Genomic DNA, 57671 nt, shown 5'->3' on the forward strand with positions numbered 1-57671 from the left:
CAATCGACTTTCGGGCTGATTCAGATAATCATAAAAAATCCCTAACAGTAAGTGATGATCCATCTCCGGCGATATAGGAATCACCAGATCGGCAAATGTATCTTTAAAATTTACTTGTAATTCGTTTTTACGGGGAAACTCAATTCCAGCTACCTTCTGATGGGTTCGAATTTCGCCAAATGCCACAATTAAATTAAAAACCATAATTCTTTCCTTTATATTTTACTATTTCTCCCTATTCAATGTCGAATTGGAATAGCACTCATAACCACGTTTAGTTTTGTACCGTTCCCCTTACTAAACCTGATCGTAGTAACACTACAACAAGTGCTTTTACCAATGGCAAAAATAGATGCCGTCACAGAGCTTGCCAAAGTATTTCAGGCCAATTCCACGAGCAGCCATTTCCTATTGTCCAAAGCCATTTTCCGGGTTACGAAATGCACGTAACCCTTGTGAATAGCCCGTTTTTAATGACTAATCAAATATTGCCCTGAGAATACAAGTCAAAAACAAGCTTGCGATCATCATTACGTTTAATAAAATCAGGTTTGACACCGCTTAATACCTTAATTCTAATGAGAATTTTTACCTTTGCTCAACTGAATTTTTATACTGATGGCAACGGAAGAAAAAGGAATAAAACTAGTTGATAAATTACGACACAAGTATCGATTAGCCATATTTAATGAACAAACGTACGAAGAAGTTTTTGGCATGCGCCTATCGCGCCTCAATGTGTTTACAATCGTGGGAGTAAGCCTTGTGCTGTTAGTGGTAATGGTCATTTTTTTAATTGCCTTTACCGGCTTACGAGAATATATACCGGGCTACCCCGATGGTCAGCAGCGCCGCCTAATTATTCAAAACTCGCAGCGCGTTGACAGCTTAATACTTGAGATTGAGCGACGCGACAATTTCTTTCGAGACATACGCGCCATAATGGCCGGTGAAGTGCCTAGTGGAGCCCTGCCCGAAGATGTAGAGGACGCCCAAGGACAAAGCACCAAAAATAACGTGGTGTTCAAAAAATCGGAACAAGACTCTCTTTTTCGCGAGCAGGTTGAGAAAGAAGAAAAATTTAACCTGGCCGTATTTGATAACAAAGGTGCCAAATTCGAACTGGAGCACAGCTTTTTATTCACCCCGCTTAAAGGAGTTGTAATAAATAAGTTTGGCGAAACACAAGGACATTATGGTGTAGACATTGTGGCCACGCCCGGAAGCCGTGTCAGCGCCATCATGGATGGTACTGTTATTTTTACCGGATGGACCGTAGAAACAGGCTATGTTATTCAGATACAACACGCCAACAATCTCATATCACTCTACAAACATAACGAAAGCCTGCTGAAAAGCATGGGCGATAAAGTACAGGCGGGCGAGGCCATTGCCAACGTGGGTAACTCGGGCGAGTTAACCACTGGTCCACACCTCCATTTTGAGCTCTGGCACAATGGGGTGCCCTTGGATGCAGAGCAGTACATAGCTTTTGAATAAGGATTGAAATACACAAGCGAAGATTAATGTCAAAAAAAATAGCGATACTGGGCTCAACAGGTTCCATCGGAACCCAGGCTCTTGAGGTAATCGATGCCCACCCCGATAAATTTCGGGTAGAAGTGCTGACGGCCTACAACAACGTTGAACTGCTAATTGAACAGGCACTTAAATACGACCCCAATACAGTTGTAATTGGTAATCAGGAAAAATACAGTGCTTTATGTGCAGCCCTGGAGAATACCGACATCAAGGTATATGCTGGCGACGAAGCCATTGCACAGGTTGTTCAAATAAGTACAATCGATATTGTGCTAACGGCCATGGTTGGCTTTTCGGGGTTGATACCCACCATAAAAGCCATTGAAGCCGGCAAGCAGATTGCACTGGCCAATAAAGAAACACTGGTAGTAGCAGGCGATATCATCACACAACTGGCCTTGAAAAATAAAGTAAGTATACTGCCGGTTGACTCAGAGCATTCGGCCATTTTCCAATGCCTGGCCGGCGAATTTCATAATCCCATTGAAAAAATTATCCTCACTGCATCAGGAGGCCCCTTCCGCGGTCGCAAGCTCGACTTTCTGCGTAAAGTAACCCGCTGCCAGGCGCTTAATCATCCCAATTGGAGCATGGGCGATAAAATCACCATCGACAGTGCTTCACTCATGAACAAAGGACTGGAAGCCATTGAGGCGCGCTGGCTATTCAATGTACAGCCCGATGATATTGAGGTTGTCGTTCATCCTCAGTCCATCGTTCATTCACTGGTACAGTTTCAGGACGGTTCCATTAAAGCACAATGGGGATTGCCCGATATGCGCCTACCCATACAGTATGCCATGACCTTTCCCGAACGTTATCAGTCCAACTTCCCCCGCTTTAATTTTATGGACTACCCCGAGCTGACCTTTGAAAAAGCCGATACCAAGGCGTTTCGCAACCTCGACCTGGCCTATCAGGCCATGCGAAAAGGCGGTAATATGCCGTGCATCTTAAATGCCGCTAACGAAATTGCTGTGGATGCTTTTCTAAAACAACGCATTGGCTTTATTGAGATGTCGGAGGTAATCGAAAAAACAATGATGAGGGCCACAATGATTGAAAAGCCTTGCCTCGACGACTATTTGCAAAGCAATGAGGAAGCAAGACGAATAGCCGATGAAATCATTAATAAGCTGTAGGATGCTAACAATTTTCGGATAAGGGTGTTATTTGATAGCATGCTTGATTGCCCGTGCTGTCATCATACTATGTTATTAGCCCGAAAAGAATATATTTGTTGCCGAATTAAAGAAAACAAACTAGTTAATGGAAATATTTATAAAAACAGTACAGTTAATACTCAGCCTATCGCTGCTGGTTGTTCTGCACGAATTTGGTCATTTCTTCTTCGCCCGCCTGTTTAAAACGCGGGTCGAAAAATTCTATCTCTTCTTCAACCCCTGGTTCACTTTGTTTAAGTTTAAAAAAGGTGAAACAGAGTACGGTATTGGCTGGCTGCCTTTTGGTGGTTATGTGAAGATATCGGGTATGATTGATGAATCGATGGACAAGGAGGCGCTGGCACAACCGGCACAACCCTGGGAATTTCGCTCCAAGCCGGCATGGCAACGCCTAATGATAATGATCGGAGGCGTATTGGTTAACTTCATCACCGCCTTCTTTATCTATTGGATGGTGCTTTACACATGGGGCGAAAGTTACATTCCCATCAAGTCGGCCAAACATGGGCTTTACTATCACGAGGTAGCCAAAGAGATTGGTTTGCAGGATGGTGACCTGGTATTACAAGTAGATGACCATATTGTGGAGGAGAGCAGCGACATTGCCCGCTTTATATTATTGGAAGATGCAAAACAACTCACCGTACAACGCGGAGAGCAAACCCTTATGTTGAGTATCCCCGAGGGATATGACCAACGCATGATATCGCAGGAAGTCCGCCTTTTTGCCGAGGTGCGCTACCCCGTTGTAGTGCAGGAGTTGCAAAAAGGCTCGATCGCCGATGAAGCAGGACTGATGGCCGGCGACAGCATTGTAAGTGTAAATGGGAAACCGGCGGCTTTCTATAATGAATTTTCAGCAGCACTGGGAGATAACATTGAAAAGCCCATCGAGCTTGGCCTTATTCGTAATGGAGCCTTGACCGCCTTAAACATGACCGTTCCCAAAACGGGTAAGATTGGCTTTTATCTGGTATCACCCGAAAAGTACATTGAAGTACAGCGCCATCAATATGGCTTTTGGGAAGCCTGCCCCAAAGGCATCACCAAGGGGCTGGACATATTGGTTGGCTACGTGAAGCAACTGCGGCTCATCTTCACCAAAGAAGGTGCCAAGCAAGTAGGTGGCTTCGGTGCCATGGGTAAACTATTTCCCTCTACCTGGAACTGGTATGTCTTCTGGTCTAATACTGCACTTATTTCCATGATACTGGCGTTTATGAACATCCTGCCCATTCCGGCACTGGACGGTGGTCACGTATTGTTCCTGCTCTATGAAATGGTGACAGGACGCAAGCCGGGTGATAAGTTTATGGAATATGCGCAGATAACCGGTATGATTCTTTTATTGGGTCTACTTTTATTTGCCAACGGAAATGATATCTTTAAAGCTTTCTTTAAATAAGCAAGATTATTAAATTTGTATTAATAAAACTATTTAGATATGAACAGTTACGTTTTACTTTGGGCACTGCCCGGCGGACCCGAATGGATTCTTATCATTCTTGCCTTATTACTTTTATTTGGCGGGCGAAAAATACCTGAGCTCATGAAAGGATTAGGTCAAGGCATGAAAGAATTTAAAAAGGCGCGTAACGATGATGACAAAAAGGAGGCTGACGACAATAAGAAAGAGGCCATCGAAGATTCATCGAAGTAAGAAATATTCGTTTACCGTACTATAATGCGAAGGCCGAACCTCATTGAGGATTGGCCTTTTGCATATTATTTACACTTATAAATCAGTAAATAAATGATGCGCTTATTACTAATAACATTTTGCCTATCGGGGTTCGCAGGCATCTTTGCCAAAGGGCAAATAATAAACAGGCATCCGCATTATCCGCAATGGATGTATGAGAAACGCCTGGGCGAACTCGATAAGGGCACAGTAATTAAGCTGGATTATAACAGCAAGGTGCAGGCATTTATTGATGTATACACGGTTAAGCGACGCGATCATTTATCCAAAATCATTGGGCGTGCCGAGTATTATTTTCCACTGTTTGAAGAATATCTGGCCAAATACGAGCTTCCCCTCGAACTAAAATACCTGGCCATTGTGGAATCAGCGCTTGAACCCAGGGCTAAATCAAGCTCCGGTGCCATGGGCCTGTGGCAATTTCTCTACCATGCATCGCGCATGTTCGACCTTAAGGTGGATAATTACAAAGATGAGCGTTGCGACCCCATAAAAAGCACAGAAGCGGCCTGTCGCTACCTAAAATATCTGCATCACAACCTGAATGACTGGCAGTTGGCACTGGCAGCTTATAACGGAGGCATAGGAGTAGTGCAAAAAGCCATTGAACGATCGGGTGGTAAAACAAACTTTTGGGAGTTGCAACCCTACCTGCCCAAAGCAGTGCAAAGTTATGTTCCGGCATTTATCGCTGTTAATTATGTGATGAATAATTACCGGCGACACGAGGTAGAAGCCACACCTCCCCCACTTCACTTTCAGGAAGTGGATACGGTCTATATCCATAAGTCATTAAGCTTTGAACAAATACAAAGAGCATCGGAAACACCTTTGGACATTATACAATGGCTTAACCCAGCGTATACAAGGGACTATATACCCGTAAGCGAACAACCGGCATGCCTGTTTCTGCCCAAAACTAACATCCTTAAGTTTGTGCGGGCCGAAAAAGAGCTGAACGAAGCAACACCACCCTTAAGCAGCACGCCTCCTATCGGGGATAAAACAGGGCGTCAGCGCACAGTACACAAGGTACAAAAAGGCGAATTTTTCCATAAAATAGCCATTGATAATCATTGCAGAATTAGTGATATTATGCTGTGGAATAACTTATCAAGTAAAAACCTTTTCATCGATCAACAGCTGGTGGTTTGGACACCCTACCAAGAAGAGAAATTCTTTTTTGTAACACAGCAAGCTGGTGATGACAAACCCATGTTGCACATTGAAAATTTGTACACCAACAACCCAATCGATAAACAATATCAATGAAAATAAAATTTTATACTACCATGAAAAACTATAAATATTTGTTGGCAGCACTAATGATGCTTACAGCCTTTGCTTGTAAAAATAAGGATACCGGATACAAACCCAATGTGGGCGGAAAAGCCGGCGAGATGCTGGTGGTAATGGATGATAAAATTAAAACATCGCCCGGCGGTGAGGAATTGCAAAAGCTGCTGCGCGAAACCTACCTGGGTCTACCACAGGAAGAGCCTCATTTTAAGATGAGTGTGGCGCCCCACCGCTCATTCTCCAATTTCATGCGTACTATTCGTAATATTGTAATGGTACGAATCAAACCCAACACCGAGGAAGAGACGGTAAAATACTATCGCGACCGCTGGGCACGTCCGCAGGCGGTAGTGGTAATGACAGCGCGAGACACAGCAGGCCTGAAGCGACTTGTTGAAGGCGACCAACTGAAAATTCTTAGTTTTTTCAACAAGGCGGAGCGTGAGCGTTACATCACCTCGTATAAAAAATACCCTAGCGATGAACTGATCAAACAGGTAGATAGCACCTTCAAAGTACGCTTATCCGTACCCAATAGCCTGAGCAGCAAAAAAGCGACTCCCTCTTTTCTGTGGATGAACGAGGCGGCCAACTGGGGCTTTCAGGGTATGTTTATGTATGAGTTTCCCTACGTTGGCGAAGGTACATTCTCAAAAGAATACCTGTTAAATAAACGCGACTCAATACTGAGAAAAAATGTACCGGGACCATCAGAAGGATCATTTATGACGACCGAACACCAGTTTCCCGTGCTGTATAAAAAAGCAACAATCAACGATAATGAAGTGGTGGAGCTGCGCGGCCTGTGGAAGGTACAAAATGACTTGATGGGTGGCCCCTTCATCTTGCAGGCGCATCATGACAAGAAGAACAATCGTGTAGTGGTAACCGATGGCTTTGTTTATTCGCCTGAAAAACCGGATAAGCGTGACAAAATACGACAGATGGAAGCCCTGATGTACACCCTTAAGTTTCAATAATAATATGCTGCCCAAGTTAAATAGTCAGGCCTTACGGCAAGCCTGCGGTCGCGAAGACCTCATCAGAAAAACAGCGGCACAGATCATAAAAGACTTTGCTGAGTTTGGCTTTGAAGTAAGCTTCTCGGGCGAGGTAGCAGGCTTTTACGATGAAGTGTTCCAACAAATGAAGGGGCATGTCGCAGAGATTATGACGCAGCATTACTCCCGCTTTCTAAACTTTCTGTACCGCATTGATGTTACAGAAGCACAAGTAGCCGTGTATCAGCGGGAAATGGGTGATGCACCCTATGAGGATGCACTCACCGAGTTAATTATTCATCGGGAGATGAAGAAAGTAATGATACGAGAATATTTTAAAGCTCAACAATCGGATAACACCGACCAGGGTGAGCTTGCACAATAAAAGAGCAATCATGACGCAATTAACGATCAAACATACCCAAGAACGCCCCGAAGGTGTTCGCAATATTTTTCTGGTTAAAACAACCGATGCACTAAAAGACTTTGGTTTTAATAAGGATGCACTGGCCTACGTTGAGACACAGGCCAAAGCCAAGGAAACACTCATTACCGTGCGAAACTATAATATAGCTTATTATGTGCGCATTGTAAAAGATAACGAGTCAAATGATCAAGGCTGCGAGGCACTGCGTAAAGACGGCGCTTTGATTTATGCCAACTGCAAAAAAGATAAGCAACAAGCTGTATGCATTTATGATTTGGTGGGCAACAAATCCTTTAGCCTGGCGCTGTGCGAAGGCCTTGCCTTATCGAGTTACACCTTCGACAAGTATAAAAGCGACAAGGAAAAGGACGCCAAAAGATTCGATATCTGGCTGGCCTCATCAGCTATTAACCAGGGTGAACTGGACGAATTACGCCAGCTGACTAATGCAGTGTTCATAACGCGTAACCTGGTAAATGAACCCGTATGCACCCTTAACGTGGAAGAACTATCGGAACGCATCAGCGAGCTGGGAGCTATCCATGGCTTCGAGGTTGAAATCTTCAATAAAAGCAAGCTTGAAACACTTAAGTTTGGCGGGCTACTGGGTGTTAATAAGGGAAGTATCGACCCTCCTGCCTTTCACATCCTTGAGTGGAAGCCCGAATCAGCCACCAACGATCAACCTGTTGTGCTGGTGGGCAAAGGCGTGGTGTACGATACCGGCGGCATCAACCTGAAAACACCTCCGGGAAGCCTGGACGATATGAAGTCAGATATGGGAGGAGCAGCAGCTGTAGTGGGCACAATGGTAGCAGCAGCCTCCAACAAACTGCCCCTTCACATTGTGGGTTTGGTGCCGGCTACTGATAACCGTCCGGGGGGCAATGCCATTGTGCCGGGCGACATACTAACCATGCATAATGGTAAAACAGTAGAGGTACTGAACACCGATGCCGAAGGACGACTAATTTTGGCTGACGCCCTATCTTACTCAAAAAAATACAATCCACAGTTGGTCATTGACCTGGCCACACTGACCGGTAGTGCCGTGATGGCATTGGGGCAATATGCCACCGTTGGCATGGGCACAGCCGACGAGGAGGTATTTAACACCCTGGAAAAAGCAGGCAATGCTGTTTACGAACGGGTGGTGCGCTTTCCCTTTTGGGAAGAATATGGTGAGCTGATAAAATCGGAAATTGCCGATGTGAAAAACCTGGGACCCCGGGAGGCAGGTGCCATCACTGCCGGTAAATTCCTAAGCCATTTTGTAGAGAGTCCCTGGATACACCTTGATATAGCCGGGCCGGCCTTTGTAAAAAAAGAGGACAGCTACCGAGGCAATGGTGCATCAGGCGTTGGCGTTCGCATGCTATACGATTTCCTAAAACGTAAATGCTAGTTTTTAAGTTGATTAAACAGTGGGCAAAAAATGCCATTCGGCCAACAGCATTTGTTTCTAACAAAAAAAGATGCCTCGTTCAGGCCTAAAGCTAATCAACAATTACTATTTTAGTGGTCATCGCAGCAACACGACGTGTGTTGTCAGAAAAAAAGAACAGAATGAGTGAAGAAAAAATAAAGGTGGGAATCACCCACGGCGACATTAATGGTATCGGCTACGAAGTAATTTTCAAAGCCCTGTCCGACAGTCGGATCTACGATTCTTTTATTCCCGTTATCTACGGATCATCGAAAGTGGCAGCTTACCATCGTAAAGCACTTAACATCCCCAACTTCAGCCTTAACAGCATCAACCAGGTAGAGGATGCCCACAGCAAACGGGTTAACATTATCAATTGCCTGGATGATAACATCCGTGTTGAACTGGGCAAGTCAACGGCCATAGGTGGCGACTCAGCCTTTAAAGCGCTGGAAATGGCGGTGAAAGATTTAAAGGAAGGAAAGATTGATGTTTTGGTAACGGCGCCCATTAATAAAGAAAATATACAGTCGGAGTCATTTACCTTCCCGGGACATACAGAGTATTTGCAACAAGTAGCTGACGAGGGGGACGCTCTGATGCTGATGGTATCGGATCATATGCGTGTCGGCGTTGTTGCCGGCCACGTGCCCATCAAAGAAGTACCCAATAAAATCAATGAGGAGAGCATCCTCAATAAGCTTCGTACACTGAACCATACGCTCAAAATGGATTTCTCCATCCGCAAGCCTCGCATTGCTGTATTAGGCCTTAACCCTCATGCGGGCGATGGAGGGGTGATTGGCGATGAAGAGCAAACCATTATTATCCCTGCCCTGGAGAAGGCAAAGCAAGAGGGCATAATGGCTCTTGGGCCCTATCCCGCCGATGGTCTCTTCGGCAGCGACCAATTCCGCAACTTTGATGCTATATTAGCCATGTATCATGATCAGGGCTTGGCACCCTTTAAAACACTTACCTTTTCAAAAGGAGTGAACTATACTGCAGGATTGCCCTTTATACGCACCTCGCCAGATCATGGTACAGCCTTTGAGATTGCCGGGCAAGACAAGGCCAATGCAACATCTTTTAAGGAAGCTATTTATCTGGCCATTGATGTATGTCGCAATCGCCGCATGAATACCGAACTGGGCAGGAACCCATTAAAATCATATAACATCAATAGCCTGGAGCAAAAAGACTAGTAGATGTATAAATAACAGCACTTATCGCCTGACTGAGTATATATTTGAGAACCAGTCAGGCGATTTTTATTATACCTAACTATGGGCTGGTTATTTTTAGGTTTTAGGTTACGGTTCTCTGTGATAAACACTAATAAAAAACCGCTCCATAAATACTTGATTAATAGGAAACTTTCAAAACTTACCACGCGTATTAACCAAGCTCATTAATTAAGCCTTGTATAAGGAACATAGAACACTACACGGGTACCCCGCCGGCCATATTTCGATAAATCTTCAAGCACCAGGTTAACAGCATCGACTCCTGAACATTTATTCAGCAATCGCAGGCGCTCACGTGTCACCTCAAGCGCCATCGATTTATGCGCTTTGTGCTTGCCTTTATTAGCTGCCATCGCCCGGTCAATACCAATGCCATTATCTTCTATGGAAAATTCCAGACAATTATCCTTACGCCGCAAATCAACGTGGATATAACTATCGCTATGGGTAAGCTGCCCATGCTCAATGGCATTCTCTAAAAAAGGCTGTGTAAGCATGGGAGGTACCAGCACTCGCTCAAGATCAATCTGCTCATCAAAGTCGATGGAATAATTGATCCGGTTATCAAAACGACGATTTTGCAGCCGCATGTAATAATCCAATATCTCCTTTTCCTTTCGCAAAGTAATTTGTTCCTCTTGGGCATATTGCAGTACATGACGCATCAAACCCGAAAAGTCGGCGACGAAATCCACTGCATCCTCGCGGTTGTTCTCCATGATAATGCACTGTAATGCCGATAAAGAATTAAAAATAAAATGTGGATTCATCTGCGTACGCATCACTTTATGTTCCATACTCAAACGCCGCTGTCGCGCTTTGAGCTTCTGCAGATAAACTACAATTATAGCCAGTACCAAAAGCAGGATCGCTAACATAGACAAAACCAGCAAATACATGCGATCACGCTCTTGCTCGGCACGCAGCATTACCAACTCCTTCTGATTCTTTTCGCTATGATACTTTTGCTCTAATTCCAGCAGTTTTTCATATTGCTCCTCATCAAATATAGAATCCTTCAGCGCATAAGAGCGTTCAAGCATCTCATTGGCCTTCTTATACTCCCCAAGACTTTTATAAGCTAAATATAATTCCTGTAGATTATTGAAGCGCACCTGATTAAGACCAATAGCTTCATTGTATTTCTCAGCTATATTGTAACATTTAATCGCCTTGTTCACTGCACCACTCTTGAGGTACATCTCCCCCATCATGTTGTAGGTATGCACGAGGCCAACCTTATCATCTAAACGCTCAAAAATTTCCAACGCGCTGGCAAAATATTCATTGGCACGTGATGTTTGCTTATCCTGAAAAAATAAACGCCCCAGGTTATAGGCTACTGTAGCGAGCTTTCCTTCATCACCAATGGCTTTATAGGCTTCAAAGGCCTCTTTGTAGTGAGAAAAACCCTGCTCATAATTACCCATACGAACGGCAATAACCGCCATATTATTATGGATATCCGCTACTTGCAAAGAATCATTGAGCTCTTCATAAACATGTAAGGCATGATTGTAATACTCAAATACCTGATCGTAGCGTTCCCATTTGCCATAGATCATGCCAAGGTTCTGATACGATTGTGCAATACCTATTTTATTATCACTCAACAGCTCTAGCTCCAGCGATTTATTATAGGCCTGCAAAGCGCTGCTGTAGTTGGCTTGCAAATAATGAATCAGACCAATATTATTGAATAAAACAGCCAACTTACTCGAGTCCTTAGCTGCCACAAAAGCCTTAAGTGATGCCTGGTAGTCTGCTAATGACTCATTAAATTCCTGTTGATAATAAGCATACTCTGCCTTCAACAGATGTGCATAACCCTCTTTCTGAAGGAGGCTACCGGGACACTTATCGATATGATCATGGGCGACAAGCACCACACTATCGCCATTAAGGGGCAGCTCTTGCAAAAGCTCACTAAGGCGTTGGTTCCAATTATCCAATGCCGTAGAATCCTGTATTCCGGCTACAGTGATCCGACCAAACAGTACACAGATAAAAATTAGGGATAGGGCTTTCTTTATCATTTCTTCATGTATAAGCTCATCAAAATTAACATATTTTTAACTCAAACGAGGGCTTCCACTAAACTATTTGAAGGCAGGCTGCCTATTTGATCCCTCTGAGAATGCTTAACTTTTTGTTACTTTGTCGTAAAAAATTAGACATGTTGGCAAGCACGCCCCACTTAACACTATATAAGCAAGCCTTTGACTTTGCGCTTCCCCGGAAAATGCCGAATCCCTTTGCCACGCACCCGCATGAAATTTGTCAGTTAACAATGAAACAGCTTGAAGCCCAGCTTCCCAACCCGGAAAATATGGTTAAGGGCAAGATGTTTGGTATTCTGGCTGTGCAAACTGCAGATGGTCAATATGGTTTCCTAACAGCTTACTCGGGCAATAGCTTAGATATTGAAAGCAAATTGTGCTTTGTACCTCAGGTATTTGACATCAATCATCCCAATGGCTTTTTCAAGTACGAAGAAGAACAATTGAACCGCATCAACCGGGAAATTGAGCAACTGGAAAAATCCGATGTCCTAACCTGTCTTCGCAAACAACTTTCTGAATTAAAAAATAAAGCCGAAAAAGCACTTAAACAGGCAAAACAAAACATGGAGCAAGGAAAGGTTCGGCGGGCTAAGGTGCGCAAACATACTCGTGACAATACTGTACTTGAGTCACTGATTAAAGAAAGTCAGACAGAAAAAAGCCGCTATAACAAACTCCGAAAAGAATACAAGCAGCAACTTACTATCCTGGAAGATGAGCTTCATACTCATCATCAAAACATTGCAGCCCTCAAACAGCGGCGTAAGCAACAGTCAGCCAAGGTACAACAACAACTTTTTAACAGTTACATATTTAGCAATGCCCGGGGCGAGAAAAAAAGCGCCTGGGAAATATTCAAGCAAAGCGGCTCACAACTGCCCCCTGCTGGAACAGGCGATTGTGCGGCTCCCAAGCTGCTTCACCATGCCTTCAAGCACAACTTGCGCCCAGTAGCTCTGGCTGAGTTTTGGTGGGGACCTGCCCCCAAAACCGAGATACGTCAACACAAGCATTTCTATCCGCCTTGCAAAAGCAAGTGTGAAACCTTATTAGGATTTATGCTCCAGGGACTCCCTTTGGAGCAGGTTCCTAAACCTAACAGACAGTCAATCACCCTAATCGATGATGACCCTTACCTGGCAATTATCAGCAAGCCCGCAGGCCTGCTTTCCGTACCGGGAAAAACAGAGGAAGAATCCGTCTACAAACAGGTTCGGTGCTTGTTTCCGGATGCTGAAGAACCCATGATCGTGCATCGCCTCGATATGGCCACATCCGGTCTGATGCTGATCGCCAAAACAAAGGCTGCACACGCAGATTTGCAGAAACAATTCCTGAATAAAACCATTGAAAAGCAATACGTGGCACTCCTGCATGGTTCTCTAAAGGCAAGGTCAGGAGAAATCAACCTGCCCTTGCGAGTTGATATGAACGATAGACCCCGCCAGTTGGTGTGTTACACTCATGGTAAGCCTGCCCATACCAAGTGGAAGTGTATCGCACAGTGGCAAGGCATCAGCAAAGTATTGTTTTATCCACAAACAGGACGCACACACCAACTGCGGGTACATGCGGCTCACCCCGACGGCCTGAATGCACCTATCGTGGGTGATCCCCTTTATGGCAAAACGCACAATAGACTAATGCTGCACGCCAGGCAAATGCGCTTTCGCCACCCCCACACGCAAGTAATTAAGTGCTACACCCTTAACGAGGATGAAATGCCCGATTGGCTGGAACCATAAACAGCCGGACGAACTACTTTATTTATTATTTATATTTATCTTCGCGTTTTAAAATAAACAGAAAAAAATGCAAAGGAGTCTTATTTTTATTGTGTTACTATTATTTATTAACACAATCAGCCCTCAAGCGCAAGAGTATGAAAGAGGAATTAGCAATCCGGTATTTATGCCCAAAGGTCAATGGATGCTGGGCGGTGCTCTATCATACAAATCCAATAAACAGGACAATTACAAATTTTTGCTCATTGAAAACTGGGAAGGGCAAAGTTATAATATCGGCCTCACCCCATATGCCATGTACACTTTTAAAGACAATACGGGCGTAGGTGCAAAATTTTCGTACAAAAGAAATTACCTTGATATTGGCTCATTCAATATTAATATCGATGATGAAACATCATTGACACTGGAAGATTATGAATCGATAAACCAAATGTTTTACGCCACGGTTTTTCTGCGTAACTACCTGGCCATTGGCGACAGCAAACGCTTTGGACTGTTCGTTGATAACGAAATATCCTATGGCTATGGACAAAGCAAAATCATCTCGGGAACAGGATCAGACCTCGATGGCACCTATGAAACCATTAATGAATTGGGCATTGGCGTAATACCGGGCCTGTGTGCATTCATCAATAATACTGTTTCTCTGGAAGTAGCTGTTGATGTGCTGGGTATTAATTTCCGAAAGGTAGATCAGGAGTTTAACCGCGTAGAAACCGGATCGCTAACCTCATCGGGTGCCGATTTTAAAATCAACCTGCTGACGCTGAAATTTGGGGTATCCATTTATATTTAAAAATGATAATCAGAACTTATGAATAAATATAGATTTATAAAAATTAGCGTCTTGCTAATCACTGTATTGATTAGCGGGTGTATAAAAAACGACATACCCTACCCCACAATACCGGGTGAGTTTCTGTCGTTTGAAGTGGAGCACCAGGCAAGCACGCCGGATATTAACCTGGAGGAGCGTACAATTAACATTCAGCTGAATGAATTAGGTGACATCACCAAAGTAAAGGTACTGAACTATTCCATTACGGAAGATGCCAGCATTACCCCGGCCCTTGACTCGGTGATTAACCTGAGCGACAGCCTGGTATATACTATCAGCACCTACCAGGATTATGAGTGGACCATTAAGGCTTCGCAAAGTATCGAGCGCTATTTCACCATCGACCAGCAAGTGGGTAATCAGTTAATTGATGCGGAAACCCAACGTGCCAAAGTGTTTGTGGCCAAGGAGGCCGACCTGAGTAAGATCATGATCACAGGTCTAAAGTTAGGACCGGAGGGAGCCACCTACTCTCCTGATCCATCAAGCATCCACGATTTTACAAGTGATGTAAACATATTAGTGAGTTATCGTGATATTGAGGAAGAGTGGACACTGAGCGTTGAGCACGGCGAGGGCATACCGGGATTGAATGACGCTGATATTCTTTCCTTTACCCTGGCCGAACAAGTCAGCATGAGCGAAACCAGCATTATCAAACATACCCTTGGCGATATTGAAGGTTTTATCGATGTAAACGTAAATACCACCGAGCTGTCGGCATTAAGCATTGCCAACATACAGCTTAGTGCAGGAGCAAGCTGCGAACTCAGCTCCTCCGAAACAATCGATCTATCTGCACCTTACACGGTGGTTGTAACATCCGGATCGGGCATTACCAAAAAATGGCTGATACGTGCCCATACGGCCGAAGCCCTGAAAAACCGCTTCTTCAAAGAATGGCATTTGGATAATAAAGTGTGGAATCCTTACCTATCGAGCGATCCACGCTACTGGTGCACCGGCAACGAAGGCGTAGTAACTTTAAAAAACAGTAATACAACACAACTGGATGAAACCACCGGAGGCGCGCGTCTGGAAACCGTTGATCTGGGCTTCCTTGGATCAATAGGAGGCACGCCCATTGCCGCCGGTAACATATTTATCGGTGACTTTAAGACCAATATAAGCCAACCGGCACTGAGTGTTAAGTTTGCACGACCCTTTACCGGACGTCCCCGGCAAGTTAGCTGTACTTACGGCTATACGCCCACTGTGAATGAACAAAAGAATCGCGATGACATACCCATGAAGAATGGAGATATGGACAAGGGACACATTTGGGTGAAGGTGCTTCATTTGGAGAACGAAACCGGTGAGTTTGATAATGTAACTCACTTACCCAAGGGCGCCGTTGTAATAGGAGAAGGTGAGTTTGTAATTGAGGGAGAACATGCCGCGGGCAGTGAACAAACCATAGCGCTTAACTATCATAAGGACCAACTGGATAAGGCGCCTACACACTTAGCCATTGTTGCCACCTCAAGCTATTATGGTGAGTTCTTTATTGGCGGGGTTGGCTCAATACTGACCATCGAAAACTTCGATTTGAAATACTGATAACACAGCCTTTAGCACCACCCCGCTTAAGGGATGAAGATAAGCAATAAAAAAGCGCTTAACCGATTAATGGTTAAGCGCTTTTTTATTGTTTCTCGATTGGTGCTTTTCATCAAACTACCATCATAGGCAATTTGTTTACAAAAGTGGATAATTCCATTTTTCAAGCGCAAATTTCCAATTGGCATTTACTTTCTGTATGGTATCGGATGCGTAAGCATAGGCATTTTTCTTATGCCCCTTTTTGTTATCAATATAGGCTTTAATAGAATGCGAAGCCGCATCGAAGCCATCAATGCCCAGCTCGGAATAAATCGATTTCGTTAAATTATAAGGATCCTTCTCAAAATCCTCGAAGCGCAACTCAAACAAGTTACCATGGGGTATCAATTGCTTATCTTTTTCATAGGCCTCGGCCATCAGCTGATAAACACGAAGAATATTTTGCTCCAGCTCGGCATCACTAAACTCCTGAAGTTTAAGGGGCTTAATCACATTACTGAAATAGTCGCGCGTTGACTCAAACACCGTGTAGGGGTTGCGTACCAGATAAATAAACTTGGCATTGGGGAAAATCTCAAGCAAATCTTTTACGCGCCCTGTGTGAGGCGGATTCTTGGACAAGAAACGTTTTCCGCCGGTATTGTAGAGCGATGTTTTTATCAATCGGATAAACTCTGTTTTAAACTGCTCTTTCTCATAATCAGTAATATCATTAAACAACAGGTATTTATCACAATAATTCATGGTCTCCCGTGGGAAAAACCAAAAATTATAGAAGCTAACCGGCATCACATTGCTAAAGGCAAACTCCTCCTCTTGTGGCTGATCAACCTTTAGCTCCAAGTTGTCAGTGGGGCGCCGATCAGGCATAATTTGCTTCATTATGGCCTTAAAAAAGGGCTGTCCCCACACCATGGCATTGGTAAAGATGGTTTGGTAAGTAGTGTTGTAACCAAACTGTGGGTCTTTTGCCAGCACATTGTGCAAAAAGGTAGTGCCGCTGCGCCAATGACCAAGGATAAATACGGGATCATCCTCCAGCGCCATGGGTTCAACCTTTTTCTTGTAATAGTAATTTTCGATTGGATAAGTAATACTCAGCAAAGCTGATATACCACGACTGAGTACATACTTCAGACGATAAGGCTTATCAATCTGCTGATGACGGCATACAGCTTTAAAATTAGCCAGGCGACTACCAAAGAGAGGGGTGACCGGCAACTTATTAAAATCTAACTTAAACATATTTATAATCTGATATTTCGACTTATTAAAAAAACAATGAGCAGGCTTAGCTCATTAAAATTACAAAATATTGCACTCTATGCTTATACGAATCTCATTCAACAAAAAACTGCTGATCAGTTATATACTAACCTTACATTATCAATCCATAACTTACTATCGGGCGCACCAATGTAGGCACCGCCCTCATAACTGGCCGAAAAAAGAATAATAACATGCGTTATGGCCTCTTTGTCATCGCTCCAGCCTTCCTCAACATACGAAACACTTTGCCCCCGGCTATTGAGCGCGTAATATGGATCATCATCTCCGATCAAATCCATGAATGGGCGGTACGTCACATGCTGCCTTGCATCTCCATAAATAACTGGCATACGGTAGTCATTCACCCAGCCATCAGTGGTCTTCTCCAGGCGCTGCCAGGCGGTACCAACGCGTTTAACATGCAGCTTACCATCACTGTCTTCCGTGCGGCTCTGTAATATCATGTACACTTCGGCACAATCGGGTCCGGCTACTTCTCGCACTCGAAAACCACCGGTAGCCTGCAAACGCTTTTGACCGGCAATCAACTTATAGTCAAAAGATAAAGCATCGGGAGCACTCGTAAACGGTATACCCATCAGTGTATTGTGGCGCGGATCATCAGGTTCAGTAATCGGGTCGACCATACGCCCTGTAAACAGACTTCCTGAGGCTATCGCCTTTACGTTGACAATACCCAGTACCACCACCTTTTTTAGATTCGTCTCCAGTCGGGCGCAATATCCATTACCCCGGGGCTCATGAAAAACAGACTGATTTGCAGCCGTAACACCCACTTCGGCTCTTACATTGGAACTGGCCCAAGGCGTAAGATGCTCAATGGGCTGATCACGTTTTTGATAAGCCGCATCATCGGGACCCGGCTCGTAATAAATTACCTCTGCCCCCCCTATAAAACGCGACTCCCTGACGTAACGCGACCACCATGAATCCATATCTCCATATTGCACTTGCTCCCCTGCTTGTTGCTGTGCAAGGCCAAGCTGCATACTAGCGAAGCCTGTTAAACACCATAAAAAAAATTTCAAATTCATATCAAATCATTACTTCAAACCATTAGCTCCCTTAAAAATATCATTTTTTCGGCTCTTATTCTGAATTATATTAAACATACCAAATGTTAATAAAGATCAAAGCAAGCCTTTAAGATGCCTCAGCTCTTTGGTTACTGAAAGACATAGCTGCCCCGAACTTCAATAATTAAGGATGGAATGAAGAATGACATACTTGAAATGTAATACGAAAAAAGTGAAATTTGAGTGTCACCTTCACTTCATCTAAAAAATGTTAACGACTTCATGTTGGTTTAAGCAGTAAGCTGGCTGACAACAATTATCAAAAGCCTAAATATCCAAAGCAACAACTAAATGATCCAATAGCTGGCATCTCATTCTCTACGCCCATTACTAGCACGCAGGAGGCAAAAAAATACACATCTTATGTTGCTTATAATATGCTAATTACATCGCAATACTAATAACGGAGTAACAAAACAATAGCTTTAATTATACTAATTGGACTTAAATTTATGGCCGAAAACAACACATAATTCAAGAAAATGGAAAATAAACATGTAGGATTAATCAGTTTAGGGGGCTACCTTCCTGCTAAACAATTAAAAGAAAATCAAGCAGAAAAGTTAGTGCAATACTTAAGGAAGCATACCCAATTGCACCCTGATTACATAAGCGATATCGAACGCAGCGGCCAGTTACCCGGCACCATTGAAACCAACTACGACGGTTGGGAAAGCAAGCCATGGTATGAAGCCTGGGTAAAAAGTCTGCCGGAAAAAAAACGCTCCAATCCTTTCCAAGGAACTACTGAGCGCCGCCGTGTGCCTTTGGATCCGATTTCCGTAAAGGAATCTGTAGTACCCCATCCCATGCTACCATCAGACGCAGAAACCATTGCTGGTGCACTAGCGATCATCAATGCGGGCATTGATCCGGATGAAATTGATCTGGTTCTTTCTCACTCTCAGGTACCCGATCGACCTTTGCCCACCAACGCCTCTTTGATACAGGAGAAGCTTGGACTGCGCAATGCTGGTGCCTACTCGATAGATACCTGCTGTTCCACTTTTGTAACCATGATGGAGGTAGCAACGGCTTTGGTGAAAACCGGAATCAAGAAAAAGGTCTTGATCGTTAGCAGCATCCTCGATAGCATTATCAACGATAAATCAACCTACTGGAGTGTTGACACCGGCGATGCTGCTCTGGCAGGTATAATTACCAATGTAGATGAAGGCGAAGGCTATTTAAGCTCCTTCTCAAACAGCCACGGCGACCGCCATGATGGAGTTGTTTTTACCGAGCGCTCACCCATGCTATTTAAACGGGCTGAACTGGGATCTGACTGCAAGCAACATTTTGTAACTTTTCTGAATCAGGATGCCCTTAAAAGCATTGCAAAAAATGCACCATCTGATCTTAAATACGCTGTTGACCAAACACTTAATAAAATCAATTATCAAATTGATAATATTGACTTTTTTGTTACACATCAACCGGTAGCCTGGGCTGGGAATGCCTGGCGCGAGGCCATTAATATTCCTGAGGATAAGTTTTTCCAGACCTTTGAAAAATACGCTAACATAGCCACGTGCAGCGCCGGCGTTAATTTACTTGAAGCCATTGAAAATGGAAGAATCAAGGCTGGTGACAATGTACTAATTGCCTCATCCGGTGCTGGAGAGAACCACATCGCTTTAGTGATGAAAATTCCAGCCCAATTAATTACCAACTGCCAATAAAAAATCACGGGGTGTTATCTGGCCGGTAGCACCCCATTATATTTAAATGCACCAACGCATGGCTAAACTTGCCACGGCCCAATTGGACCCAAAGTCAGACAGCATCAGATAATCGCCTTTATTTAACCTTCCTTTTCCAATAGCATCTTTTATAATAACAGGTATACTTGCTGTTTCCAGGCAGGCTGTAGTGGCAATCGTATCATGTACCCTATCGTAATCTATACCTATGTTACGAGCCCATGCCTCACTAAGCCCTTTAAACTTCTGACCAAAGACAAACAAATCATAGTTCTGTGCCTCATGCCCCAGGTGCTTCAATACTTTTTTCACCGATTGCGGAATATACTTCTCGGTGCGTGCTTTGTGCTTTTCAAAACTACCCTCTCCCACGGTAAAAAACGGTTTAATACCATAGCCTTTGTCAAACAAGCTATTGCATCCACCCATCACCTTCACGTATCCGGCCTCGTCATCAACCTCCCATGAGCTAAGATGAAAGCCCTGAATACCAAAACCTACGTCTGCGCGTTTTAGCAAAAAGGCACCTGCCCCTTCCCCCACCAATAAGGCTTTCATATTATCCCCAGGCGTGTTTTTCAGAATGGTTTCTGACGCAACCACCAGTACAGTTTGATAAAAACCACTTGCAATGAAAGAAGCTGCTACACTAAGTGTGTAAATCATACCGGCAAAGCCCTGATCTATATTCATAGCGGCAGCCTGAGCTGCACCAATTTTTGTTTGTATAAGCGTTGAGTTAGGCGGTGTTAATCGGCTCATATCCTTTGAAACACCTGTTACCAATACTAAATCTACATTAGCCGCATCGGTTTCACTGTGCTGCAAAGCATCCATTGCGGCTTTAACAGCCATATCATTTATATCTTCATCGGCTGAATAATGCCTATTTTTAACACCGGCTATCTGATCAATAAAGATTTTTTCAGCAGCACTTAGCCTAAGCTGTCGAAAATCATCATTCCCCAAAATCATTGGTGGCAGGTAAGCCCCCACACCATATATTCCAACAGGAATCTGGGGCACAACAACGGGCGCATCAGATAAAGTTATTTTGCGATCAAGCTTTTTCATCCTTTGGTTTTTAAAATACTTAACCATAAAAAAATCCTGCCCTTGGGCAGGATTCTGCAACCATCTTTAGTTCTTCGTTTGTGCATCAAGCCACGCTTCGGCCTCTGCATAATCGGCAAATTCCATCTTGGGCATGTTTGAACTCTTTGTCACCTTACCCAACTGACTTTTTGCGATAGCACTTTGTGGCACAATCTCTGCTACCTTAAACATACCGGCTTGAGCCAGTGCCACCTGAGTTTCTTGCTGCTTAGGCACCAAGTCCAAAGGCAGTGTTTTCAACTCACGCATATCGGCCACCACAGTAAAGCCGCTTTTTACCTGACTCAATGCAGTTGCCTGATCGGCAGCGTATTGATCAACCACTTCCGCTTTTGCCCAAAAACCTTTGCACAAAATGTATAGGCGATTCTTCTCTCCATCAACGCTAAGCTCATAATTGGCGTTGGACACAACTACTTTCTTCATCTTTATAGTTTTTAATTCCGTTCGGGCTATAATACACCATTTATAACTTTTTGTTACACTGAATGAGCATTTTTTTGATAATTAAAACATGACAATAATCACAAAGATAAAGAATAAAACATTCTACATCATTTTGATAACCTTTCCTTTACCGATCCGTATACATGGCCTGATATAAACAATCAACAACAAAATAATTAAAACAACCATGTTTGGAAAACATTTTAAAGGAAAAGAATCACCATCAACGGATGTGGGTAAAAAATCAATTGCCAAAGGCATCACCAATAATGCCATACTGCTATTTAGCATCTCCACACTGGCTATTCTATCGGTAACGCTTTATTTCTTTCGGAAGGAAATTATGCACAGCAGTGTTATGTACGGTGATTTATCACTAAGAAATGGTGCCGCACGTATTGAACACCACCTATCGAAACAATATGTAACGATGCAGGAGTTAAGTCAGGCCTTTAATTACCACCTGGCCAATGACCAGGGTAAGAATGGTGGTGCCGTATTTTTTATGGATTATCTGGATAAACTGATGAAACGCACCGATGGCATTGATGCTGTATTTGCCATACTGGAACCGGGCACCTTTGCGGATAAGCCGGATAGACAGGGAATACTTCCTTTATCAGAATTTTATACTGAAACAGGGCATTTTACAAGCTTATTGACCAAGCAGCAGAACAAACGGATGGATGACTTTTCAGAAGCTCTCTATTACCAGCAGCCACGCTCCACACTCAAGTCATTTGTTTCAAACCCTTTTACATACAGTCTTAACGATCGGCCCCAACAGCTATACAGCATCGCTTTTCCTCTGATCATCGATGCTGAATTTAAAGGTGTAATTGGCTGTATGATTAACCTGCAAACATTAACCGAAGAAAGTGACAAAATACATATTTATGAAGGAAAGTCCAGCGTAGCCCTACTCGACAATAAAGGCAACTACCTAACTCACAACCATCAGCCCGAACTCATTGGACAAAACCTGAGTGTAAACTGCCTCAACCCGGAAGAACGCATCGAAAACCTTCAGAAAGGACATGTTGACAACTGGTTTGAAGGCCCGGTAGGATGCATTACCAATCCCATAAGGCTAAACGAACACCAGCTGCCCTGGCAGCTACAGGCTAAAGTGCATGCCAAGTATGTATTTAAAAATGTGATTGAAGCCGCCTATTGGATTATCCCCATCATCTTTCTCTGTATCACCATGTTTTTTGTCCTGATCCGCTGGATGATTAAGCGCGACATTAAACCCCTGGCCCAACTGAGTCTGATCAGCGAAACCATTGCACAAGGCGATTTAACCCAGCGTATGGAGATCAACTCGGAGAATGAAATTGGCGTGCTGGCACATAGCTTTCAGACCATGACAGATAAGCTCAGCGTATTTATACGTGATGTGCAAACCGGTGCTGAAAACATAAATAATGCATCGCAGCAAGTGAGCAGTAGCAGTCATACACTAAGCTCATCCACCACCGAGCAAGCCAGCGTGAGTGAGGAGATTAGCAGTAATATGGAAGAAATGGCTGCCAGTGTTCAACAGAATGCCGATAAGAGTCAGGAGTTTCGCCAATCCACCAAGGATGCCAGCAACAAAATGAATAGCATAAACGAGCAAGCGAAGATTGCCACTCAACTGCAACACGAGGTAGTAGCCCAGGTAAAAGTCGTAAACGACATTGCGCAAAATATTAAGATACTGGCGTTAAATGCCGCAGTGGAAGCGGCTCGTGCGGGCGAGCATGGTAAAGGTTTTGCTGTGGTGGCGCGCGAGGTGCAAAAACTAAGCGAAACAACGACCATCGCCTCTGCACAGATCAGCGATAAAATACAACTGAGCGCCGCGTCAGCCGTGCAGGCCACTGCTTTAATACAGGAGATTAGCCCAATGTTGGAGAAGCTAAACGAAGGTAGTATTGAAATTGATGCCGCTTCGCAGGAGCAATCGCAAAATATTCAACAAGTAACCAACGCAGCCCAGTTGGTGAACAACACCACCCAAAGTAATGCGGCCTCAGCGGAAGAACTGGCCAGCACTTCGGAAGAACTGAACGCACAAGCGGAACGTTTAGCTGAAATGGTAAGCCACTTTAAGATTTAAACTTAGCCACGGTCTGCAAACCCAAAGCGGCTGCCCATATTGGACAGCCGCTTTTTTTCTATAGACCTTATCTTTTCCAATTTTTAAAACTTTGGAAAAGTTATTTTCATAGGCTTGATGTTAGTCCAAAACATGATAGAGCCATGACTAACAGAACCATCCTAAGCAAATGTTTACCTGACTTTTACCCTTTAATGGGCAGATCGCCCTTAACCGCTTCGTCAGCTGCTTTCGCCATCTTCATAATTTCTTTTACCACTTTAGGATATTTGTCAGCCACATTGGTATTTTCTCCCACATCACTTGTAAGGTCGTACAATTGTGGCGTATCAAAGGTACCGGTCCAATGTTTACCGGGTAATATCAACTTCCAGTTTTGATAACGAACACTCATCAAACCACCGGTAGCTTTAAAACCATAAATCGCCTCATGTGGTGATTTCGCACCAGCTTCACCTTTCATCAGGGGTAAGATATTCTTACCATCGATTACACGGTCTTTGGGTATTTCAGCGCCTGCCAGATGTGCAAAAGTAGTGAACAGGTCCATGGCCGCCACGGGCTCGTCACAAGTAGTTCCGGCCGGTATCTGTCCGGGCCAGGTCATGATGCATGATACCCGGATACCGCCGTCAAAACGCTCCTGGTATTTACCTCCCCGCAGCAGATGTTCGCGATTGGGATCGGTAAAACCAAAGCGTCCGTAACAATTTTCCAGCTCTTCATCCTTATGGATAAGCGGTCCGTTATCCGACGAAAATACGATGATGGTGTTATCCTCTATCCCCAGGCGCTTCAGTGTTTTCATGATAATACCCACCGAAGTATCCAGATATTCCACCGCATCGCCATAAGCCGCCGCTTTACTGCGCCCCTCAAAACCTTTAGGTACAAACCAGGGCGTATGGGTTTCGATATTGGCATACTGCAGATAAAAGGGCTTTTGAGTTTCCTTTACCGAGCGGTAGATAAATTTGCAGGCCTCACGGGTAAACAGCGCCGGCAGCTCAGCCAAATCATTATTATCGCAACGCTTGATTATTTGAGCCTGTTTAATCAATGGAATAGCCGGATCACTCACGCCATTGGGGCGCCAACCGCTGTTACCAATTCGTTCGGGGCCATGATCGTTGGGATAAGGTATACCCAAAAACTCATCAAAGCCATGTACACAGGGCAGGTACTGGGGCAAATGCCCCAAATGCCACTTACCATATAAACCCGTAGTATAGCCCTGCTCTTTCAGCAACTCCGTAACAGACACCTCCTGCTCATCCTCCAATCCATGTTTTGAGTGGGGAAACAAAACATACAGCCCTTGGCCCTCATTAATACGCGGTGCATATCGCCCGGTCAGCAAGGCTGCACGCGATGGTGTACAGGTACCGTGCGGCGCATAGAAGCTGGTAAACTTCATTCCTTTGGCTGCGAGTGCATCCAGGTTGGGGGTGGAAATATCTTTAGAACCAAAGCAACTTAAGTCGTCGTAACCCACATCATCGGCTAAAATATGAATGATATTGGGTTTTGTATTTTCCTGTGCCAACACCTGTGTACACAGAAACAATGCTGCAAATATTATTAACTTTCCCATCTTATTAATTATTTTATTTCAATTGACTAAAATCGATTTCAGGTTGCATACCCTTTGGCGCTCTTTCGAAATACTGATCGAAAGCCACACGCTCGCTGAAAAACCCACAGTTTTTCATAAAGAATTTACCTTCGTGAACACCTCCGGCATAATCCAGGCGGGCATCCTTGTGAGCCGTAGCATCAGCAGTAAACCGGGCCTTGGTCAGCTCTTGCCACTGACCATCGGCATTGCATACCCATTGATTGGTATAGTAAGCCATGCGGCTGACATTACCCATCTGCGTCATAAAATTCTCAAGAAAGGAATGAGGACGCTTGATGTAGGTCGATGTCTTTGGACGGCGAAAGCTGGCAACCAATTGCCACTCATCGATCTCCGGATCCATAAACCAAGCCGTGTAATCGGTACTATTATTGACAGATGGTTGCGCCTTCAACAAAAATTTATAGGTTTGACCGGCTTTCCAGTTATATCTGCGATAACTTTGACCTCCCGAACCTTCATTCCCAAATTTACCGGTATTAACACCCTCACCTTTCTTAAGCAGTTGGATGCGCTGACCTTCGGGTATCTCGTTGGGATTATCGGTTTTATAAGGACTCCACACCGAAAATAAGATTCGCCTTTCGGTGGGTGAATTCACCTGAATGCCAAAGTAACCTTCGGCAAAACCATTGGCCATAAAGTACGAACCCAGAACATCCTGTCCCTCGGGTACGGTAATTTCATTATAAAAGTATTCGATGTCGCCAAACCCTTCAGGCACTTGATAGCCCAGGTGAACCGAAGGTCCCCGTCGGCCCCAATAAAAACTATCCTTCACATAATATACAGAATCACTTACGGCTTCACCAGCCAGCAACAGATCCTTCAACAATACAAATGACTCACTTGACTTATCAACACCCTTCAATACTACTTCATGATAGCCGGGTTCTGTTATGGTAAAAACTCCCGCATTACTATTATGCCAGCTGGTATCAGAAAATGTCAACATCTCCTCCTCTCCTTTAAAGCACAACTTAATTTTTGAAGGGCCACCTGTTGATTTAGCATTCAAACCAAGTTGAATTTCGCCTGTTTTTTCGGTGCGAAAATAAATTCTGATCCCGCTATTTTCATCATTCATCCGATATGAGCCATCCTTATCGAAGGGGGTTCTGTAATGACCAACTTCATCGCCAATTTGCCAGGCATTTCCCTGAAGTGGAACACTTATATTATAATTAATTACCTTTTCTGGAGCACAGGATAAAATACTTATTATCAAGGCCAGGGTTGCAACATACTTTTGTTTCATGTGTTTAAATGTGTTTTGATTAGTCACATGGAACTCACCAAATTGTCATCCTACTGTATGAGAATCTACCGCATGGATCGTTTCATATGACTTATTCGTTAGCATTTTGAAATTGAGATTATTATATAAGGAGAGACAGCTGATATTGATTCATATGCAACTCCCTCTCCTTAATCTTTCCAATTTATTTATCCAGTCGAATGGATTCAATAGCAAAGATAAAATTCACCCAATGGGGCTTTTCACTATCGAGTACCTGACTGATCATTTGAATAGCCACTAATTAATTCGCTTAACCACAAACCTGCCATCGTCGCCGATCTTAAAATGATCGGTTTTACCCCCCCGGATGCAGTACGCACCCTGCTGACCAGGTTGTCCCATAATTTCAGCTTTTAACAGATGTCCATCGGCCCATTGGATGTCGACCGTAAAATTACCCCTGGCCTTCAAGCCTTTGATATATCCATCTTTCCATTGCTCAGGCAGAGCGGGCAACAAATCAATTCGATCGGTATGCGACTGTAAAAGCATTTCAGCGAGGCCGGCACAGCCACCCATGTTACCATCCAACTGAAAAGGCGGATGCGCGCATAATAAATTATTATAAGAGCCACTACCGACAGATGCCTTGCTCCCTGGAACAAGCGCCGGCTTTAACAACCTGCGAAATAAAGCATAAGCGCGATCACCATCTTTTAAACGCGCCCAGAAATTCACTTTCCAGGCCAAGGACCAACCGGTACCTCCATCGCCACGGGCATTTAAACTGACCTTAGCCGCTTCGGCCAAGGCCGGCGTTTGATCGATGTTTATTTGTTTACCGGGATGTAAGGCATATAAATGCGAAACATGACGATGTTTACTATCCGGATTATCCACATCCTCTTTCCACTCCTGCAACTGTCCCCAACTGCCAATCATAGGCGGGCAAATACGATCTCTAATAGCTTTAGCCTGCTGTTTAAAGTCCTTATCGTCGCCCAACACATCACAGGCCTCGATGCAGTTACTTAAAAGGTCCCAGGCCATTTGATGATCCATGGAAGCACCAGCTGAAATACCACCGTGCTCGGGCGAATACGACGGGCATGAAACCAGATAGCCGCTCTCATCTTCGATCAGGTAATCCATCCAGAATAAAGCCGCTTCTTTCATTAAAGGATAACCTGTCTTCCGTAAAAAGTCCTCATCCTGGGTAAAGCAATAATGCTCCCACACATGCTGACATAACCAGGCGGCACCACCGGGAAAAAATCCCCAGGGTAGACCCCAGCCCTGGGCTGTGTATCCAAACGGATTATTCATGGTATTGACAATCCAGCCACGGGCGTTGAAAAACTCCCGGGCAGACACCTGACCAGGCTCTACCAGGCTTTCCATATAAGTGAACAAGGGTTGATGGCATTCGGGCAGGTTAGCAACTTCGGCCGGCCAATACAACATTTGCTGATTAATATTCATATGGTAGTCGCAGGCCCAGGGCGGATTGGTACTGTTATTCCATTTCCCCTGCAAATTAAGTGGCATTGTTCCCGGCCGTGAGGCGGAAATCATGAGGTAACGACTATACTGAAAATACAAGGCTTCGAAAGCCAAATCTTCGCTTCCTTCGGCAAAAGCCTGCAAGCGAAGGTCCGTAGGGATCGTATCGCGCTTATTGGCTCCAAGGTTAAGCTCTACCCGCTTAAACAAATCCTGGTAGTCGTTACGATGACGTTCTCGCAGTTCTTCATACGTCATGGTGGCCAATCGATTTAGCACCTCCCTGTTTTGGGCCCGGTAATCGGCACCTTTATAATGCGGATATTGCAATGTGTAATCGGTTGCCGCCGTATGATAAAGGATTAAATATTCGGCATTGGTAACCCTTAGGGTACCTGCCTCATAACTAACATCGCCATCTGATTCAACCTTTAAGCAGGTTTCGAAGGCCATCTGATTATCTTTCACATGTCCTTTCCAAAAATAAATCCCATCTGTGAATTCTTCACCCTGCTTTACATGCGGTATTTGCAGGCTTACCTGGTAATCCGCCGGGGCATCGCTTTCAAATTTATAGGCCAACACTTTTTCCGGATAACTTCCAAAATAAGTTCGCTTATACTGCACATCATCCACCCGATACGTCACTCTACCTTCTGAATTGGCAAGGTCTAACTGTCGTTTATAATCAACCGCCTGATTCGCATGCTTAACCTCAACATACAAATCGCCCATGGTTTGCTGGGCACCGTAATCGCCAAAAGAACCACTGCCATCGGTAGCATGAGTTACGCCGGTAAGATGTTTTTGTGTTAAGCGATGAGCAGCCTGCAGATCGCCCGCTTTCAGTAAACGGCGTATTGCATCCAGATGTTTCCAGGCTTCCTGACGATTTCCTCCATTGTAATCAGGATGTGCCCCGGGACCTCCGCTCCATAGCGTTCCTTCGGTAAACTGGATCTGCTCGCGATTGATATCACCAAAAAACATGGCCCCCATATAACCATTTCCTATGGGCAACGCTTCCGTCATCCAATCCTTTGCCGGTTGCGTGTACCACAAGGTAAGATCGTGGTCCGCGTTATGATCCGGCTGACATGCTAACAATAGCAGCACGTAAAATAAAATTACAAGTTGTTTCATGTGTCCCTAATTTGTTACGCTATTACCAAACAAAAAGAGCCAACAAAATTGTTTTCCTAAGCGCGAAAACCTTCCGATGGCTCGTTTCATTTAATTATTGATATTTCATTTTAATGATTAGTATCTGTTTCATTATTTTTTTATAGGATTTAAAGCCCATAATATTAGCCATCAATTCTTTACATTCACACGCGGTAACACAAACTTCTGATAGGTGAACCTGCCATTTGCCAGGTCGCCATTACACTCCTTAATTAAAATCGCTTTAAGCTTCTCCACTTTTTCAGGATATTGGTCAGCCAGGTCATTTTCCTCCCGGTAATCATCCGGTAAATAATAAAGCTGGAAAATATTTTTTGAATATAGGTTACGCAGCTTCCAGCCGTCTTTGGTGATGATGGTTCCCCCATGCATGGATGCATTAACCACATAGTCGTGCTCCACCTTCGACCTCCGCTTCAACAACAAAGGCAACAAGGATATACCATCCTTATCTTCCTCCAAATTAACACCGAGCATATCCGCCATGGTTGGCAACAAATCGTAATTAGCTACGAGATTATCAATTACTTTCCCCTCTCGGATTTCACCGGGCCACTTAACGATCAAGGGCACTCGTAGTCCGCCTTCCCAATTACTATATTTTAAGCCAGCCATACCATCGTTGCCGTTAAACACATCCCCTCCCAATTCTGAATAATACTTTGTGGTAATGTTATCAAAAAATTCACCAGTTTGCATGTTACGAACAGGTTTCAGTATCCTTCCTTCCTGGGAGTAATAGATCTCATGGCCATTATCTGAACTAAAGATCACCATGGTATTATCCTCCAGTCCTATTTTTTTTAGCTCCTGCATGATAATGCCCACATGGTCGTCGAGCAATTTTACCATAGAAGCATATTCTTTTTCGATCTGCGTCAGTCGATCATCAGACTTGTAATCGGCATGCACTTCTGGAATAGCCACCGGTCCGTGCGGCAATTGAGTAGGATGAAACAAAAAGAAAGGCCGGTGTTTATTTGTACGGATAAAGTCGAGCATTTTTTCAAGAAACAGATCCTGCGAATACACGCTTTTACCTTCCATGTTCCACCTTTCTGCATAGGTTTTAGCCGTTTCCCGCTCTAAAGATTTACCACAGTTTTTACGGGTGTTGCCAGGAATATCCACTTTTTTCCCATTTTCGTACATATAAGGCGCATAAAAACCATGGGCCATCACATGATCGAGGTAACCGTAATAATAATCCCAACCATGTTGTTCCATTTCCTCAAACGACACCGAAAAGCCCCACTCCAATTTACCTACCTGCCCGGTTACATAACCAGCCTGTTTAAATACCTCTGCCAAGGTGGTTAACTTGGGGTCTGCATCCTTTGTTTGATGGTAAATAGCTGCCGAAATATCATCTGAACTAACTTCACCTGAATAGGCCTGCATATAGGCTCCACCACCCGTTATTTTCCATTTATTGGCGTGGGCATCGTGATAGCCGGTTAACAAACTGGCCCTGGCTGGGGCACAAAACATACTGCCACGAACGTTATCGAATCGCAAGCCTTCATCGGCCAAACGATCGATATGGGGTGTTTTTACAATTTCCTGACCTTCGTGCGACAGCATGCCCCGCCCCAGGTCATCGGCATAAATAAACACGACATTGGGTAAGCGACGCTTTTGTGCCGCCATATTTTCACCCCCTAAAAGCCCGACTAAACTCAGCAGGCATATAAATAATTTCTTCATAAAATTTAGCTTAGCAATATATTTAATAACAAGTAGTAATATTCCATACATTACCTTTTCCGGAGCAAATGATATTACACTTATCATCAAGGCCAGCATTACAATGTATCTACTGTTGACTATAAGAATGTTTTATTAAACTTTAAAGTTGGCATTACTCTTAAAAGAACCCATATACAGTTTACAACCGTATTATCACATTGCTTAATATCAAGTGTTATTCACAATTTTATTTTCAAATCTCCAAACAACTTACCAGAAATGACAATTACAGATTTTGCCACTGACACCCAAACAATAAAGTCTGAATATGAATATCTAAGTAACTGCATATGTGTACTATAAAAGCCTAACTACAATTTACTCAACGGACAGCATGTTTTATATTTTACAACGCCGTCCTTCTCACGGATCCAAGTATCAAATTTCCGCTGGTTCTGTTTTAAAACGACCACCCTAACTCCATTAGTATGATTACCGTATGTGTTAGTACCACCTGAAAAGCGGCCATAGCCCAAAGCTATTCCATTATAATCCCCCACAAAGTCATTTACATGGTCGTGCCCTGCAAATACACCCATAACATCACCCTGCAAAAGCATAGCGGCATACATTCCGGTATTCAATTCAGGTGAACATATCTTCTCATCTCGAACTCCCACCGGTTTGATAGTTTCATTCTCCCAGGCAGCCTTATATTCAGGCAAAGGAATATGAAGATAGGCCAGTGCCGGGAGTGGCACATCGTCATTGGACTTAATCCACTTATCACTCATTTTCTGATACCATCTTATCTGATCGAAAGCAAACCATCCATACTTCCCAACTCCTTTTTTCTGTGCATACTCCTGAGAATCCAAACAATATATTAATGCTGCCACCTTAGAATTATTTTTATTCCAAACGGGTAAGACATAATTACCCATACCACTCACCTTTTCTTTTCCACGCTCAGCTATACAGTAAGGTATTTCATCAATGATATCAAAAATTTTCTCTTTGGTAGCCCATCGCTCGGCATCATGATTTCCTAAAACAAAAGTCCATGGTATCTGATGTCTCACAACAGGAGCAGTAACCTTCTCCCAGGCCAGTGACATATCACTGGACATAGCAATATCTCCAGTAAAAACAACTAAATCCGGTTTTTCAACATCAAGCACCTGCTCAATCATTTGAATGGCGAGATCACATTTGGGATTCTCATGATTATAATGGGTATCCGTTATCTGAACTATCTTAAATTTGCCATCCGCATTAAAACAGAGTTGCTTCTTCTGCGCCTGTAATCCTGAAAGAATAATAAAAGTTAATCCGACCAGAAATAAACTCTTCATACTCATCAATTAAAATTTATACACTTCTGATTCAACGTGAGCTTCCTGCATAATCAACTTCATTTTGGTAACTATCTCAGGGTGCTGGTCTGCCACGTTATTTTCTTCGCCCACATCAGTGCTTAAATCGTAAAGTTCAATGGGTGCGTTGGGGTCTTTAGAAACTCCGTATTGAACGGCTTTCCACTTGTCCATGCGCACCGCTTTACGACCGCCCCAAACATGAAACTCCCAGTAGAGGTAGTCATGCTGGGGCTGCTTACCCTTATCCAGTAATGTTGGCACCAAAGAGATACCGTCGATATTCTCTGGTGTGCTGGCATTAGCCAATTCCGTAAAGGTAGGCAGCATATCCCAAAACGCAGATATATGATCCGACTCGCGTCCTTCTTTAATCATGCCGGGCCAGCTAGCAATAAAGGGCACACGAATACCTCCTTCGTATAAATCGCGCTTATAACCTTTCAAGGGGCCGTTACTATTGAAGTAATCAGGCTGCGCACCTCCCTCGAGGTGAGGGCCATTGTCAGAGGTGAAAATAATGAGCGTATTATCGGCAATACCCAATTCTTCTACTTTGGCCACAATATCACCCACCTGTTCGTCCAGAAGATGAATCATGGCAGCAAACGCAGCATGCGATTCGGGCTGAGAGCAATACCCTCCTTTTCGGAAACCCGGTCCGCCATCCGTCCCTTTGTAGCTATGCTCAGGATCAAACTTACCACGATACAATTCCATATATTTCTCGGGTGCCAGCAACTCGGCATGCGGAATAATGGTAGGCACGTAGCAGAAGAATGATTCTTCTTTGTGTTGCTCAATAAAATCCAGTGTACGCTCATGAATCAGTTCAGGCGCATAAACGCCACACTGTTTACCGGCATTGGCCTTCAGAACAAGACTATCCTGATTATCACGTAAAAAATAAGGGTAATAATGATGACCCAACATCTGACAGTTGTAACCAAAAAAAGTGTCAAAACCCTGATTATTAGGATCCCCCTCCGATCCTGGATAACCCAGTCCCCACTTACCAAAGGCACCGGTAGCATAGCCTGCATCTTTCAATAATTCGGCCAGTGTTACTATTTCACCTTTCAAAGGGTGCTGCCCTTCAGGACGACGCTCCTTATTGCCGCGGATATAGGTATGGCCGGTATGCTGTCCAGTCATCAAAGCCGAACGAGAAGGCGCACAAACCGTGCTGCCCGAATAATGCTGGGTAAAACGGATACCCCGCTCGGCGAGCTGATCAATATTGGGCGTTGAAAACTTTGTTTGCCCGTAACAACTCAAATCACCATAGCCAAGATCATCTGCCAGGATGTAAATAATATTAGGCTGTTGCACCTTCTCACTTTTCTCACAACCTGCCATTACTGCCAACAGCATAAGCATGCACAAAAACATTAGTCCCTTAAATTTCATTCTTACTGTCTCAATTAGTTAATATGTTAATACATTTAAAAAACGAATGTAGCTCAACTATTCCATCAAACTGCCATTTGTAGTAGAAAAAACAGGCCACTTTACACAAAGGTAAGGCAGCCTGCTTGGTTTGTCATAAATAATACTATCTTATTTTAAAGACAATTTTATATAGTCGTTCTTCACCATATACCGACTTCACTGTATAAAAAACAGGCTCAGAAAAGTCTGCTGGCGATCCCAGCTCGGGCGAATCCTGCTCAGGACGTACACTCCCACTTCCTACTGAAAGGGTTACCCAGGCATCGGACAGGCTGAAATTAGCCTGCTGTGCCACTTCCGATTTAATGAACACCGAATCGATAATCATATTTGGATCGAGGTAGTCATACTCAGCCATTTCCGACGCGATACTAACTTTACCATGGGTTGTATTGCTAACATCCGGATTATAATAGCCGATATTAATCCCTTCGAGGAAGGTTGATTCTGGTGCAGCCTGTTGCACATCATAATCGTTACAGCCAACCATTAAGATTGACGCACAAAGTAATAAACTATATACTATTTTTTTCATTATTATCAATTTAGATACAAGTCAATAAAAATGTTGATTAGTAATTGTCATTTTGTCCCAACTTGGGCGATAACTTCAACTGTTTGCTAGGTACCGGCCATAAATAGTCACGCTCCGGATTAAAGGCGCGCTCAGTATCCAGCTTTACCACTTTCACCTCACCATTTTCTACATAGCGCATTCCTTTAACATATCCTTTCATAAGATCTTCGGCAACTCGCCATCTTAATATATCGAAATAACGAGTCCCTTCAAATGCTAACTCAATAGTCCGCTCAGTACGAACAGCTTTACGCATAGCATCGCGATCGCCTGTGTTAACACCTGAATCCTGCAAGCGCGGTAATCCGGCACGCATGCGTACCAGATCAATATAGTCGGCAGCCACCTGCTGATCTCCACCTGTCTCAATTATACCCTCAGCAGCCATTAGTAATACATCGGCATAACGAATCAACATTACATCAATACCGCCATCACCCGGGGAGGCATAATCCTGAATATCAAGATACTTTTTAATGTAGAAACCTGTTGGCGTTGACAAGTCAGGTGTTAGCACATCGTCCAGACCACCATTGCCAGGTGTCATATTCAGGAAAGGCTGTGCCTCAGGATAATCTGGATCACCGTGCAAGTTATATAGCGGATCGCCATTAACAAACAATGAAGCTATCATGCGTGGATCTCTATCAACATAAGGGTTAAAAGGATCGAAACCCGAGGCATTGTTAGTGATAGGCAAACCATTAAGCATGGGATACATATCAGCAATTCGCTTTGTGGCAGAATAATAAGGGTTACCATTTTTCAATGACTTTGGTGCTCTATTGCTAAATGAGTTACGATTGTAGGTACCACCTCCAATGTAGGGGCGAACAAGTACTGTTTCATTGCTTCCTTCTCCTGCGTATTTAAACAAGTCTTCATAATTGCTATACAAGCTGTAGATATCTAAATCGATTACTTTTTGGGCAGCCTCGGCCACTACTGAATAATATTTGGCATCGAACTTAGTGGCCATAAGGGCGGCTCTTGCTTTCATGGCATAAGCAGCACCCACAGTTAAACGGCCATAATCGGCATCGCCATACTCATTTTCCAGCTTATCAATGGCTGCATCATAATCGCTAAATACATGCTCCCATACCTGATCAACGGGAGTACGCTCCACATTCATGGCCTCATCGGTTCCCATGCTGTAGTCAATATAAGGCACATCACCAAAGAAAAAGGCCAGGTAGGTATAACAGTAAGCTCTGAAGAAATGAGCTTCGCCCACCATACGATCCAGCATCTTCAACTCGGCTTCATCGGTAGTTTTTTCAATTACGCGATCTACATTCTCAAAAAAGTTATTGGCAGCTCGTACTCCTTTAAATCGGTTTACCCACTGCGCATTAAAAACACCTAGATCCGACTGATGGATACCTCTCTGCATACGCCCATGATCACTGTCGTATCCATAATTATCCACCAGAATATCTGAATATAAGTCATAACCAATTTCATCACCATTCAAAAATGTATACAAGTAATTAACTGCATATTCTGCATCCTGAATAGTCTGCCAGTAATTTTCATTGTTCAATCGATCATTCGGCTCCGTTTCGAGCAGATCAATTTCAAGGCATGAACTTGATAACAATGCGATAGAAAACATTGTCAGCACTATCTTAATTTTATTCATCATCTTCATTTTTTACACGTTCTTAGAAACTAACATTAACACCAAAAGTAATTTGTGAAGTCTGAGGGTAGAATCTCAAACGACCATCATACTCATTAAGTACCTCCGGGTCGAGTCCCCAGTCTTTTGTTTCGGAAATGTACCAAAGATTGGTGGCACTTACATAAACGCGTACTTTGTCCACATTAATTTTTGAAGTATAAACTTTGGGCACTGTATACCCTATCTGCACGTTCTTAAGCTTTAGGTAAGATGCATCTACCACCCACCAGCTACTTGGTTCGGTGTTCTTATTACCTTTCTTGTCCGGCCTTGGGAATCGGGCATCGCGGTTATTAGGAGTCCAGTAATCGGTTGCCATATCTATAGTAAACCCTTCCCAGTTACCGCCTTCTATGAGTGCACCCTGAAGAGCCACAGAAGCATCACTCACGCCCTGAAAGAAGACTGAAGCATCAAAACCTTTCCAGGCACCATTCAGGTTTAAGCCATAGGTAAATCGTGGCAGTATAGTACCCAGGAATGTAGCATCGCCATCCTTAGTAATACGGCCATCACCATTGATATCCTCATACATTAAGTCACCCGGGTAAACACGGTTATCTTTTGGCACCGGCAAATGGGACAACAGCATTCCGTTGGCATCAAAGTCAGACTCCTGATAAGTTCGATTCACCTTATAGCCATAAAGACTGTTAACGGGCCATCCTTCTTTATTTACACGATAGTTTTTCTCTGCACTTGTCTCATAAAAACCTGTACCCACCAAATCTTCAATTTTATTTTTAGTGTCAGTCATATTAAAGGCTACATCCCACTGAAATTGAGATGTATGCTTACTGGATAAATTAAGAGCCAGCTCCCAACCTTTATTGCTCACCTTACCGGCATTCTGGTAATTGGCATTTAAACCAACCACTCCGGGTATTGGCAGACGAAGCAAAATACCTTCGGTTAGCTTATCCCAATAATCAAATCCAAGACTTAGGCGATTCTCCAGAAAACCGGCATCCACACCAATGTTCCACTGTGTAGTGGTCTCCCACTTGAGGTTCTCATTGGGGTCGGTTGACTGATAATAAGCATCAGACAGCTCACCACCGAAAGGATAAGTCCCTTTATTTAAGGTTGGATAGTAAGAATACAAACCTACTGTTTGCGAACCAACCTGACCCCAGCTACCACGCAGCTTCAGGTTATCAACATACGGACGAACGACCTCGTAAAAGTCTTCTTCAGAAACCCTCCATCCGGCACTGAATGAAGGGAAGTAACCATAACGGTTATCCTTGGCAAAACGGCTTGATCCGTCAATACGCATATTGGCTTCAAATAGGTAACGCTCCTTGAAGTTATAGTTTAAACGACCGAAGAAAGAGCGAAGGCTCCAGGTAGAAAATGCACTGTTGTTAGCCTTGGTATCATCATTGGCACCTAAGCCTAAATCACGCAGGTCATTGTTATAAAAATCACGACGACTACCCTCCAGATTATCATAGGTATGCTTGATGTCGTGATGACCGATCATTGCCTTCACGCCATGGTTGGCAAAGGTATTGTCATAGGTCACCAGGTTAATTAATTCCGTCTGGCGTGTCGATGCCTTAAGAATGTAGTAGTAGTTATGCACCGGATCAAAACCTGAAATTTTACGGCCTGTTAAAGGATCCCAGTACTCACCTTTATTGGTAAACTGCTCTCTTGTTAACTCTGTATCTTTATTACTAAGCTGCAAAGAATAGTTTAACTTATCAGTAAACTCATAAGTACCCTTCCAGTTGAATATATATTCAGTCACCTGATCCTCCACAGTACCAGATTTCTCAAGCCACAGCAGTGGGTTCCTGTTTTTATCTCCACCACCATAGGAACCATCAGGAAACTTAGGCACAGCCCATAATGTACCATGTAGCAGGAAGTGCATATTGTCACTTACCGGACGTACATCTTTCTTATCAAGCATTGATGCCTTAAAATTCATCTTTAGCCGGTTAAAATTCCAGTTCACATCCCCACTTACGTTGGTACGCTTAAAATTATACACAGGCATAATACCATCCTGATCGGTATAGTTGGCCGAAAGGCGACCATTTAACCGGGTATCACCACCACTAACCGCCATAGTATGCTTCTGCATAGGAGCATCATCAAACATGGCATCGTACCAGCTATGTACAGTAGGGTAATTGTAAGGATCTTTACCGTGCAAGGCCGAATAGGCACCTATGATGGTATTGATGTCGCCATTATAGGCCGGATCAGTGCTGTCGAACTTACTGTTACGATCCAATATATTTTTAACCGCTGCCTCGCCATCAATACCATTGTTTCCATAGCTTACCAGCTGAAGGTTCAGGTAATCCTCCAAACCCATTGACTTTGGGTGATTACCAATTTTCTGATTAGTATAGGTATAAGTGTAATTCACATTTACTTTGTCACTTACCTTTCCTTTCTTGGTAGTAATCAGAATAACCCCGGCAGCAGCACGTGATCCGTAAATAGCTGTTGAAGCAGCATCTTTCAATACGTTATACGACTCAATGTCAGAAGGATCAATATCGCCTAGACTACGCTCAACACCATCGATCAATACCAAAGGATTATTAGCATTACTCAGGGTTGTAGTACCTCTCACGCGCATTTTCAGGTTTTGATTACCCGGCGCACCACCATAGTCGACAATTGTTAAACCCGGAACTTTACCCTGTAATGACTGAACCGTGTTGGCATTGACACTTTTCTCCACCGCCTCAGCCTTAACAGTACCGACGGCTCCGGTCAGATTAGCCTTCTTCTGGGTTCCATAACCCACTACCACAACCTCATCCAAACCGGTTGTTTCTTCCACCAGGGTAACATTGATAGTACCACGTCCGGCCACTTCAATCTCCTGCCCCTCGAAGCCTATGTACGAATAACTTATTGCAGCATCAGCCGAACTAACTTCAATACTATAATTACCATCAATGCCGGTAATTACTCCGTTGCTTGGGTTCGACTTTTCAAAAACATTTACGCCGGGCAATGGCTCTCCTGTCACATCAATGACCTTACCGGTAACTCTGTGCTCAGCCTGCTGTACATTAGTGAATGACTCGCTTGCCTTTTTTGTTAAAATAATACGCTGATCAATAATGCGAAACTGCACATCGGTATTCGCAAATATATGGTCAAGTATCTTATCCATTGTGTTGTCCCTTACCTCGAGATTGACAACACGCTCCACATCAACCAGGTTATCATTGTATAAAAATGAAAACTCAGTCTTCGCCTCCAGCTCATTTAATACCTGCTTTACCGTTGCTTGTCGTAAGCTTAAACTCACCTTAGTGTTTTGAGAAACCGTGGGGAGTGAATAGATATTTAAAACCCCCAGAAACAATAGAAATACACTTACTTTCATAACGCGACACCATTTAAGGACACTGGAATATTTGTGGATATTCCATGCGTTTACTAACATTTTTTTCATAAACTTGTAATAATTTTGACTTAAAAATTAGAACTCAAGACCATGGGTTCTCATTTTTTAACGGGAAGGTGTTGGCGCACCTTTCCGTTTTTCCTGAACCCCAGCCTCATTACCACTTACTTTTCTTTTAACAATACCTTTTTCACCATACGCTTGTCATTTTTTTCAATTTTAAACTCAATAGGCGAAGTTAAGCGTATAAGTTGTAGCACTTCCTGCAGTGGCTCACCGCTAAACTCACCCGTTATTTTGTATTCTTTAATGGTCTCGCTTTCAATATCAATATCTATTTGATACCACTCTTCTAACCTATGGGCAACTTCGGCAAGGGGCGTGGCATCAAAAATAAGTCGCCCTTCCTTCCAGGCTGTGTAAACAGATACATCCGGTTGATCAATTACCTTTAGTCGATTGGATGCATAGTGATACACGGAGCGCTGATTAGGCTTGAGTGTTTTTAATACATTCACATGTCCATTTTCTTCATGTTCAAGCATTACAGATCCTTCTACCAGTACAGTTTCCACATAGTCCTCATCCTGATTTGCCCTTACATTAAAAGAAGTACCCAACACCCTAATATTCAACCCATGGGTTTTTACGATAAATGGATGATCCGTTTTATGGGTGACTTCAAAAAATCCTTCGCCCACAAGTTTTACACTACGGTGCTCTGAGGAAAACACCACGGGGAAAGTAAGTGTACTGCCCGAAAAAAGATGCGCTACTGAACCATCGGGTAATTGCAATTTAGTGCTACCGCCTGCCACAGCCCTTACCTGCTGCATAGCCACCGTATCCTCCTTAACGGTCGATACTGACAAATCCAACGTTTGATATAGGGCAGCTAAACCTACAGAGATGATAAGTACGGCTGCCACCTGACGGATGATGCGCCAGTAAAGCTTATTAACAGTATGCAACCTCAAACGGCTTTTAGTAGCCTTCAAAGCGGTTTCCAGGGTTTGGTCATCGATGAATGATGCTTGTGCAGCCCTATTCCAAAGCTGCTGATAATGATCGAAATGCCGTTGATTATCTACCGAACTGCTGCGCCATGCTTCCACCTGCTCCTTTTCATCCGGAGTCACTTTATCAGCAAAATATTTTGCCAGCAATTGATCTATTGTATTATCCATTATTTTCGCTCTTCTACTTAACAGACGAAACCTACCCCCACATACCCTATATAAAAAATTAACTTTTTTTTAGTTGGATTGAGGATGATAAATAGATTATAGGTGTATGATACTGACTAACAATAAACTAAGAGATACGCATATTTTTACAAATTCACACTGTAGTACATCTTTTGAAACTGCACGAGCAACGAGTATGCCTTAATGAAATTTGCTTAATAGCTAGACATGCCGCTTCGCGCTTGCAGTCAACAGGCTGGATGGCTTCCTCAGGTTAATGGCGTGTTTGACACAAGAAGATAATTGGCAATTAGGCCTTTACTTAATAAACAACAGAACAAAAAGCGGAAGGTAATCTATCATTTCGCGCCTTAACAACTTTAAAGACCGACCGATTAAGGCTTCCACTGCCTTAACCGATATATTCATGTTAACTGCAATTTCTGAATAGGTCATTCCTTCGAAACGGCTGTACTGAAAAGCCTCCCTACAGCGATCTGGCAACATTGAGATAGCCGTCATCAGTTGCTCTTCAAATTCAAGGGTGATGGCCATATTATCGATAAGGACTTCGCCCTCCGACACTTTTAAGGCATCAATGAGCTTGCTCTCCGAAGCTTCCTTACGCAGAAAATCTAATGCTTTGTTGCGCACCGCGGTTGCCAAGAAGGGATGCAGTTTTTCAATCGTACCCAGGGAGTGACGCTTTTCCCAAAGACTGACAAAGCAATCCTGCACAATACTCTGAGCCCGATCATTATCTTTAATATAAATAACAGCCCGTGCGCATAGCAACTTATAGTACTTTCGAAAAACAGCATCAAAAGCCTTTTCGTTTCCCTGAATAAACTGCTGCATCAGGAACTTTTCGGATATATCATCAGATTCTCTCATAAAACCGGCTACGAAGATAATAACTATCGTGACAAACAGAATAGTTCAATACAAGATGCTACTCTGAACTTACATATCGGATGACTTGACAGTTGTTTGTGAGATTAGGGATCTTATAAGTGTTGCAACATTATAATACCCTTCGCATACATAGGGGCTCCTATGGGTTCTGTTCATTTTTGCAAGGATCGAAGCTTTTGAGATCTAAGAAAGCACTTGCTTCTTAATCGCCTTGCACATTCTTCCCTTTGCCCTTGAAGGCAAGGGGAAGTACGCTGCCATGGCAGTGGGATGGGGATCATTAACACCGGATCGCAGCTAATTCTGTATAATGTAAATCAGATGCGATCCTTAAAATAACGGAACGGCTCCTTATGCAAATCTTGCTTCTAGGGAATCGTTCCTGATATTCAACCCACTCCGGGGTTGGTGAATATTGTAAGATGAACACCACAGGTTGTCACCTGTGGCTATAGATATTTGAACCCTTCGGGTTCTGAATTAAGATCTACTAACGCATACTCAAGATTCTCATTCATTGATATATGAACCGTTCCTTATTCACTTTTAAGTCCTTCGGGGTTTAAGAAAAGCTTTTACTTCATAAGCGCTGTGTGCATTCTTCCCTTTGCCCTTGAAGGCAAGGGGAAGTGCACTGCCATAGGCAGTGGAATGAGGATCATTAAAACCGGATCGCAGCTTAATCTGTGTAATGTAAATCAGATGCGATCCTTAAAGTAACGGAACGGCTCCTTATGCAAATCTTGCTTCTAGGGAATCGTTCCTGATATTCAACCCACTCCGGGGTTGGTGAATATTGTAAGATGAACACCACAGGTTGTCACCTGTGGCTATTGATATTTGAACCCTTCGGGTTCTGAATTAAGATCTACTAACGCATACTCAAGGTTCTCATTCATTGACATATGAACCGTTCCTTATTCACTTTTAAGTCCTTCGGGCTTTAAGAAAAGCGTTTACTTCATAAGCGCCGTGTACATTAGTAGATGCTTGTGAGGTTAGTCATCCGATAAGTGTTACCAAAAAAGGGTGCCCTATGTAGGACACCCTCACTTATTTTCGAACAATTCGCTGTTACAGTTTGATCATCTTTACACGCCCCACCTGGCCAGTCTTCAGCTTACACTCAATACCCTTCAAATGAAATGACACATCTTCTGTTACCTCTTGAACTACGCCATGGGTCAAATGTCCTGAACGCTCATCCTGCTTTTGAAGAATTGCTACTTTTGTTCCCTTCTTAATGTTTTTTCTTTCTCTCCCGTCCATTTTTACTCTATATTCTAAATTTTATTTCTACATCTTCTGTCACACTCCATCATGCGACACCTGACAGCATTCATGTTCCCCTGAAAAAAACCGTCTGGTATATCAACTATTGCCTACTGCATAATAAAAAATGAATTCCTTAAAAAAGGCATCTAAATAAAAAGGATGACTTTCAGCTTACTGAAAATCATCCTTTGTTTTAATCTGAGGTTCCTGGCGGACTCGAACCGCCGTACCTGGTTTTGCAGACCAGTGCCTAGCCACTCGGCCAAGGAACCCTTTGTCTTTCGGCTTGCAAAATAAGCAATAAATATCTTTACTCGCAAATTTTTATTAGCTCTTTTCACTATAAATCTTCAAACATACAGGACACAGGCAGCTGTTGTATTTCGCTGCCAGGCGCTTAAGATTTTCGGGCGAGATAAAAAAATCTTCGCACCAACATTTCTTTTGGGACCGGGCATAGCAGACAAAGCCCTTACCACAGCGCGGGCATGTTTTGGCAATCTCGTCTTTTGCTTCCATCGTTAACGGCTAAAAGTAACACTTACACATTTCATTTGTCCTCCCATCGGAGGGTTCATCTTCGACACCTTCACGGTGGCTTTCAGCAACTGTGGGAAGCGTGCGTAAATACCATCGATAATGCGCTTATTTAGATGTTCCAATAGGTGAGACTTCTGCATGATTTGCTCACGCACGATTTCATACACGCGTACATAATTGAGGGCATCATTAATATCGTCACTATCGGCCGCCTTACTACAGTCAGTCTCCAAAGTTACCTTCACAAGAAAACGATTACCCACTACCTGCTCCTCTTTAAAACAACCGTGATAAGCGTAAAACTCCATTTCTTCCAACTCAATAACACCAATCATTTGCTTTTGCTCCATGCTATTTTATTTTTTTGGCGAAAATAAGCTTTTAAGACCGAATCATCAGATTTTTAAGTCGAAAAACTCTTACTTTTGTAGCTGATGTGCATGCATCAAAATACGTAAATTCGATTAATTACAAAACACGAGCAGATGGAATTGAACGAAACGCCAAAAACGAATTTCATTCACCAGGAGATTGATAATGACTTAAAAGAAAATAAGAACGGAGGCGCTGTTTTAACACGTTTCCCGCCTGAGCCCAACGGCTACTTGCATATTGGGCACGCCAAATCTATCTGCCTGAACTTTGGCCTTGGTAAGCACTATAAAGGCGGTACCAACCTGCGCTTTGACGATACTAATCCCACCAAGGAAGATACCGAATATGTGGAGTCGATCAAGGAAGATGTTAACTGGCTGGGGTTTCAGTGGAACGAAGAGCCCAAGTTTACCTCCGACTATTTTGAGCAGCTCTATCAATGGGCCGTTCTTTTTATCAAAAATGGGAAGGCCTATGTAGACGATCAGAGTGCCGAAGAGATAGCCGCCCAAAAAGGAACACCGACGACACCCGGTCAGGAAAGTCCATACCGCAATCGTAGTATTGAAGAAAATCTGGATTTATTCGAGCGTATGCGCAAAGGTGAATTCCAGAATGGCGAGCGTGTGTTGCGTGCCAAGATAGATATGGCATCGCCCAATATGCACATGCGCGACCCCCTGATGTATCGCATCATACATGCTGATCATCACCGCACAGGCAGCACCTGGTGCATCTACCCCATGTATGATTTTGCACACGGTCAGGGCGATTTTATGGAAGGTATCACCCACTCGATATGTACACTGGAATTTGAAGTTCACCGTCCACTATACAACTGGTTTCTCGATCAGATACTAAGTTTTCAACCCGAACTAAAGGAACAGGCACGCCCCCGTCAGATTGAGTTTGCCCGCCTCAACCTTAACTATACAGTGATGAGCAAACGCAAGCTGCTTCAGCTGGTAAACGAAAATTACGTGGCCGGATGGGACGACCCACGCATGCCTACTATCTCGGGCTATCGCCGCAGAGGTTATACACCGGAGTCCATCCGTAAGTTTGCCGACCAGATTGGTGTGGCCAAGCGCGAGAATGTAATTGATGTGGCGCTCCTGGAGCACTGCATACGCGAAGATTTGAATAAGAAAGCACCACGTGTGTATGCTGTTCTAAATCCGGTAAAAGTCATCATCACCAACTACCCAGAAGGACAGGTGGAATGGATGGAGGCCATCAATAACCCGGAAGATGAAAGCATGGGTGCCCGCAAACTGCCATTTAGTCGCGAGATATACATTGAGCGAGATGATTTCATGGAGAATGCGCCCCGTAAATTCTTCCGCATGGATGTGGGCCGTGAGGTACGCCTAAAAAATGCCTATATCGTGAAGTGCGAAGACATCAAAAAGGATGAGAACGGTGAGATCGCAGAAATCTACTGCACCTACGATCCGGATACTAAGAGTGGCATGGAAGGCAGTAACCGCAAGGTGAAAGGCACGCTGCACTGGGTAAGCATCGAACATGCTAAAACCATTCAGGTGAAGCAATACGATCGCTTGTTTATGGATGAGTCGCCCGACGGACACAAGGACAAGGACTTTCTGGAGTTCCTGAACCCCAACTCTCTGTCGGTGATTAACACCGCCTATATTGAGCCCAACTACAGAGATGCCGGCGCCAAGTTTAACGATGGCATTGAACGCTATCAGTTTCAGCGACTGGGCTATTTCTGTATCGATAAAGATTCTACGGAGGATAATGTGATATTTAACCGTACTGTGACTTTGAAAGACTCCTGGACAAAGAAAAAGAAGTAAAGAGATAGTATTTATATGCGCCATGCTCCGCCACCAAGAGGAAGGAGTTGACGCTAGCTCAGGATAATTGAATCCCTTAAGGACTCAAAAATAATAACATTTTAATAAGCCCCGGATTTGATCCGGGGCTATTTTAGTTAAACCACATTCGTGGTTTATATTACAAATCTGTGGTCGGCTATATTGCTGAATCCCCATCCCACCGCCCGAGGCGGCGTACTTCCCCTTGCCCTTAATAGCAAAGGGAAGAAGAAAAATATGATTCTTTCAGATTGAACAAATATTGACCCATAATAAAAATCCCGCACCTGATTCAGATGCGGGATTTTTTGTATTTATTCAGCGCATGTCTTAGTCAACCAGCACCGACCACTCGCCAACACTGGCGTAGAAGTTCTTATTCACTTCTTCCTTAATGGTTAAACGGAAGAATTTAGCTTTAACGGGCTTTTTGAACTTAGCCGTTTGAACCTTGGCACTGTTCTCAAAACTACCCTTCTCAATCACCGTAATCCAGTTTTTACCATCCAGGCTTAAGTCAAACTGATAAGTGCCGATACGCCCATTTGTGTTTCCTTGACGCGGTACATACTTAATACCACTGCAGTTTAACACCTTGGCCATATCAACTACCACATGATGCGGCATAGCCTCATCGGATTTGGTCCAGTCGCTGTGCCAAAAACTGTTACGATTGTCGTCAATCATGTTTTCAGCCTCGAAATGCGGATGGGCGCTGCTGCGTTCAACTATCGACCAATCATTTTTAAGGATGTCATAGTCGTAATGCACCGGAAAACTATTTCGCATTCCCTTACGTACCGACCATGCCGCTATACTACCACCATATTGCAGGTCGATGGGCTTCGTGTAGGCCTTTTTCTTACCGCCATTCAAGCTGTAGTAAATAGCTGCTTCGCCCTGCGTAGAAAGTGTTACTACCCCTTTATCCGAACGAAGAGCCTTCACGGCAGGAGCAACGCGCAACAAGGGTAACACTTTTTCTGCTGTGGCAGCCGCCTCGTCAAAGATATCCTGCTGCTTCAAATCCACTGGCTTTAATACCATCTTAAAACGATAGGCATTATCCGTCACCACATAATCGGGCAATACACCGGGACCGCAAGTGGCTGTTCCCAGTCCTGCCGACTGGTGATCGAGGTTAAGCGTTATAAAATCAGCCTCATCAAGTTCATTGATATGACGTGCTTTATCGATCGCTGCATCGGCATAAGGATAGGCACTGAAGTTAAAATCTTCGTCAGCAGTAAAGAAGAAACCCTGCCCCTCTACGTTGGTAATGGCTCCCCATTTCACACCACTGCGGTTGGCATTATCCTGTGGCACTACCAGATTAGCATCATACAGTTCTTTGGCACTCGCCTCGTAATATCCCAGCTGTCCGGCTGCATCGCGGTCGGCATAGGTAGCAACCGGCCCCAAACCATACCAGGCAGCCTGATCAACCGCTTTATTCAACAAGGCTTGATAACCCACCTTGGCCAGTGCTTTTACCTTGGCGGGCAACTGCACAAAAGCACTCATTACTACGGTTCCATCGGCATACACATCATACTGCTGTATGGCCTGAATGGTGGTGTTCGTTTCTTTATTTTCTATGGTCAAAGGCAACTCCAGGCGTTTGTGACCCTCATTCACCGTAGTGATTTCGATATCGCCATCCAATCGCTGCGTCAGCTTATTCAATCCGGCTTTCAACCACTCGCGCTGTCCATGATGATCGCGCACATCGTTCTCTGTTGCCGGACGATAAAAATTCAAAGTCGGCCCCTGCTCAATAAGCGAACGACCCCCGAATAAGTAAGTACTGATCACACCACTGGTCTTATCCAGTACAAGGCTGAATGAAGCACCCGACAAGCTGATAGATGCTTTATCCTGCGTAAGTGACAAGATGCCGGGCTCAGCTGACTTAGTTACCTTCGCTGCTTCGACAGGCAATACAAACTGCTCCCACGCCAGTTCATGACCGGCTTTCACCAGACCTTTGCGCTCCTTGCGAACGAATGAGAAGGTAAGTGTATAATTCTGTCCGGCTTTTAAGGCAGGTAGCTTGCCTACATTAAGCGATATCTCCTTTTTTGTCTGAGGCGCCACCTCCACATTCAGGGTCTGATGTGCCACAACACCCTCGGCATTGGCGATGCGCCAGATCATATCAAACTCATTCAGATTGGTAAAGAAATACTTATTCTGAATCTCAAATACATACTGAGTAAGATCTTTGGCAGTAATCGCTACGTTCTGATATACCTTTTTTGTTTCGTACAACTGAGGGTTAGGCTTACGATCGGGGTTCACCAAGCCGTTCAGACAGAAACTGTCATCGCTGGGCATATTAGTACCATAATCGCCACCAAAGGCATAATACATACGGCCATTAGCATCCACTTCGCGTAGTCCCTGATCTACCCAGTCCCAGATACAACCACCCTGAAGCGCCGGATACTGCTCTATGGCAGCCCAGTAATCGGCCAGACCACCACAGCTGTTACCCATGGCATGGGCATATTCACACTGAATGAGCGGACGGTCGGGGTTGCCCTTGGCATAGTCCACCATGTGGGCAATGCTGGCATACATCGGACAATAGATATCGGTATTCTCTTCCAGGCCTGAACGCTCGTACTGCACAGGGCGCGTACTATCCTGCTCTTTCATCCATTTATAAGTGGCCTGAAAGTTAACGCCGTTACCCGCTTCGTTACCCAAAGACCAGGTAACAATACTGGGCTGGTTCTTATCGCGCTCGTACATGCGCACCGTGCGTGCCATGTGTGCCGCTTCCCACTCAGGATCTTTAGCCAGGCTGCGGTCGCCATAGCCCATGCCGTGCGATTCAATGTTCGCCTCGTCAATCACATATAGACCATAACGGTTACAAAGCTCATAAAAACGCTCATCGGTAGGGTAGTGACAGGTGCGCACCGTATTGATATTATTCTCCTTCATCAGGCGGATGTCCAGCAACCTACTGGCCTCATCAATCACATGTCCTTTATCCGGATCATGCTCATGGCGGTTCACTCCTTTCACAAGCACAGGCTGGCCGTTAATCAGGAACTGACCATTCTTCACCTCAGCCGTTCTGAAACCCACATCCTGAGTGAGGCTCTGAACCACCCTACCCTTTTTATTTTTTAAGGTGATAAGGGCGCGGTATAAATTGGGCTGCTCGGCACTCCACTTCAGCGGATTCTCAATGGTTTTTGTTTCGAACGCCACTTTGTTACTTCCTTCGGCTGCCTTGATGCTTTGCTTCATAGTAAGCAACTCTTCCTTACCATCCCAGCTACGAAGCGCCAGCTCCAAAGTGTGAGCCTGCGCCTTAGCCGTGTGGTTAAACACCTCAACGCTCAGATCAAACACACCGTTCTGATACTGCTCATCCAAACCGGCAACAATCTTAAAGTCGCGAATGCGTGTTTTGGGGCGTGCCCACAGGTTAACATCGCGCTCGATACCACTCAGGCGCCAGAAGTCCTGACACTCCAGATAGCTACCATCCGACCAGCGATACACCTCCAGCGCAATAGTGTTTTCACCCGGTTTTACATAATTCGTTAAATTAAACTCAGCCGGCAGTTTGGAGCCCTGGCTATATCCTACTTTCTCGCCATTTACCCATAGGTAAAAAGCCGACTTAACCGCGCCAAAAGTCACAAATATCTCACGTTCGTTCCACGATGCCGGAAGCTCGAAAGTACGCTTGTAAGAACCCACCGGATTATAACCTTCGGGAATCAATGGTGGCTCAGGTCGTTTACGGGCAATGTCCCAAAACGGATAAGTGGTATTTACATAAATGGCCGTATCGAAGCCCGCTACTTCCCAGTTGGCCGGAACCTGAATGTTGTCCCAATCACTTACATCATAGCTTTCTTTGTAGAAATCGGCAGGACGCTGCTCCGGTGTCTTAGCCAGGTTAAACTTCCAGGTTCCATTGAGGCTCTGGCGATAAGCAGAGTTAGCTGCAACGCCATCCCAGGCATCACGCTCCGATTCAAATGGAATAAAATGGGCAGTAGCTGCCTCCTTATTAATCTCAAATACTTTCGGATTTTGCCAATCCGGCAAGGCCTCCTTATCCTGTGCCTGCGCGTTACCTAAAGCCAATGCTCCGGCAAGTGCGGCAGTCAACAAGCGCCTTGTCTTCAACTTGTTTGTCATCTGTTTGTGTTTGTATATGATTATTAGTTGTTAGAAAACAGGTGTTTGGGTTTAGGTCTTAGAACTTACGTATTAGCTTACAAAGCATTGCAGGAGCTGAATTTTAGAAATTCGATACCTGAAGCAGTAAAGGCATAAGCCAATTCTAATCATTAAGCTCCGCGCACGAAAATAACTTATTTTACAAGTATTCACTACCCCAGGGGCTGATGATGACAATTTTTAACATCCCCCGACGATTATTGTGCCTTTATTCGATTATTTTTATATTGAAAAAGCGGGGGTTTTTGAATAAAAAAAGAGGTGCCTGTCAAGACACCTCTTCCTTCTTTTAATCATTAACGTGTATTTAGTAACCCGGATTATTAGGCTTCAAATTCGGGTTTTTATCAATAGCATACTGCGGAATGGGCAGTAAATTATTTTTAGGCGCTTCAAACGTTCTTGACTCAACCACAATCGGTGACTGATCCATAAGTACATTATAATCACCATTCTCCATTTGAGTATCAAGCACCACTCCTTCGCGTACTCCTGTCATGTTAATATTCATTACATCGGAAGCAATGCCCCAACGAATCATATCATCGCGACGCAGCCCTTCCATGGCAAACTCCACTCGACGTTCGTTGCGCAACAGCTGTCTGAGTTTATCAACCGTATTATACTTATCACGATCTACAGCAGGCATACCGGCACGCTGACGCACATCATCAAGCGCTGAATACACCTCATCATTAACATTACCCAACTCTATATTTGCCTCGGCAATGGTTAACAATACCTCAGCATAACGGAAGATGTAAATATCGGCACCGGAATTCCAATAAGGGGCATCGGGTGAAGCATCCAGGTAATTCACATATTTACGGAAATTATAACCCGTTTTTGAAGCGTTGTTCGCAGTTTGATAGTGGTTGGCATCTCCTTTTTCGATGGAACGGTAAGGACTGCCCTGCCACACCTGGCCAGGATAAATAATACTGGCTCTTAAGCGTGGATCACGATCTTTATATGGATTCTGCGCGTCGTACTCACCGGCCGCTGCAGCCTCTTCAATCGTAAGGCCATTGGCCATTTCGTAACAATCAACCAATTGCTGGGTTGGCACTACGGACGACCAACCACCACTACCGTTGGGCAAAAAGGGTGTGTAATTTAAGCTGTACAAGTCAGCTGTGTGCTGCACTGACATAATAACTTCACTATTCTGCTCGTTTTCAGGATTAAACAAACCTGCAAAATCAGGGTGAAGCGAGTAGCCTTTTATACTTTTTGCTGTTTCCAGCGCATCAGAATATTCACCATAATACAATTGCATGCGCATGAGGAGCGCCTGTGCTGCCCCCTTGGTAGCCTTACCATAATCGGCCGCATCATATTCAGCAGGTAAAATATTAATAATGGCATTCAACTCATCCTTAATAAATTTGATCACATCCTCCTTAGGGTTGCGGGGCACCTTGGCATCATCGGGATGTTCGTAGTTAACAGTAATTAGAGGCACATCACCATAGTTCACTACTAACTGATAGTATTTATAGGCCCTTACAAAACGCACCTGTGCTTCATATATCTCCAGGTCAGCCCCGGGGATATCTGCCTTGGCGGCATTATCCAAAAACTCATTACAGCGATAGATAGTGGAGTAACCAAAATAGCTGCTTCCAGGGTTGGCAGCCGTTAAGCTACCGTTACCAATATTAGTCCAGCCTTCCCAGGGGAAGTTATTATAGCCATTATCCGAACCACATTCGCGATACATCAAACCGGCACCTCCCTCAAAATCATTATAACAACCTGTCAGTGCAAGCTGAACATCATTTTCGGTCTTCCAAAAGGTAGAAGGGGAAAGCGAATCGTTTGGTGCCACATTCAAAAATGACTCGCTACATGACATGACCAATAGGGCCAATGCAAAAGGAATTATATATTTTTTCATTGTCTGTTTCGTTTAAAATGTAACATTTACACCAAAAGAATTAACCATCACCACAGGGTAGCCACTTCCGCGTCCGGAAGGTGCTTCAGGATCGAAGCCCTTAATAAAATCGGTGATTGTAAACAGGTTGTCGCCACTGTAATAAATTCGTGCTCTGGATATACCCACTTTCTCAAGGATATGCTCCGGCACGTTGTAACCTACTTGCAGATTCTTCAAACGAAGGAAGTTCGTACTTCTCAACCAATATTCAGTGGTTTGACTTTGTGGCATACTAACCCCATATTCTGAATCGGTAACGCGTGGTACCGAAGTATTTGTGTTAGTAGGTGTCCAACGATCTTTCCACATCGCTGAAGGCTTGTTAGAATCACCACTAACACCGCCAATGGCACTAAAATCCATGTATCCATATCCACCGGCTGTTCCCTGGAAAAGCGCCATTATATCAAAGTTCTTATAATCAGCTCCCAGGTTGAATCCATAGATGAAATCAGGAGTTGACTTACCCAATATGGTACGATCATCGCCATCCACCTTATTATCACCGGTTACATCCACATAACGCAGGTCACCGGGCTGTATCTTAGAGGGAGCATACAGGGTGTTTTGAGCCCAGTCGGTTATGCCTTGCTCTGACTGATACAAGCCATCAGTTTTGTAGCCATAGAACACATCTACCGCCTCTCCTACACGACGTAAGTAACGACCATCGATCAACTGATTTTGACCAGCCAATGCTAATAGTTCGTTGGCATTATAGGCCAGGTTACCGCCAAAGTTAAAGCCCACCTGACCGAACTTATCATTGTACTGGAAAGTAGCTTCAATACCTTTATTTGACATTTCACCCACGTTATCGTAGAAATCTGATAAAGCAAAGGTTTCAGGCGATGGCACCTTCATGATAATATCGGTTGTATGACGATCGTAATAGTCGAGTGACACATTTACTTTGGATAGTAAAGTCAAATCCACTCCGATACCCCACGAGGTAGTTTTCTCCCACACTAAATTCTTATTCTTGGCCTGTACAATAGCTGCACCCGAATTAATTTCACTGTTAAAAGGATAATCCTTTCCTAACGACAGTGTTGGTACAGTTGGATAGTACTCATTCAAAGCATCCTGATTACCCAATACACCCCATGAAACGCGCAGCTTCAGGTTATTAACGGTCTCTTTCAAATCAGCCATAAATCCTTCTTCTGACAAACGCCATCCGGCTGAGAAAGATGGGAATGCACCCCAACGGTTATCTTCATGGAAACGCGATGAGGCATCGTAACGCAAGTTTGCCTCTAACAGATACTTACTATTCAAATCGTAGTTAACACGACCAAAGTAGGATAACATATTCAGCTCACGCGTATAACCTTCACTCACCATTCCTTTGGTAGCACCACCATTAATATCGCCCAAAGAGGTACTTGGGAAATTCTCGCGATAAGCTCTTGTCCGCTTATAATCGTAGCTTTCGGCATGATAACCGGCCATCAGTGCCAGGTTATGATCGCCAAAAGATTTCACGTAATTAGCCACAATATCACCGGTGATGCGCTCTGAACCCGTGTGATACTGATTCATTTTTGTAGGACCATGATACTTAGAAGGATTGTACTGAATCTCTATATTCTTTTCGTTATTATCCTCATTATAAGTACGAATAGAAGCTGTACCCTTTACTGTAAGCCCTTCGGTTAAGGTAAAAGTTAAGGAACCTACACCCAGGAAGAAGTTCTGCTTTTTATTGATTTGCTCACCTTGGTCGAGCCATGCAATGGGGTTACCATCCGAAATTGTACCATAGGTACCATCTTCATTCTTATAAGGTATCCAGGGCGAAATACGATAGGCCTGACGTATAATCTGATCGATACCACCTCCTACATAAGCATTATTAGGCTCTGTTAGTGTTTGACGAGTGTATGATAAATTTACATTACTCGTTAACCACTTATAAGGATTACTGGTAATATTGGTACGCACATTATAACGATCTTTTCCGGTATGCTCAATAATACCTTCTTGCTTCTGGTAGTTAACAGAAGTGCGGTAAGTGGTATATTGAGTACCACCCGATAAAGAAATGTTATGGGAGGTTTGAAAACCTGATCCGGCATACAACATATCCAGCCAATCGGTGTCGGGGTGTCCGAAAGGATCAGTCCCATTTCTAAAAAGCGCTATGTCTTCATCGCTAAAACGCTTTGACTTACCTTCATTCTCCAGCGCCTCGTTATAAAGCTCAGCATAATCGGCTGATCCTAAAAAATCGGGCAGAGCAGTAGGTGCCTGCCAACCAAAGTCACCTGAATACTTAACTACTGGTGCACCTTCTTTACCCTTCTTTGTAGTAATCAGAATAACACCGTTAGCGGCCTTTGATCCATAAATAGCAGCCGAGGCAGCATCTTTCAACACTGAAATAGAACCAATATCTTCGGGCGATAACTCGCTCATACTTGACTCAACACCATCGACAATTACCATTGGTGATGAATTGTTTAGCGTACCCGTACCCCGTATACGGATGGTTCCTCCATCGTTACCCGGCATACCACTACTTTGCTTTACATAAACACCTGGTAGCAATCCGGACAAACCGGCCGACACATTGCTCATTGGACGGTTATCCAGCATTTTACTATCTACAGTCGCAACCGACCCTGTTAGGTTCACCTTCTTCTGCACACCATAACCTACTACCACCACTTCATCCAGGCCGGTTGTTTCTTCCAGTAGCGTGATGTTAATATTGTTACGACCAGCTACTTCAACGGACTGACTCTCAAATCCGATGTACGAAAAAGTAACCACGGCCTCGGGCGAACTTACTTCAATGCGATAGTTACCGTCAATACCCGTAATTACCCCGTTGGTAGGATTGGATTTTTCAAACACGTTAACGCCGGGCAGCGGCTCGCCATGCTTATCCCTTACCGAACCATTCACTGTCAGCGTCTGCTTTTGGTTACCAAGCTGTTGAACTTGCTTGGTTAGGATCACGCGGTTATCGATAATACGATAGTTTACATCACTATTACCAAACAGGGCATCCAACACTTCTGACATGTTCTGCTGCTTCACATCCACGCTAATGGTTTGTTCCACATCGATACTTTGGGGACTAAAAAAGAAGGTGTAGCCCGATTGCTTCTCCAGCTCGGAGATTACATCCAGCATCTTGGCTTCTTTTAGTTTCAGGCTCACATTCTTATCCTGCGACATACCTGTTACCGCGTAGGCTTGCATGATACCTACTAACATTAAAACACTTAAGACCTTCATAATGCGTAATTGTCTGCTCAGGGAATGCTTACACCATTCCCATGGTTTCTGCTTTTTTTTCATAAATTTGTAATGTTTGTGGAGTAAAAATTTAACTGATTCTACACTCTGCATTTATCAACAGGATCGTGTGCCAGCACTTTCCTGTTTTTATTTTTAATGATTTATTTTTCTTATATACACTTTTGTCTTTGTAAATGAGCCATCTTTTTGTGGCATTGCCTTTTCGATACGATAGTCAATGGGTAAGATCAACTCAGTAAGGTTCAACACCTCCTCCAATGTTTCATCATGTATTTTTGCATAAACGGGCATTGTCTCCAACTCCTTATCGAGTATGATAATGTCAACACCATAGAATTTCTCAAGCGCCCTCGCAGCCTCTTTGAGCGGCTTGTTCTTCAGCAATAGTTTTCCTTGCGTCCATGCCAGGTGCTCTTCTTCAAGGCCTTTACTTACCGAATAAGCACCATGTGCCTTATCAAACAGGTACTCATCACCGGGTTGTAATATCACTTGCGGGTAATTATTGGCATCCAGCATCTCCACACGTCCTTCTTCGAGGTACACTTTGGAGAAGGAAGCATCGGGCTGGGATACCACGTTAAAGCGCGTACCCAGGACGCGTACTTTAAAATTGTCAGTCTGCACCACAAAAGGCTGCTCGGCATTTTTTGCCACATCGAAATAGGCCTCTCCCTGAAGACTCACCAGGCGCTGTTGCTCCTCGTCCAGCTGATACTGAAGGGTAGAATTAGCCTGCAACCATCCAACAGATCCGTCCGGCAGAAAAAAACGTGTTTTAGCATCGCCGGGTGACTCAATATTTAAAACCAGTGAGGGCTGCTCAGTAGCCGATTGCTGAGCCGTAAAATACCAAAGTGACAGGAATAAAACGGGCAATAGTAAAATCGCGGCAACGCGTTGTACCCACAGGAAGGTCTTTCTGTATCGACGGATTTTAGGCCTATCGGAACGCATGGCCTCGTAATGAATCTTATAAAACAGTTCATCGGGCTGCTGCATGGTTAAAGAAGCATCATTGCACAACTGTGCCCAATGCTGCTGCAATAAATCCCTAACAGCCATCTCGCTATTGGCATTATCCAGCAAGGCGCTCAGAAGCGAATAGTCTTCATCAGTTAAGGACTGTTTGCGCTTTAACTTATCTTGTATATTCTTTAGTTCTTTCATTAATCAGAGCTGCTTACACCTATACAATCCCTGACAAAACCAAAGGTCCTATTCGATTTTAATATTTTTTGTGATTTATTTTAAAAAGAGTGTTAATCAGTGTAAAAACTGAAAGAGAAGTACCAGTGCCAACACATCCTTTAGTTCCTGACGTAGAAAGCGATAAGCCTCAGTAAGCTGATTCTTAACGGTTTTTTCAGAAACCTGCAAGTAAGCGGCTGCCTCCTGAACACTTAAGCCCTCCTTTTTGCACAGTCTGAATATCTCCCTGCGCTTCTCGGGCATGGCTTCCACCAAACGATTAACTTGCTGCATTAGCGTCTCGTAGTCCGGCTGTATGGCTCCATCAGTTTCATCATAGAACAAACCGGCATATTCTTTTTGCAGGCCAGCTTCACGCTGCTGCTTTACAAAGCGTTTTTTAATGGCATTATAAGCAATGGTAAACAGATAGCTTTTGAGTGACTCGTTGGCCTTAAGGTCGTGTCGCTTTTGCCATACTTTCACAAATACCTCCTGTACAATCTCCTCAGAATCGTCCTTACAGTTCAGGTAAGTTCCCACAAATAGCAATAAACGCCGGGCATATTGCAAATATAACTGCTCCAATGCGCCGTGATCATCACCCCTCAACCCCTTAATAATCAATTCATCTGCCTGTTTGCTTTGCACAACACCCTATTTTTTGATGTAGCTAAAATTAATGAATTTATGCTGAATAGTTAAATCCCAAGATCTCCATCTATTATTAGTAAGCTAATTTTATGTACAGTAAAAAATCTTACTCAGCAGTTTAACATGACCAACAACACGACATGAAGCAAAAAAAATCGGGTCAACACCCTGCTAAGCAGTGGTTGACCCGATGCATTTATGAAAAAAAAACAATTTCCTGTTTATCGCTGCCCACACACAAGCGTGCGTGTTCCGTCAAATGCCACGGCTTCTATGCGTGTTGAGCTTTCCGGATAGGGCACCTTGGTGCTTGTATTATCGGCACTACCCGTACCCACCATGGTGATGTGGGTCAAAACATCATTCGCATAGGTTTCGAACACAGTTACGTTTTGCCATACGGAATGATTGATTTGCTTTACTATTCCCCCAACAAGTCCGGCATTGTATTGCCCTACAACAGCCATTTTGTGTTTATAAGCCTTATAGCTATTGCCACTAATGTAATGGATATAGTCATAATCCAATTTTGGATACTGAGCAGCATAACTAACCACTTCATCAACCATGCTTTGTGTGATGGTTTTTTGCGCGTTCGAATAATCCCCAAAGAATTTATCTACCGGCTGTAGCATACCTATACGCTTAAAAAAATCAGTGAGGTCGTACTGCACTGCATCACACATATTCTTAATAAAATTAACCTGCATTTCACCATGTGTGAACCCTTGCTCATCGGTATTACGTACTGCCT

The 57671-nt window shown here is 43.9% G+C and carries 41 protein-coding genes and 1 tRNA gene (2 of these 42 running past the window's edge); 15 read left to right on the plus strand and 27 right to left on the minus strand.

Features of this window, described 5'->3' with window-relative positions; translation table 11 throughout:
• Window positions 1-204: the 5' portion of a hypothetical protein gene (locus tag ACRD7A_RS08050; RefSeq protein ID WP_430810768.1), read on the minus strand. 12 nt of this gene lie to the left of the window's left edge; the window shows 204 of its 216 coding nt (coding positions 1-204); it begins with the start codon at window positions 202-204; the stop codon falls past the left edge of the window.
• Window positions 205-618: 414 nt separating this feature from the next.
• Here ACRD7A_RS08050 and ACRD7A_RS08055 point away from each other — a divergent pair, with 414 nt between their 5' ends.
• The 9 genes from ACRD7A_RS08055 to pdxA all read left to right on the plus strand — a co-directional run bounded on the left by ACRD7A_RS08055 (window position 619) and on the right by pdxA (window position 9786).
• Window positions 619-1500 carry a M23 family metallopeptidase gene (locus ACRD7A_RS08055; RefSeq protein WP_430810767.1) on the plus strand — a complete coding sequence of 294 codons (882 nt, stop codon included), beginning with the start codon at window positions 619-621 and terminating at the stop codon, window positions 1498-1500.
• A gap of 26 nt (window positions 1501-1526) precedes the next feature.
• Window positions 1527-2684, plus strand: coding sequence for a 1-deoxy-D-xylulose-5-phosphate reductoisomerase (locus ACRD7A_RS08060; protein WP_430810766.1), 1158 nt, complete (start codon window positions 1527-1529; stop codon window positions 2682-2684).
• Between the two features lie 127 nt (window positions 2685-2811).
• Entirely contained in the window at window positions 2812-4131 is a 1320-nt protein-coding gene (gene rseP / locus ACRD7A_RS08065) for an RIP metalloprotease RseP (RefSeq protein WP_430810765.1), read from the plus strand.
• Window positions 4132-4170: 39 nt separating this feature from the next.
• Window positions 4171-4386: a Sec-independent protein translocase subunit TatA/TatB gene (locus tag ACRD7A_RS08070; RefSeq protein ID WP_430810764.1), complete on the plus strand. Its 216-nt coding sequence runs from the start codon at window positions 4171-4173 to the stop codon at window positions 4384-4386.
• A 93-nt stretch (window positions 4387-4479) separates the two neighbouring features.
• Entirely contained in the window at window positions 4480-5700 is a 1221-nt protein-coding gene (locus tag ACRD7A_RS08075) for a lytic transglycosylase domain-containing protein (RefSeq protein WP_430810763.1), read from the plus strand.
• Complete coding sequence (locus ACRD7A_RS08080; protein ID WP_430810762.1) at window positions 5697-6707, plus strand: DUF4837 family protein; 1011 nt, start codon at window positions 5697-5699, stop codon at window positions 6705-6707. The genes ACRD7A_RS08075 and ACRD7A_RS08080 overlap by 4 nt, the downstream gene beginning before the upstream one ends.
• Window positions 6708-6711: 4 nt before the next feature.
• Entirely contained in the window at window positions 6712-7113 is a 402-nt protein-coding gene (locus ACRD7A_RS08085) for a hypothetical protein (protein WP_430810761.1), read from the plus strand.
• 10 nt (window positions 7114-7123) lie between these two features.
• Entirely contained in the window at window positions 7124-8560 is a 1437-nt protein-coding gene (locus ACRD7A_RS08090) for a leucyl aminopeptidase family protein (protein ID WP_430810760.1), read from the plus strand.
• Between the two features lie 161 nt (window positions 8561-8721).
• Complete coding sequence (gene pdxA, locus ACRD7A_RS08095) at window positions 8722-9786, plus strand: 4-hydroxythreonine-4-phosphate dehydrogenase PdxA (protein ID WP_430810759.1); 1065 nt, start codon at window positions 8722-8724, stop codon at window positions 9784-9786.
• 206 nt (window positions 9787-9992) lie between these two features.
• Here the strand turns inward: pdxA and ACRD7A_RS08100 are convergent, their stop codons facing one another.
• Entirely contained in the window at window positions 9993-11864 is a 1872-nt protein-coding gene (locus ACRD7A_RS08100; RefSeq protein WP_430810758.1) for a tetratricopeptide repeat-containing sensor histidine kinase, read from the minus strand.
• A 254-nt stretch (window positions 11865-12118) separates the two neighbouring features.
• On the opposite strand from ACRD7A_RS08100, the gene ACRD7A_RS08105 reads away from it, so the two are divergent.
• The 3 genes from ACRD7A_RS08105 (at window position 12119) to ACRD7A_RS08115 (ending at window position 16037) form a co-directional block, all read left to right on the plus strand.
• Window positions 12119-13636 (plus strand): RluA family pseudouridine synthase, encoded by a 1518-nt coding sequence (locus ACRD7A_RS08105; RefSeq protein WP_430810757.1) that lies wholly within the window; start codon window positions 12119-12121, stop codon window positions 13634-13636.
• Window positions 13637-13703: 67 nt separating this feature from the next.
• On the plus strand, window positions 13704-14435 hold the full coding sequence (locus ACRD7A_RS08110) for a hypothetical protein (protein ID WP_430810756.1): 732 nt from the start codon (window positions 13704-13706) through the stop codon (window positions 14433-14435).
• 18 nt (window positions 14436-14453) lie between these two features.
• Window positions 14454-16037 (plus strand): PCMD domain-containing protein, encoded by a 1584-nt coding sequence (locus ACRD7A_RS08115; protein ID WP_430810755.1) that lies wholly within the window; start codon window positions 14454-14456, stop codon window positions 16035-16037.
• Between the two features lie 138 nt (window positions 16038-16175).
• Here ACRD7A_RS08115 and ACRD7A_RS08120 read toward each other — a convergent pair whose 3' ends face one another.
• Together ACRD7A_RS08120 and ACRD7A_RS08125 are read right to left on the minus strand one after the other, a co-directional pair.
• Window positions 16176-17285: a sulfotransferase family protein gene (locus ACRD7A_RS08120; protein ID WP_430810754.1), complete on the minus strand. Its 1110-nt coding sequence runs from the start codon at window positions 17283-17285 to the stop codon at window positions 16176-16178.
• Between the two features lie 116 nt (window positions 17286-17401).
• A complete protein-coding gene (locus ACRD7A_RS08125; RefSeq protein WP_430810753.1) occupies window positions 17402-18364 on the minus strand; it encodes a PCMD domain-containing protein in 963 nt (320 codons plus the stop codon).
• A gap of 524 nt (window positions 18365-18888) precedes the next feature.
• Here ACRD7A_RS08125 and ACRD7A_RS08130 point away from each other — a divergent pair.
• A complete protein-coding gene (locus ACRD7A_RS08130; protein WP_430810752.1) occupies window positions 18889-20088 on the plus strand; it encodes a 3-oxoacyl-ACP synthase III family protein in 1200 nt (399 codons plus the stop codon).
• Window positions 20089-20130: 42 nt separating this feature from the next.
• Here the strand turns inward: ACRD7A_RS08130 and ACRD7A_RS08135 are convergent, their stop codons facing one another.
• Both ACRD7A_RS08135 and ACRD7A_RS08140 read right to left on the minus strand, forming a co-directional pair.
• Window positions 20131-21183 carry a 3-oxoacyl-ACP synthase III family protein gene (locus tag ACRD7A_RS08135; RefSeq protein ID WP_430810751.1) on the minus strand — a complete coding sequence of 351 codons (1053 nt, stop codon included), beginning with the start codon at window positions 21181-21183 and terminating at the stop codon, window positions 20131-20133.
• 66 nt (window positions 21184-21249) lie between these two features.
• Window positions 21250-21651, minus strand: a complete 402-nt coding sequence (locus ACRD7A_RS08140; protein WP_430810750.1) for a hypothetical protein — start codon at window positions 21649-21651, stop codon at window positions 21250-21252.
• 208 nt (window positions 21652-21859) lie between these two features.
• Between ACRD7A_RS08140 and ACRD7A_RS08145 the strand changes: the two genes are divergently transcribed.
• Window positions 21860-23776: a methyl-accepting chemotaxis protein gene (locus tag ACRD7A_RS08145; RefSeq protein WP_430810749.1), complete on the plus strand. Its 1917-nt coding sequence runs from the start codon at window positions 21860-21862 to the stop codon at window positions 23774-23776.
• A gap of 184 nt (window positions 23777-23960) precedes the next feature.
• Here ACRD7A_RS08145 and ACRD7A_RS08150 read toward each other — a convergent pair whose 3' ends face one another.
• The 15 genes from ACRD7A_RS08150 to folB all read right to left on the minus strand — a co-directional run bounded on the left by ACRD7A_RS08150 (window position 23961) and on the right by folB (window position 43776).
• The gene (locus ACRD7A_RS08150) at window positions 23961-25370 is read right to left on the minus strand and encodes a sulfatase family protein (protein ID WP_430810748.1); all 1410 of its coding nucleotides are present in this window, start codon (window positions 25368-25370) and stop codon (window positions 23961-23963) included.
• A 13-nt stretch (window positions 25371-25383) separates the two neighbouring features.
• Window positions 25384-26673, minus strand: coding sequence for a DUF3472 domain-containing protein (locus ACRD7A_RS08155; protein WP_430810747.1), 1290 nt, complete (start codon window positions 26671-26673; stop codon window positions 25384-25386).
• 279 nt (window positions 26674-26952) lie between these two features.
• The gene (locus tag ACRD7A_RS08160) at window positions 26953-29301 is read right to left on the minus strand and encodes a glycoside hydrolase family 95 protein (RefSeq protein ID WP_430810746.1); all 2349 of its coding nucleotides are present in this window, start codon (window positions 29299-29301) and stop codon (window positions 26953-26955) included.
• Between the two features lie 171 nt (window positions 29302-29472).
• Window positions 29473-31050, minus strand: coding sequence for an arylsulfatase (locus ACRD7A_RS08165; RefSeq protein ID WP_430810745.1), 1578 nt, complete (start codon window positions 31048-31050; stop codon window positions 29473-29475).
• A gap of 353 nt (window positions 31051-31403) precedes the next feature.
• Window positions 31404-32387, minus strand: a complete 984-nt coding sequence (locus ACRD7A_RS08170; protein ID WP_430810744.1) for a metallophosphoesterase family protein — start codon at window positions 32385-32387, stop codon at window positions 31404-31406.
• A 9-nt stretch (window positions 32388-32396) separates the two neighbouring features.
• Window positions 32397-33818, minus strand: a complete 1422-nt coding sequence (locus ACRD7A_RS08175) for an arylsulfatase (protein WP_430810743.1) — start codon at window positions 33816-33818, stop codon at window positions 32397-32399.
• Between the two features lie 145 nt (window positions 33819-33963).
• A complete protein-coding gene (locus tag ACRD7A_RS08180) occupies window positions 33964-34395 on the minus strand; it encodes a hypothetical protein (RefSeq protein WP_430810742.1) in 432 nt (143 codons plus the stop codon).
• 37 nt (window positions 34396-34432) lie between these two features.
• The gene (locus ACRD7A_RS08185) at window positions 34433-36085 is read right to left on the minus strand and encodes a RagB/SusD family nutrient uptake outer membrane protein (RefSeq protein WP_430810741.1); all 1653 of its coding nucleotides are present in this window, start codon (window positions 36083-36085) and stop codon (window positions 34433-34435) included.
• A 19-nt stretch (window positions 36086-36104) separates the two neighbouring features.
• Window positions 36105-39488, minus strand: coding sequence for a TonB-dependent receptor (locus tag ACRD7A_RS08190; protein ID WP_430810740.1), 3384 nt, complete (start codon window positions 39486-39488; stop codon window positions 36105-36107).
• A 185-nt stretch (window positions 39489-39673) separates the two neighbouring features.
• Window positions 39674-40696 (minus strand): FecR family protein, encoded by a 1023-nt coding sequence (locus ACRD7A_RS08195; protein WP_430810739.1) that lies wholly within the window; start codon window positions 40694-40696, stop codon window positions 39674-39676.
• A 318-nt stretch (window positions 40697-41014) separates the two neighbouring features.
• Window positions 41015-41590, minus strand: a complete 576-nt coding sequence (locus ACRD7A_RS08200) for an RNA polymerase sigma-70 factor (protein ID WP_430810738.1) — start codon at window positions 41588-41590, stop codon at window positions 41015-41017.
• A 1095-nt stretch (window positions 41591-42685) separates the two neighbouring features.
• Complete coding sequence (locus ACRD7A_RS08205) at window positions 42686-42880, minus strand: YwbE family protein (protein WP_430810737.1); 195 nt, start codon at window positions 42878-42880, stop codon at window positions 42686-42688.
• 207 nt (window positions 42881-43087) lie between these two features.
• A tRNA-Cys gene (locus tag ACRD7A_RS08210) sits at window positions 43088-43158 on the minus strand.
• Window positions 43159-43213: 55 nt separating this feature from the next.
• Complete coding sequence (locus ACRD7A_RS08215; protein WP_430810736.1) at window positions 43214-43405, minus strand: cysteine-rich CWC family protein; 192 nt, start codon at window positions 43403-43405, stop codon at window positions 43214-43216.
• Between the two features lie 2 nt (window positions 43406-43407).
• On the minus strand, window positions 43408-43776 hold the full coding sequence (gene folB / locus ACRD7A_RS08220) for a dihydroneopterin aldolase (RefSeq protein WP_430810735.1): 369 nt from the start codon (window positions 43774-43776) through the stop codon (window positions 43408-43410).
• A gap of 135 nt (window positions 43777-43911) precedes the next feature.
• Between folB and ACRD7A_RS08225 the strand changes: the two genes are divergently transcribed.
• Window positions 43912-45624 (plus strand): glutamine--tRNA ligase/YqeY domain fusion protein, encoded by a 1713-nt coding sequence (locus tag ACRD7A_RS08225; protein ID WP_430810734.1) that lies wholly within the window; start codon window positions 43912-43914, stop codon window positions 45622-45624.
• 351 nt (window positions 45625-45975) lie between these two features.
• Here ACRD7A_RS08225 and ACRD7A_RS08230 read toward each other — a convergent pair whose 3' ends face one another.
• From ACRD7A_RS08230 to ACRD7A_RS08255, 6 genes are all read right to left on the minus strand, one after another.
• Window positions 45976-49815 carry a glycoside hydrolase family 2 TIM barrel-domain containing protein gene (locus tag ACRD7A_RS08230; protein ID WP_430810733.1) on the minus strand — a complete coding sequence of 1280 codons (3840 nt, stop codon included), beginning with the start codon at window positions 49813-49815 and terminating at the stop codon, window positions 45976-45978.
• A 349-nt stretch (window positions 49816-50164) separates the two neighbouring features.
• On the minus strand, window positions 50165-51757 hold the full coding sequence (locus ACRD7A_RS08235; RefSeq protein WP_430810732.1) for a RagB/SusD family nutrient uptake outer membrane protein: 1593 nt from the start codon (window positions 51755-51757) through the stop codon (window positions 50165-50167).
• 12 nt (window positions 51758-51769) lie between these two features.
• Complete coding sequence (locus ACRD7A_RS08240; RefSeq protein WP_430810731.1) at window positions 51770-55111, minus strand: TonB-dependent receptor; 3342 nt, start codon at window positions 55109-55111, stop codon at window positions 51770-51772.
• Window positions 55112-55204: 93 nt separating this feature from the next.
• Complete coding sequence (locus tag ACRD7A_RS08245; protein ID WP_430810730.1) at window positions 55205-56242, minus strand: FecR family protein; 1038 nt, start codon at window positions 56240-56242, stop codon at window positions 55205-55207.
• 96 nt (window positions 56243-56338) lie between these two features.
• A complete protein-coding gene (locus tag ACRD7A_RS08250) occupies window positions 56339-56914 on the minus strand; it encodes an RNA polymerase sigma factor (protein ID WP_430810729.1) in 576 nt (191 codons plus the stop codon).
• 224 nt (window positions 56915-57138) lie between these two features.
• On the minus strand, window positions 57139-57671 hold the final stretch of the coding sequence (locus ACRD7A_RS08255) for a M60 family metallopeptidase (protein WP_430810728.1). It continues 2347 nt past the right edge of the window; 533 of the gene's 2880 nt are visible here — the last part of the coding sequence; the start codon falls outside the window, past its right edge — the gene reads right to left on this strand; its stop codon occupies window positions 57139-57141.

The sequence above is a fragment of the Carboxylicivirga longa genome (assembly GCF_050589825.1).
GTDB classification, from domain to species: Bacteria; Bacteroidota; Bacteroidia; order Bacteroidales; family Marinilabiliaceae; genus Carboxylicivirga; species Carboxylicivirga longa.

Bases quoted from the DNA above. Each gene is read 5' to 3' on its own strand.
- ACRD7A_RS08175 (WP_430810743.1), bottom strand. From the start codon at position 33,818: ATGAAATTTAAGGGACTAATGTTTTTGTGCATGCTTATGCTGTTGGCA.
- ACRD7A_RS08110 (WP_430810756.1), top strand. From the start codon at position 13,704: ATGCAAAGGAGTCTTATTTTTATTGTGTTACTATTATTTATTAACACA.
- ACRD7A_RS08085 (WP_430810761.1), top strand. From the start codon at position 6,712: ATGCTGCCCAAGTTAAATAGTCAGGCCTTACGGCAAGCCTGCGGTCGC.
- folB (WP_430810735.1), bottom strand. From the start codon at position 43,776: ATGGAGCAAAAGCAAATGATTGGTGTTATTGAGTTGGAAGAAATGGAG.
- ACRD7A_RS08215 (WP_430810736.1), bottom strand. From the start codon at position 43,405: ATGGAAGCAAAAGACGAGATTGCCAAAACATGCCCGCGCTGTGGTAAG.
- ACRD7A_RS08150 (WP_430810748.1), bottom strand. From the start codon at position 25,370: ATGGGAAAGTTAATAATATTTGCAGCATTGTTTCTGTGTACACAGGTG.
- ACRD7A_RS08120 (WP_430810754.1), bottom strand. From the start codon at position 17,285: ATGTTTAAGTTAGATTTTAATAAGTTGCCGGTCACCCCTCTCTTTGGT.
- ACRD7A_RS08180 (WP_430810742.1), bottom strand. From the start codon at position 34,395: ATGAAAAAAATAGTATATAGTTTATTACTTTGTGCGTCAATCTTAATG.
- ACRD7A_RS08245 (WP_430810730.1), bottom strand. From the start codon at position 56,242: ATGAAAGAACTAAAGAATATACAAGATAAGTTAAAGCGCAAACAGTCC.
- ACRD7A_RS08060 (WP_430810766.1), top strand. From the start codon at position 1,527: ATGTCAAAAAAAATAGCGATACTGGGCTCAACAGGTTCCATCGGAACC.
- ACRD7A_RS08140 (WP_430810750.1), bottom strand. From the start codon at position 21,651: ATGAAGAAAGTAGTTGTGTCCAACGCCAATTATGAGCTTAGCGTTGAT.
- ACRD7A_RS08055 (WP_430810767.1), top strand. From the start codon at position 619: ATGGCAACGGAAGAAAAAGGAATAAAACTAGTTGATAAATTACGACAC.
- ACRD7A_RS08070 (WP_430810764.1), top strand. From the start codon at position 4,171: ATGAACAGTTACGTTTTACTTTGGGCACTGCCCGGCGGACCCGAATGG.
- ACRD7A_RS08190 (WP_430810740.1), bottom strand. From the start codon at position 39,488: ATGAAAGTAAGTGTATTTCTATTGTTTCTGGGGGTTTTAAATATCTAT.
- ACRD7A_RS08155 (WP_430810747.1), bottom strand. From the start codon at position 26,673: ATGAAACAAAAGTATGTTGCAACCCTGGCCTTGATAATAAGTATTTTA.
- rseP (WP_430810765.1), top strand. From the start codon at position 2,812: ATGGAAATATTTATAAAAACAGTACAGTTAATACTCAGCCTATCGCTG.
- ACRD7A_RS08170 (WP_430810744.1), bottom strand. From the start codon at position 32,387: ATGAAGAGTTTATTTCTGGTCGGATTAACTTTTATTATTCTTTCAGGA.
- ACRD7A_RS08165 (WP_430810745.1), bottom strand. From the start codon at position 31,050: ATGAAGAAATTATTTATATGCCTGCTGAGTTTAGTCGGGCTTTTAGGG.
- ACRD7A_RS08145 (WP_430810749.1), top strand. From the start codon at position 21,860: ATGTTTGGAAAACATTTTAAAGGAAAAGAATCACCATCAACGGATGTG.
- ACRD7A_RS08130 (WP_430810752.1), top strand. From the start codon at position 18,889: ATGGAAAATAAACATGTAGGATTAATCAGTTTAGGGGGCTACCTTCCT.
- pdxA (WP_430810759.1), top strand. From the start codon at position 8,722: ATGAGTGAAGAAAAAATAAAGGTGGGAATCACCCACGGCGACATTAAT.
- ACRD7A_RS08230 (WP_430810733.1), bottom strand. From the start codon at position 49,815: ATGACAAACAAGTTGAAGACAAGGCGCTTGTTGACTGCCGCACTTGCC.
- ACRD7A_RS08115 (WP_430810755.1), top strand. From the start codon at position 14,454: ATGAATAAATATAGATTTATAAAAATTAGCGTCTTGCTAATCACTGTA.
- ACRD7A_RS08200 (WP_430810738.1), bottom strand. From the start codon at position 41,590: ATGAGAGAATCTGATGATATATCCGAAAAGTTCCTGATGCAGCAGTTT.
- ACRD7A_RS08075 (WP_430810763.1), top strand. From the start codon at position 4,480: ATGATGCGCTTATTACTAATAACATTTTGCCTATCGGGGTTCGCAGGC.
- ACRD7A_RS08160 (WP_430810746.1), bottom strand. From the start codon at position 29,301: ATGAAACAACTTGTAATTTTATTTTACGTGCTGCTATTGTTAGCATGT.
- ACRD7A_RS08125 (WP_430810753.1), bottom strand. From the start codon at position 18,364: ATGAATTTGAAATTTTTTTTATGGTGTTTAACAGGCTTCGCTAGTATG.
- ACRD7A_RS08235 (WP_430810732.1), bottom strand. From the start codon at position 51,757: ATGAAAAAATATATAATTCCTTTTGCATTGGCCCTATTGGTCATGTCA.
- ACRD7A_RS08205 (WP_430810737.1), bottom strand. From the start codon at position 42,880: ATGGACGGGAGAGAAAGAAAAAACATTAAGAAGGGAACAAAAGTAGCA.
- ACRD7A_RS08090 (WP_430810760.1), top strand. From the start codon at position 7,124: ATGACGCAATTAACGATCAAACATACCCAAGAACGCCCCGAAGGTGTT.
- ACRD7A_RS08185 (WP_430810741.1), bottom strand. From the start codon at position 36,085: ATGATGAATAAAATTAAGATAGTGCTGACAATGTTTTCTATCGCATTG.
- ACRD7A_RS08195 (WP_430810739.1), bottom strand. From the start codon at position 40,696: ATGGATAATACAATAGATCAATTGCTGGCAAAATATTTTGCTGATAAA.
- ACRD7A_RS08135 (WP_430810751.1), bottom strand. From the start codon at position 21,183: ATGAAAAAGCTTGATCGCAAAATAACTTTATCTGATGCGCCCGTTGTT.
- ACRD7A_RS08080 (WP_430810762.1), top strand. From the start codon at position 5,697: ATGAAAATAAAATTTTATACTACCATGAAAAACTATAAATATTTGTTG.
- ACRD7A_RS08105 (WP_430810757.1), top strand. From the start codon at position 12,119: ATGAAACAGCTTGAAGCCCAGCTTCCCAACCCGGAAAATATGGTTAAG.
- ACRD7A_RS08225 (WP_430810734.1), top strand. From the start codon at position 43,912: ATGGAATTGAACGAAACGCCAAAAACGAATTTCATTCACCAGGAGATT.
- ACRD7A_RS08240 (WP_430810731.1), bottom strand. From the start codon at position 55,111: ATGAAAAAAAAGCAGAAACCATGGGAATGGTGTAAGCATTCCCTGAGC.
- ACRD7A_RS08100 (WP_430810758.1), bottom strand. From the start codon at position 11,864: ATGATAAAGAAAGCCCTATCCCTAATTTTTATCTGTGTACTGTTTGGT.